The organism is Christiangramia crocea (assembly GCF_022410465.1).
Taxonomy (GTDB): Bacteria; Bacteroidota; Bacteroidia; order Flavobacteriales; family Flavobacteriaceae; genus Christiangramia; species Christiangramia crocea.
This window is the reverse complement of the sequence record NZ_JAJSON010000015.1, coordinates 1-57,671: the sequence shown is the minus strand read 5'-3', so window position 1 is coordinate 57,671 and position 57,671 is coordinate 1. Positions and strand designations below refer to the sequence as shown.

59 protein-coding genes and 1 pseudogene are annotated in these 57,671 nt (G+C 40.4%); 27 read left to right on the top strand and 33 right to left on the bottom strand.

Translation table 11 applies throughout. The features are described from left to right. Positions 1-146: 146 nt before the first annotated feature. Entirely contained in the window at positions 147-2,288 is a 2,142-nt protein-coding gene (locus LU635_RS05755) for a glycoside hydrolase family 97 protein (protein ID WP_240097130.1), read from the bottom strand. A 68-nt stretch (positions 2,289-2,356) separates the two neighbouring features. Further along, on the bottom strand, positions 2,357-3,499 hold the full coding sequence (locus LU635_RS05750; RefSeq protein WP_240097128.1) for a cystathionine gamma-synthase: 1,143 nt from the start codon (positions 3,497-3,499) through the stop codon (positions 2,357-2,359). A gap of 180 nt (positions 3,500-3,679) precedes the next feature. Here LU635_RS05750 and LU635_RS05745 point away from each other — a divergent pair, with 180 nt between their 5' ends. From LU635_RS05745 to LU635_RS05735, 3 genes are all read left to right on the top strand, one after another. Next, entirely contained in the window at positions 3,680-4,471 is a 792-nt protein-coding gene (locus tag LU635_RS05745; protein ID WP_240097126.1) for a DUF3298 domain-containing protein, read from the top strand. 73 nt (positions 4,472-4,544) lie between these two features. Continuing rightward, positions 4,545-4,901: an arsenate reductase family protein gene (locus LU635_RS05740; RefSeq protein ID WP_240097124.1), complete on the top strand. Its 357-nt coding sequence runs from the start codon at positions 4,545-4,547 to the stop codon at positions 4,899-4,901. Then, a complete protein-coding gene (locus LU635_RS05735; protein WP_240097122.1) occupies positions 4,891-5,790 on the top strand; it encodes a DMT family transporter in 900 nt (299 codons plus the stop codon). Before LU635_RS05740 ends, LU635_RS05735 begins: the two co-directional genes overlap by 11 nt. A gap of 54 nt (positions 5,791-5,844) precedes the next feature. Here LU635_RS05735 and LU635_RS05730 read toward each other — a convergent pair whose 3' ends face one another. Further along, a complete protein-coding gene (locus tag LU635_RS05730; protein WP_240097120.1) occupies positions 5,845-6,489 on the bottom strand; it encodes a hypothetical protein in 645 nt (214 codons plus the stop codon). A 4-nt stretch (positions 6,490-6,493) separates the two neighbouring features. Then, positions 6,494-6,991: an acyl-CoA thioesterase gene (locus LU635_RS05725; RefSeq protein ID WP_240097118.1), complete on the bottom strand. Its 498-nt coding sequence runs from the start codon at positions 6,989-6,991 to the stop codon at positions 6,494-6,496. A gap of 85 nt (positions 6,992-7,076) precedes the next feature. Between LU635_RS05725 and LU635_RS05720 the strand changes: the two genes are divergently transcribed. From LU635_RS05720 to nadD, 4 genes are all read left to right on the top strand, one after another. Beyond that, positions 7,077-8,042, top strand: a complete 966-nt coding sequence (locus tag LU635_RS05720; protein ID WP_240097116.1) for a YheT family hydrolase — start codon at positions 7,077-7,079, stop codon at positions 8,040-8,042. Between the two features lie 85 nt (positions 8,043-8,127). Next, complete coding sequence (locus tag LU635_RS05715; protein WP_240097114.1) at positions 8,128-8,985, top strand: YicC/YloC family endoribonuclease; 858 nt, start codon at positions 8,128-8,130, stop codon at positions 8,983-8,985. Beyond that, entirely contained in the window at positions 8,986-9,573 is a 588-nt protein-coding gene (gene gmk / locus LU635_RS05710) for a guanylate kinase (RefSeq protein WP_240097112.1), read from the top strand. It abuts the gene before it with no gap. Further along, positions 9,570-10,154 carry a nicotinate (nicotinamide) nucleotide adenylyltransferase gene (gene nadD / locus LU635_RS05705; RefSeq protein WP_240097110.1) on the top strand — a complete coding sequence of 195 codons (585 nt, stop codon included), beginning with the start codon at positions 9,570-9,572 and terminating at the stop codon, positions 10,152-10,154. The genes gmk and nadD overlap by 4 nt, the downstream gene beginning before the upstream one ends. Positions 10,155-10,290: 136 nt before the next feature. Here the strand turns inward: nadD and lysM are convergent, their stop codons facing one another. Then, positions 10,291-10,794, bottom strand: a complete 504-nt coding sequence (gene lysM, locus LU635_RS05700; protein WP_240097108.1) for a peptidoglycan-binding protein LysM — start codon at positions 10,792-10,794, stop codon at positions 10,291-10,293. A 356-nt stretch (positions 10,795-11,150) separates the two neighbouring features. Between lysM and LU635_RS05695 the strand changes: the two genes are divergently transcribed. Further along, the gene (locus tag LU635_RS05695; protein ID WP_240097106.1) at positions 11,151-12,146 is read left to right on the top strand and encodes an NAD(P)H-dependent glycerol-3-phosphate dehydrogenase; all 996 of its coding nucleotides are present in this window, start codon (positions 11,151-11,153) and stop codon (positions 12,144-12,146) included. A 132-nt stretch (positions 12,147-12,278) separates the two neighbouring features. Continuing rightward, positions 12,279-12,950, top strand: coding sequence for a hypothetical protein (locus LU635_RS05690; protein WP_240097104.1), 672 nt, complete (start codon positions 12,279-12,281; stop codon positions 12,948-12,950). 72 nt (positions 12,951-13,022) lie between these two features. Here LU635_RS05690 and LU635_RS05685 read toward each other — a convergent pair whose 3' ends face one another. From LU635_RS05685 to LU635_RS05670, 4 genes are all read right to left on the bottom strand, one after another. Further along, complete coding sequence (locus LU635_RS05685) at positions 13,023-13,418, bottom strand: hypothetical protein (protein WP_240097102.1); 396 nt, start codon at positions 13,416-13,418, stop codon at positions 13,023-13,025. Between the two features lie 172 nt (positions 13,419-13,590). Further along, entirely contained in the window at positions 13,591-14,610 is a 1,020-nt protein-coding gene (gene pheS, locus LU635_RS05680; RefSeq protein ID WP_240097100.1) for a phenylalanine--tRNA ligase subunit alpha, read from the bottom strand. Between the two features lie 66 nt (positions 14,611-14,676). Next, a complete protein-coding gene (locus tag LU635_RS05675) occupies positions 14,677-15,381 on the bottom strand; it encodes a hypothetical protein (protein ID WP_240097098.1) in 705 nt (234 codons plus the stop codon). Between the two features lie 3 nt (positions 15,382-15,384). Continuing rightward, on the bottom strand, positions 15,385-15,738 hold the full coding sequence (locus tag LU635_RS05670; protein WP_240097096.1) for a hypothetical protein: 354 nt from the start codon (positions 15,736-15,738) through the stop codon (positions 15,385-15,387). A gap of 45 nt (positions 15,739-15,783) precedes the next feature. On the opposite strand from LU635_RS05670, the gene LU635_RS05665 reads away from it, so the two are divergent. Further along, complete coding sequence (locus LU635_RS05665) at positions 15,784-16,314, top strand: CvpA family protein (RefSeq protein WP_240097094.1); 531 nt, start codon at positions 15,784-15,786, stop codon at positions 16,312-16,314. A gap of 84 nt (positions 16,315-16,398) precedes the next feature. On the opposite strand, the gene LU635_RS05660 is transcribed toward LU635_RS05665, so the two are convergent. The 12 genes from LU635_RS05660 to LU635_RS05605 all read right to left on the bottom strand — a co-directional run bounded on the left by LU635_RS05660 (position 16,399) and on the right by LU635_RS05605 (position 29,253). After that, a complete protein-coding gene (locus LU635_RS05660) occupies positions 16,399-17,022 on the bottom strand; it encodes a carbonic anhydrase family protein (RefSeq protein ID WP_240097092.1) in 624 nt (207 codons plus the stop codon). Between the two features lie 69 nt (positions 17,023-17,091). Then, positions 17,092-18,666 (bottom strand): SulP family inorganic anion transporter, encoded by a 1,575-nt coding sequence (locus tag LU635_RS05655; RefSeq protein WP_240097090.1) that lies wholly within the window; start codon positions 18,664-18,666, stop codon positions 17,092-17,094. 128 nt (positions 18,667-18,794) lie between these two features. Continuing rightward, positions 18,795-19,016: a hypothetical protein gene (locus tag LU635_RS05650; RefSeq protein ID WP_240097088.1), complete on the bottom strand. Its 222-nt coding sequence runs from the start codon at positions 19,014-19,016 to the stop codon at positions 18,795-18,797. 147 nt (positions 19,017-19,163) lie between these two features. Further along, the gene (locus tag LU635_RS05645) at positions 19,164-19,913 is read right to left on the bottom strand and encodes a tetratricopeptide repeat protein (RefSeq protein ID WP_240097086.1); all 750 of its coding nucleotides are present in this window, start codon (positions 19,911-19,913) and stop codon (positions 19,164-19,166) included. A 2-nt stretch (positions 19,914-19,915) separates the two neighbouring features. After that, positions 19,916-21,673, bottom strand: coding sequence for a BatD family protein (locus tag LU635_RS05640; RefSeq protein ID WP_240097084.1), 1,758 nt, complete (start codon positions 21,671-21,673; stop codon positions 19,916-19,918). Between the two features lie 51 nt (positions 21,674-21,724). Continuing rightward, positions 21,725-22,621 (bottom strand): tetratricopeptide repeat protein, encoded by an 897-nt coding sequence (locus LU635_RS05635; protein ID WP_240097082.1) that lies wholly within the window; start codon positions 22,619-22,621, stop codon positions 21,725-21,727. Further along, on the bottom strand, positions 22,581-23,645 hold the full coding sequence (locus LU635_RS05630; RefSeq protein ID WP_240097080.1) for a VWA domain-containing protein: 1,065 nt from the start codon (positions 23,643-23,645) through the stop codon (positions 22,581-22,583). Before LU635_RS05630 ends, LU635_RS05635 begins: the two co-directional genes overlap by 41 nt. Beyond that, on the bottom strand, positions 23,646-24,650 hold the full coding sequence (locus tag LU635_RS05625) for a vWA domain-containing protein (protein ID WP_240097078.1): 1,005 nt from the start codon (positions 24,648-24,650) through the stop codon (positions 23,646-23,648). It lies immediately after the preceding gene. After that, complete coding sequence (locus LU635_RS05620) at positions 24,650-26,299, bottom strand: protein BatD (RefSeq protein WP_240097076.1); 1,650 nt, start codon at positions 26,297-26,299, stop codon at positions 24,650-24,652. The genes LU635_RS05625 and LU635_RS05620 overlap by 1 nt, the downstream gene beginning before the upstream one ends. Positions 26,300-26,305: 6 nt before the next feature. After that, positions 26,306-27,172 carry a DUF58 domain-containing protein gene (locus LU635_RS05615; protein WP_240097074.1) on the bottom strand — a complete coding sequence of 289 codons (867 nt, stop codon included), beginning with the start codon at positions 27,170-27,172 and terminating at the stop codon, positions 26,306-26,308. A 73-nt stretch (positions 27,173-27,245) separates the two neighbouring features. Beyond that, on the bottom strand, positions 27,246-28,250 hold the full coding sequence (locus LU635_RS05610) for an AAA family ATPase (RefSeq protein WP_240097072.1): 1,005 nt from the start codon (positions 28,248-28,250) through the stop codon (positions 27,246-27,248). A 154-nt stretch (positions 28,251-28,404) separates the two neighbouring features. Further along, positions 28,405-29,253, bottom strand: coding sequence for a DUF4382 domain-containing protein (locus tag LU635_RS05605; RefSeq protein ID WP_240097070.1), 849 nt, complete (start codon positions 29,251-29,253; stop codon positions 28,405-28,407). Positions 29,254-29,415: 162 nt separating this feature from the next. Here LU635_RS05605 and LU635_RS05600 point away from each other — a divergent pair, with 162 nt between their 5' ends. The 4 genes from LU635_RS05600 (at position 29,416) to LU635_RS05585 (ending at position 33,226) form a co-directional block, all read left to right on the top strand. Beyond that, positions 29,416-30,168 (top strand): SDR family NAD(P)-dependent oxidoreductase, encoded by a 753-nt coding sequence (locus tag LU635_RS05600; RefSeq protein WP_240097069.1) that lies wholly within the window; start codon positions 29,416-29,418, stop codon positions 30,166-30,168. Positions 30,169-30,195: 27 nt separating this feature from the next. Further along, positions 30,196-31,332 (top strand): ATP-binding protein, encoded by a 1,137-nt coding sequence (locus LU635_RS05595; protein ID WP_240097068.1) that lies wholly within the window; start codon positions 30,196-30,198, stop codon positions 31,330-31,332. Position 31,333: 1 nt separating this feature from the next. Continuing rightward, positions 31,334-32,062, top strand: a complete 729-nt coding sequence (locus LU635_RS05590; protein WP_240097067.1) for a metallophosphoesterase family protein — start codon at positions 31,334-31,336, stop codon at positions 32,060-32,062. Positions 32,063-32,221: 159 nt separating this feature from the next. Beyond that, positions 32,222-33,226 carry an acyl-ACP desaturase gene (locus LU635_RS05585; protein ID WP_240097066.1) on the top strand — a complete coding sequence of 335 codons (1,005 nt, stop codon included), beginning with the start codon at positions 32,222-32,224 and terminating at the stop codon, positions 33,224-33,226. Between the two features lie 158 nt (positions 33,227-33,384). Here the strand turns inward: LU635_RS05585 and LU635_RS17290 are convergent. The 3 genes and pseudogenes from LU635_RS17290 to LU635_RS05570 all read right to left on the bottom strand — a co-directional run. Further along, positions 33,385-33,451, bottom strand: a pseudogene (locus LU635_RS17290) (YkvA family protein); the annotation flags it as partial. Positions 33,452-33,954: 503 nt separating this feature from the next. Beyond that, positions 33,955-35,508: an L-piperidine-6-carboxylate dehydrogenase gene (amaB, locus tag LU635_RS05575; RefSeq protein WP_240097065.1), complete on the bottom strand. Its 1,554-nt coding sequence runs from the start codon at positions 35,506-35,508 to the stop codon at positions 33,955-33,957. A 60-nt stretch (positions 35,509-35,568) separates the two neighbouring features. Beyond that, positions 35,569-36,111 (bottom strand): 3-hydroxyanthranilate 3,4-dioxygenase, encoded by a 543-nt coding sequence (locus LU635_RS05570; RefSeq protein WP_240097064.1) that lies wholly within the window; start codon positions 36,109-36,111, stop codon positions 35,569-35,571. Between the two features lie 135 nt (positions 36,112-36,246). Between LU635_RS05570 and LU635_RS05565 the strand changes: the two genes are divergently transcribed. From LU635_RS05565 to trxA, 7 genes are all read left to right on the top strand, one after another. Beyond that, positions 36,247-37,308 (top strand): isoaspartyl peptidase/L-asparaginase family protein, encoded by a 1,062-nt coding sequence (locus LU635_RS05565; RefSeq protein WP_240097063.1) that lies wholly within the window; start codon positions 36,247-36,249, stop codon positions 37,306-37,308. 6 nt (positions 37,309-37,314) lie between these two features. Continuing rightward, positions 37,315-37,476, top strand: a complete 162-nt coding sequence (locus LU635_RS05560) for a hypothetical protein (protein WP_240097062.1) — start codon at positions 37,315-37,317, stop codon at positions 37,474-37,476. Positions 37,477-37,557: 81 nt separating this feature from the next. Next, positions 37,558-38,682: an efflux RND transporter periplasmic adaptor subunit gene (locus LU635_RS05555; RefSeq protein WP_240097060.1), complete on the top strand. Its 1,125-nt coding sequence runs from the start codon at positions 37,558-37,560 to the stop codon at positions 38,680-38,682. 6 nt (positions 38,683-38,688) lie between these two features. Further along, entirely contained in the window at positions 38,689-41,814 is a 3,126-nt protein-coding gene (locus tag LU635_RS05550; RefSeq protein WP_240097058.1) for an efflux RND transporter permease subunit, read from the top strand. Between the two features lies 1 nt (position 41,815). Continuing rightward, complete coding sequence (locus LU635_RS05545) at positions 41,816-43,213, top strand: efflux transporter outer membrane subunit (protein WP_240097056.1); 1,398 nt, start codon at positions 41,816-41,818, stop codon at positions 43,211-43,213. A gap of 76 nt (positions 43,214-43,289) precedes the next feature. Then, entirely contained in the window at positions 43,290-44,138 is an 849-nt protein-coding gene (locus LU635_RS05540) for a phosphatase PAP2 family protein (protein WP_240097054.1), read from the top strand. 60 nt (positions 44,139-44,198) lie between these two features. Beyond that, positions 44,199-44,498: a thioredoxin gene (trxA, locus tag LU635_RS05535; protein ID WP_240097052.1), complete on the top strand. Its 300-nt coding sequence runs from the start codon at positions 44,199-44,201 to the stop codon at positions 44,496-44,498. On the opposite strand, the gene LU635_RS05530 is transcribed toward trxA, so the two are convergent. The 4 genes from LU635_RS05530 to LU635_RS05515 are packed head-to-tail and all read right to left on the bottom strand — an operon-like array spanning position 44,495 to position 47,072. Next, positions 44,495-45,424: a DUF5996 family protein gene (locus LU635_RS05530; RefSeq protein ID WP_240097050.1), complete on the bottom strand. Its 930-nt coding sequence runs from the start codon at positions 45,422-45,424 to the stop codon at positions 44,495-44,497. The two genes, trxA and LU635_RS05530, sit on opposite strands and share 4 nt — an antisense overlap. A gap of 3 nt (positions 45,425-45,427) precedes the next feature. After that, the gene (locus tag LU635_RS05525; protein WP_240097048.1) at positions 45,428-45,928 is read right to left on the bottom strand and encodes a YciI family protein; all 501 of its coding nucleotides are present in this window, start codon (positions 45,926-45,928) and stop codon (positions 45,428-45,430) included. Then, a complete protein-coding gene (locus tag LU635_RS05520) occupies positions 45,928-46,398 on the bottom strand; it encodes a CYTH domain-containing protein (RefSeq protein ID WP_240097046.1) in 471 nt (156 codons plus the stop codon). The genes LU635_RS05525 and LU635_RS05520 overlap by 1 nt, the downstream gene beginning before the upstream one ends. A 2-nt stretch (positions 46,399-46,400) precedes the next feature. Continuing rightward, complete coding sequence (locus LU635_RS05515) at positions 46,401-47,072, bottom strand: NAD(P)H-binding protein (RefSeq protein ID WP_240097044.1); 672 nt, start codon at positions 47,070-47,072, stop codon at positions 46,401-46,403. Between the two features lie 140 nt (positions 47,073-47,212). Between LU635_RS05515 and dinB the strand changes: the two genes are divergently transcribed. Beyond that, the gene (dinB, locus tag LU635_RS05510) at positions 47,213-48,295 is read left to right on the top strand and encodes a DNA polymerase IV (protein WP_240097042.1); all 1,083 of its coding nucleotides are present in this window, start codon (positions 47,213-47,215) and stop codon (positions 48,293-48,295) included. A 6-nt stretch (positions 48,296-48,301) separates the two neighbouring features. Next, positions 48,302-48,811, top strand: a complete 510-nt coding sequence (locus tag LU635_RS05505) for a lipocalin-like domain-containing protein (RefSeq protein ID WP_240097040.1) — start codon at positions 48,302-48,304, stop codon at positions 48,809-48,811. 60 nt (positions 48,812-48,871) lie between these two features. Here the strand turns inward: LU635_RS05505 and pyk are convergent, their stop codons facing one another. The 5 genes from pyk to LU635_RS05480 all read right to left on the bottom strand — a co-directional run bounded on the left by pyk (position 48,872) and on the right by LU635_RS05480 (position 53,143). Next, a complete protein-coding gene (gene pyk, locus LU635_RS05500; protein ID WP_240097038.1) occupies positions 48,872-50,302 on the bottom strand; it encodes a pyruvate kinase in 1,431 nt (476 codons plus the stop codon). Next, complete coding sequence (locus LU635_RS05495) at positions 50,302-50,787, bottom strand: IPExxxVDY family protein (protein WP_240097036.1); 486 nt, start codon at positions 50,785-50,787, stop codon at positions 50,302-50,304. The genes pyk and LU635_RS05495 overlap by 1 nt, the downstream gene beginning before the upstream one ends. Positions 50,788-50,901: 114 nt before the next feature. Then, entirely contained in the window at positions 50,902-51,633 is a 732-nt protein-coding gene (gene rnc, locus LU635_RS05490) for a ribonuclease III (RefSeq protein WP_240097034.1), read from the bottom strand. Positions 51,634-51,636: 3 nt separating this feature from the next. Beyond that, a complete protein-coding gene (gene fabF / locus LU635_RS05485) occupies positions 51,637-52,890 on the bottom strand; it encodes a beta-ketoacyl-ACP synthase II (protein ID WP_240097032.1) in 1,254 nt (417 codons plus the stop codon). Between the two features lie 16 nt (positions 52,891-52,906). Then, a complete protein-coding gene (locus tag LU635_RS05480; protein ID WP_013069791.1) occupies positions 52,907-53,143 on the bottom strand; it encodes an acyl carrier protein in 237 nt (78 codons plus the stop codon). 147 nt (positions 53,144-53,290) lie between these two features. Here LU635_RS05480 and purN point away from each other — a divergent pair, with 147 nt between their 5' ends. The 4 genes from purN (at position 53,291) to LU635_RS05460 (ending at position 57,320) form a co-directional block, all read left to right on the top strand. After that, a complete protein-coding gene (purN, locus tag LU635_RS05475; protein ID WP_240097030.1) occupies positions 53,291-53,887 on the top strand; it encodes a phosphoribosylglycinamide formyltransferase in 597 nt (198 codons plus the stop codon). Beyond that, entirely contained in the window at positions 53,887-54,351 is a 465-nt protein-coding gene (gene rnhA, locus LU635_RS05470) for a ribonuclease HI (RefSeq protein ID WP_240097028.1), read from the top strand. The genes purN and rnhA overlap by 1 nt, the downstream gene beginning before the upstream one ends. A gap of 74 nt (positions 54,352-54,425) precedes the next feature. Further along, the gene (locus LU635_RS05465) at positions 54,426-55,349 is read left to right on the top strand and encodes a PfkB family carbohydrate kinase (RefSeq protein WP_240097026.1); all 924 of its coding nucleotides are present in this window, start codon (positions 54,426-54,428) and stop codon (positions 55,347-55,349) included. Positions 55,350-55,421: 72 nt separating this feature from the next. Next, positions 55,422-57,320, top strand: a complete 1,899-nt coding sequence (locus tag LU635_RS05460) for an amidophosphoribosyltransferase (RefSeq protein WP_240097024.1) — start codon at positions 55,422-55,424, stop codon at positions 57,318-57,320. Positions 57,321-57,671: the final 351 nt, after the last annotated feature.

The following is a 57,671-nucleotide window of genomic DNA, read 5'->3' as shown; positions in this document are numbered from 1 at the left end:
CTTGCGTGCACTCGAAAGGTAAAACATAAATGCCTCGACTCCGCTCGATGTAGCAATTTTAGATGAATTTTTCCCGATTCCAATTTAAAGAATAAGCCCGAACCTGTCAAGATAATTAATCTTAACAGGTCAGGATTTTATATTTATTACAGTTTTTTCAGGCTTTTTGCCTCGCTCCTATCGGCTTCCATAATGCTTATCGCATATCCACCCCCTGAAGCAGATTTTTGTGAAAGCTTGGACTTACTGTTCACCCTGTATTTTTTAATCTCATAGGCCTGCGGGTTGTTCTTGTAATGAGCATCGGAAGCATCAGAATAAATTGTGGCAATATAAGTTTTCTCTTTATCGAGAAAATCGAATTTAATGTTTGAAGTTCTAACTTCATTTCCATTTACATTTCCAACGAACCAGTCATTACCATTCTTTTCCTTTCTGGCCACGGTGATATAATCTCCGGGTTCGGCTTCCAGATAGATACTTTCATCCCAGTCTATCGCAACATCCTTAATGAACTGAAAGGCATCAGGAAATTTCATGTAATTTTCAGGAAGATCTGCAGCCATTTGCAGCGGACTGTACATAGTAACATACAGGGCCAGCTGATTGGCCAGGGTACTGTTCAGATGTGAATTATTATTTGGATTCAGCTTACTGATATCCATTTCGAAGATCCCGGGAGTGTAATCCATTGGCCCGCCTATGAGCCTGGTAAATGGAAGTACGGTGACGTGGTTGGGTTTAGAACCTCCAAACGCCTGATATTCGGTACCACGAGCAGATTCATTAGCGATAAGGTTTGGCCAGGTCCTGGCTACTCCGGTAGGGCGAACAGCTTCATGAGCATTTACCATGATCTTATAATCGGCCGCTTTTTTAATGGCATAGAGGTAATGATCTACCATCCACTGATTATAATGATTTTCACCTCGCGGAAGTATATCGCCCACATAACCACTCTTTACGGCATCATATCCATATTTTTTCATGAACTGGTAAGCAGTATCAAGATGGCGTTCATAATTTCTAACCGAAGAAGAGGTCTCATGGTGCATGATCATCTCCACTCCTTTACTTTCGGCATAATCCTGAATTTCCTTAACGTCAAAATCAGGATATGGGGTCACAAAGTCAAAAACATAATCCTTGGAATGACCAAACCAGTCTTCCCAGCCAACATTCCAGCCTTCCACAAGCACACCGTCAAAACCATGTTCAGCAGCAAAATCTATATATTCTTTAACGTGTTTAGTATTAGCAGCATGAGTATCATTTGCTTCGGCAGCTTCAAAATCTGTCTCACCTAATTTCACCGCTTTAAATTCATCGGTATAATGCCATGAACTTTTTCCGGTGATCATTTCCCACCAAACACCGACGTACTTCATTGGTTCTATCCAGGAAGTATCATCTATTTTGGAAGGCTCATTCAGATTATAGGTCATTTTTGAGGCCAGGATATCACGTGCATCATCACTTACCATAATCGTTCTCCAGGGGGTTTGGGCCGGCGTAATCATAAAGGCTTTATCTCCATTAGCATCCGGAGTAAGCCAGGAAGTAAAAACCATATTCTCATCATCAAGATCTAGATGCATAGTAGAGTAATCTATCAATGCTGCCTCGTGAAGATTAATATACAGGCCATCATCGGTCTTCATCATCAACGAAGTTTGCACTCCTGTTGGAGAAAATGAAGTCTGGGATACATTAGCTGTAATTGATTTTTCCATTTGGCTTCTTATATCTGAAAGCCTGGACTCTACATAGTCATATTCCTGGGTATCATAATCTCCAGGGATCCAGAAAGCCGTATGATTCCCGGTCATGGCAAACTCACTTCTTTCATCTTTAACAACAAAATGTCCAAGATTTTCCTGTGAAGGGAATTCATATCTAAAGCCTAAACCATCATTGAAAAGTCGAAAACGAAGGATCAATATCCTTTCAGTTCCTTCCTGAACCAGCTCTACTTCAAGTTCATTATAATGGTTTCTTATTTCATTCACCTCACCCCAAACCGGTTCCCAGGTTTCATCAAAGGTGGATTCTTCGGTATTAGCAATGGAAAAATGCTTAAGCAGGTCTTCCTCCTCCTTTAGATCCAGACCAAGCTTACTAGGTTCAATAACCTTTTTATCCTTATAGTTAAGACTGTAAACCGGTGTTCCATCTGCCTGCAGTGAAAATTCCATTTCCAGATTTTCATCAGGAGATAACAGCTTTTGAGCAATAGAAATATTGATCACTGCTATCCAGATAAGGGAAAACAATATAAATTTCTTCATAGTATATTTTTTAAATTAAAAGCCTCGTTAGAAATCCGGGCTCCAAATTACTGAAAATCCATAATAGCTTAGCCGATAGCATGTTTCAAATCGGCAAGCAGATCTTCTTCATCTTCCACTCCAACACTGAGTCTAATCAAAGAATCTGTAACACCTGTCTTTGCCCTTTCTTCCGCAGGGATAGAAGCATGGGTCATAGTGGCAGGATGACCGGCAAGAGACTCCACTCCTCCAAGAGATTCAGCCAACGTAAAGACCTTAAGTTTTTCCACTATCTGGGTAGCGCTTTTAAGGGTGTTTTCCTTGGTGGTGAAAGAGATCATTCCACCAAAACCTTTCATCTGTTTTTTCGCGATATCATGATTTGGATGATCCTCAAATCCAGGCCAGTAGACCTTATCAACCTTTGGATGTGACCTAAGGAATTTTGCAACCGCCTCTCCATTCTCACAATGGCGCTGCATTCTTAAATGAAGGGTCTTGATACCACGAAGTACCAGAAAACTGTCCTGTGGGCCACAAACAGCTCCACTGGCATTCTGAATGAAATACAGTTTTTCAGCCAGTTTTTCATCTTTCACAACCAGTCCGCCCATCACCACATCGCTGTGGCCGCCCAGGTATTTGGTCGCGCTGTGCATCACAATATCGGCTCCAAGATCAAGTGGTAGCTGAAGATATGGAGTTGCAAATGTATTATCTACGGCCAGCAAAAGATCATTCTTCTTTGCAATAGCCGAAACCGCTTCAATATCAATAATATTCATCATGGGATTGGTTGGAGTTTCCACCCAGATGAGTTTCGTATTTGGATTGATATAGTCCTCAATTTTAGCCGCGTCCTGCATTCCAATGAAATGGAATTTGATACCTAGACCTTCAAAAATACTGGTGAATAATCGATAAGATCCTCCGTATAGATCGTTAGTAGAAATGATCTCATCCCCAGGTTTAAAAAGTTTCATTACAGCATCTATAGCCGCAAGTCCTGATCCGAAAGCAAGTCCGTAATTTCCGTTCTCGATACTGGCAAGCGATTTTTCTAGGCTTGCCCTGGTTGGATTTCCACTACGGGAGTATTCAAAGCCCTTATGACCACCCGGAGTACTTTGCGAATAGGTGCTAGTTTGATAGATTGGTGGCATCACCGATCCGTAGGCAGGGTCTACGTTATCCTGACCTCCATGTATAGTTTTCGTGTTAAATTTCATATGATAATATAATTAAAACCACTATTACGCCTTTTTACTGACTAACAATATAATGGTTCTTTAGTAAGCGTCCATAAAGGACTTCCATCTTTGCTAAAATTTGAAAAACAAATGTAGTGAGCCTATTGGGCAATCACAAAATTGCCTTTACCTTTAGCATGTTATTTAACAAGTATTCCCGTGAAAAGAATCCTTATCGCTTTTAGCATCATTTCGCTGCTCGCTTCCTGCGCAGATGAACCCAAAGAAAACAACAAAGAAACTGATGAAAGCCTTTCATTTTCTTCCAGGACCATAGAAAAGAGCCTGGATAACTGCACACCCGAAGAAGGTGAATGTACATTTATCAGTCTTACTTTTCCGGTTGCAGAAAAAGGCGAAGGTAAGGTTGAAAAAATCAATAAGGCCATTCAGGATTTTTTGCGCAACACTATAGATTACCAGGAAGAAGGAGGCAAGGAGAGTCCGGAAGAACTGGTGGAGAATTTTATAGCCAATTACAAGGAAACGGCAATGGAATTTCCCGAATATAATCTCCCCTGGGAAGCCACCATTAATGGTAAAATAATCTACCGGGATCAGAATGTGATTTGCCTTCAGTTCAATACCGATATGTTCACGGGGGGAGCCCACGGATACAGAAGCATAGATTATCTAAACTTCGATCCTGACAGTGGAAAAAACCTGAATTCGGGAGATATTTTTACCGAAAAATTCGAAGCATTTGTAGAAAAGGATTTTAGAAAAAAACAGGATATCCCTGAAAACAGCAATATCAACAGTACCGGAATGCTCTTTGAAAATGACCAGTTCCACCTTCCAAAGAACATAGGCATTACAGAGGATAAGGTAATACTTCATTACAATGCATACGAGATCGCTCCCTATGCTTCCGGAAATTTCATTCTTACTTATCCCAGGGCTGAAATAGAAGAATTTATTAAAATTTCAGGCAGCAAAACCCAGGTTTAAAATGTGAAGCTTTTTTTAAAAAGAAAGCCCGGTTTACTGAAAAATCCGTTCTTTGTATGCAAAGTTTTCTGTCATGAAAAAAATATATCATCTTTCCACCTGCGATACCTGTAAAAGAATTTTAAAAGAACTTGACCCGCCTTCTTCGTTTATTATACAGGATATAAAGGAAGAAAAAATCACAGAGGAGCAACTGGATGAGATGGAAGAACTTGCAGGAAGTTACGAGGCACTCTTCAGCCGGCGCGCCAGGCTTTATAAGGAACGCGATCTCAAAAACGAGGATCTTGATGAAGGCAGGTATAAAAATCTAATTCTGGAACACTATACCTTTCTCAAGCGACCAGTGATTATCAATAATGATAAAATATTCATCGGAAATTCAAAAAAGACCGTAGCGGCCGCCAAAGAATCCATTCATGAACAATAAAAGGGCGCTTGCCATACTTGCAGCATTTACTGCAAGTGCCATTTATGGTATAAATCATACCCTGGCCAAGGGAGTTATGCCCACTTATATTGAACCCTTCGGATTTATTTTACTGAGAGTGACCGGAGCTGCTATTCTGTTCTGGATCATAAGTCTGTTTACCCCCACAGAGAAGATCGCAACTTCCGACTGGCCCCGTATCCTGGGTTGTGCCATGTTTGGAATGGTGATCAATATGCTCTTCTTTTTTAAGGGACTGAGTCTGTCTACGCCCATCAACAGTTCCGTGATCATCACCCTGTCTCCGGTTATGGTCTTAATACTCGCTTCTATCCTGATAAAAGAAAGAATAACACTCTTGAAGACCCTTGGGATAATGATAGGAATGGCCGGTGCTCTGGTGCTGGTATTATTCAGCAATGAAGAAAGCGTCAATGCTCCTGATGTCCCAATGGGCAATATACTATTCATCGTCAATGCATTTTCATATGGGCTGTATCTTATCCTGGTAAAACCCCTTACCACAAAATACAGTTCCATTACCCTGATGAAATGGCTCTTCTTTATCGCAATTTTTATCAACCTTCCGGTAACAATTGGTGAGTTTACCAATGTGGAGTGGACCGAACTCCCGTTTGATGCCATCTGGAAAATGGCCTATGTAGTGGTAGGCACCACCTTTCTGACTTACCTTTTGAATATTTACGCTTTAAAACAACTGTCGGCAGCGACCATCAGCGCCTTTATATATTTGCAGCCATTAATCGCCATTATATTTGCCATTGCGGTTGGAGCAGACAGCCTTACCATAGTAAAAGTTATAGCTGCAATGCTGGTGTTTACAGGGGTTTACATGGTTAGTGTTAAAAAAAATAAAGCGAAGGCTTGAGTATTTTAAATTTTCGCCTGATAACAGGCTGGAACCCGGAATAGCTTACAGATCTTATTTCAGTTCCATTATAATTTCCGGCAATTCTTTTTCTATGCCGCAATCTTTTATTCCTTTTTTACTTCTGAAATAACTCTCCAAATCATCATCACTAATCTGATAGATTTCTTTTAAACCACGGATTATTGTAGAAAGGTATTCTCTATTTGGCTGATTTATTTCGGCTTTCAGAAATTTTTCACTGGTGAAGGTCACAATTGGTTTACCTTCCATTTCCCCAAGATATAATAGCAGTCCATAACGACCATCGCTCATGCAATTGTAATACCCGTCTTTGATCAACCTTTCAAAATTGATAAGGATCTCTCCCTCAAACTTAAGTTCCTGTCTCACCAGGTCCCTAAACTGTCCGGAACTAATAAGGTAACTGCGGCCCAGGGTTTCAAAGTTCTCATCCTTTTCCGGCCTTAAAAAACAAATTCCACCACCATTCCAGGTAACAGATTCTTTGGCGAAGTACATCTCCCTGTTGATAATAATTTTCCTGCTCTGCCTGGGCCTGGTCTTATCGGCACAGCCCTCAAAATTCCTGACCGCACCCGGAGGAGTTCCACCCTTTATATAACACATGAAACGTTCCTCCCTGATATTCGAGCCATAACACGCATACCAGATGTCATTTATATTGTTTGAAAGCATATGTTTATAAACTTTCCAGTTCCTCTTTGCTAAGATTTTGTGGCCTCTTTCCGTATTTACGCGTATCCTCTTTCGTCAATACCCTGAAGTTCCCCGACTTAGGGGTTCCATTCAGTTTTTTGAATAATTCTTCAGGTAGGGAGATTAGCTTTCTTTGTTCCAGATCGATCCAGGAACCCATCATCTCACAGCTCGCACAATTCTTTCCGTTATGATCGTATATGTTATGAATAAATTCAAAATACATTCCATCTTCCGAAAGTCCATTCAATTCTAAAGTCACCGTCACCGGCTCTCCTGCAAAAATTTCCTTGAAATAATAGATATGCTCGTAAAAGACTATTGGGCCAAGATTATAATGGGAGAGCTGTTTATGCCCAAAACCATTCTCCATCAGAAAACCCATTCTTGTATGACTCATAAAATTTATAAATGCCGAATTTGCCAAATGCCTGTTGGCATCAAGGTCGCTCCATCTTATTTCGAACTTTTTTGTGTACATATTCTTCATTTTATTCAAAGCTAGGAATTAATATTATGCACGCATAAGTTATTTTGCCTAAGTTTATCCTAAAATTGAAAAAGAAATGCCGGTAATTACAGGAAACTATATTCCGCCAGGGATCTTTAAAAACGCTGATGTCTCCACGATCTATTCGGCAACGCTCAGGAAAGTGGAGTTTCCGCTCTATGAACGGGAACGTATTGAACTGAGCGATGGAGATTTTATGGACCTGGACTGGAGTTTTTCGAAACAAAAGGATACCGATAAACTGGTAATCCTTCTTCACGGCCTGGCGGGGAACGCTAGCAGACCTTATATGAAAGGTATGGCCCGTGCCTTTAATCATAGAAACTGGAACGCTGTAGCAATGAACTTTCGCGGATGCAGCGAAGAACTGAACAGATATTTTCGCAGTTACCATGCCGGGGCCAGCGACGATCTCGCTGAAGTAGTCACCCACGTACTGTCTTTAAAAAAATATTCAAGAATTGCCCTTGTAGGCTTTAGCCTTGGTGGAAATATGATGCTTAAATATCTTGGGGAAAACAGAAGTATTCCTGAAGAAATTGTAGGAGCTACGGGAGTCTCTGTTCCCTGTGACCTGGAAGGTTCTTTAGGAGCGATAAACCGAATGAGAAACTTTGTCTATTCCAAGCGATTTGAGTTGAATTTGAAACAACATCTATATGCCAGGGCCCGGAAATTTCCGGATTATATCAGCAAAAAAAAGGTGGCGGCCTGTAGTTCCTTAAGGGACATAGACGACCTGTACACCTCCAAAGCACATGGCTATAAAAATGCTTCCGATTATTACAAAAAAGCAAGTGCCATTGGCTTTCTTGCCGGCATAAATACTCCCACTTTGCTAATAAATGCCAAAAATGACAGTTTCCTCTCCCCAAATTGTTATCCCTACAAATTTGCAGAGGAATCTGAGTTTTTATACCTGGAAGTTCCACCTTATGGCGGACATGTTGGCTTTGTGACCAGTACTTCGATTTATTATCACGAAAAAAGAGCTGTAGATTTTATGGAATCCCGAATATAGAATATTCAAAGTATCGTTCCTCCTGCTTATAAATTGGAGATGCTAGAGAATTGATTATCTTTGCGCAAGCTTTTAAAATTCAGGCATGATTCAATCTATGACAGGCTTTGGGAAAAGCATCACACAAATTCCCAGCAAAAAGATTACCGTAGAGCTAAAGTCTCTAAACAGCAAGAATTTTGACCTGAATGCACGCATTCCTTCCCAGTACCGGGAAAAGGAACTGGACCTTCGGAATCTTATCTCCAATTCTTTGGGCCGGGGTAAAGTAGATCTTTCCATATATGTTGAGTATACGGGAGAGCAAACCTCTACCAATGTAAATACCGGAGCGGTAAAAAACTATATGGACCAGTTAAGGGATATCGTGAACGCCTCTGAGATAGAACTTCTGAAAATGGCAGTAAAAATGCCCGATGCCCTGAAAACTGAAAGAGATGAAATCGACGAAAAGGAATTCAATGCCATTGAGAAAGCCGTAAAAGAAGCTTTAAAAGAGATCAACAATTTTAGGACCGATGAAGGGGAAGCCCTGGAAAAAGATCTGAAACTAAGGATTACCAATATCCAGGATCTTTTAGAAAAGGTAATAAAAATGGATCCTGACAGAGTGGACGCGGTTCGGGAAAGACTGAGAAAAGGAATCGATGAAATCAAAGAACAGGTGGATGAGAACCGGTTTGAACAGGAACTGGTCTATTACATTGAGAAATTTGACATTACCGAAGAAAAAGTAAGACTGGACAATCACCTGGATTATTTTCAGAAGACCCTGAATACTAAGGATTCTAACGGGAGAAAGCTTGCCTTCATCTCCCAGGAAATAGGTCGTGAAATAAACACCATAGGCAGCAAGTCTAATTATGCACCTATGCAGCAACTGGTAGTCCAGATGAAGGACGAACTGGAAAAAATAAAGGAACAACTTCTAAATGTACTCTAAATGAGCGAAGGGAAACTTATCGTTTTTTCTGCGCCGTCAGGATCGGGGAAGACAACGATAGTACGTCACTTATTAAAGCACCCTGAATTAAAACTGGATTTTTCCATTTCGGCTACTTCCCGTGCACCAAGAGAAAATGAGGTAGATGGCAGGGATTATTATTTTCTTTCTCTAAAAGATTTCAAGCAGAAGATCAAAAATGATGAATTTCTGGAGTGGGAAGAGGTATACCGCGATAATTTTTATGGAACACTGAAGAGTGAGGTAGAACGCATCTGGAAAGAAGGCAAACACGTGATCTTTGATATAGACGTAGTTGGCGGATTAGATATCAAGAACATTTATCCGGACAGAACCCTGGCTGTTTTTGTAAAACCTCCAAGTATAGAAGAGCTGAAAATACGTTTGAAAAAGAGAAAGACAGAAAGCGAGGATAAGATAAATATGAGAGTGGCAAAGGCCTCTATAGAGCTGGCAACCGCACCTCAGTTCGATTTCATCATAGAAAACAACAAGCTTAAGGTTGCGCTGGAAGAGGCTTATGAGCTGGTTTCTAATTATGTTGATGCTGAAAAACCTGCAAAATGAATAGAAAAGTAGGACTTTTCTTTGGGACTTTTAATCCTATACATACCGGGCATCTGATCATCGCCAATCATATGGCGGAATACTCGGACCTTGAAGAAGTATGGCTCGTGGTGACCCCTCACAATCCGCATAAAAAGAAAAACAGTTTACTGGAAAATCATCATCGGCTGGAAATGGTTTACAGAGCCTGTGAGACTTACGAAAAACTCAAACCCAGTAACATAGAATTTGGTCTTCCGCAACCTAATTATACGGTCAACACGCTGGTACATCTTCAGGAAAAATTTCCAACAAATCAGTTCTGTCTTATTATGGGAGAAGACAACCTGAAAAACTTCCATAAATGGAAGAATTATGAGGTAATACTGGAAAATCATGAGATCTATGTTTACCCAAGAATAGCTTCGGGCTCCATGGCTCCTGAGTTCAGGGATAATCCAAAAATAAAGAAGATCGATGCTCCGGTAATAGAGATCTCTGCTACCTTCATAAGGAAATCGATCAAAGCTTCCAAAAATGTAAGACCATTACTGGATACTAAAGTGTGGGAATATATAGATGAAATGAATTTTTATAAATAGGTAAAAGACTGTTTAAAAACCTGTTTTGAATATTCATTTCAGCTGATTGATCCTACTTTTTTCATGGTGGAACTACAAGCTATAGAACGTCGACTGCTCTCAGTTTAACATTCTCAAAATTCTTAAACAGTCTTTTTTATCTTTTAGGGTCCAGTGGCGGTATTCTTAATACCTGTCCCGGGTATATTTTATCCGGATCCTGTAACATTGGTTTATTCGCTTCAAAAATCAACGGATACTGATTTGGATCGCCATAATGTTCTTTTGAGATTTTACTTAAGGTATCACCCCTTTCAACCGTATGAAAAACTGCTTCCGGCTCTGCATTCTCTACATCCAACCTGTCATCTACCTGGGCAATCCCTTCTGAATTTCCAACTACCAGAATTATCTTTTCCCGGGTTGACTGGTCCAGGGCTTTTCCTGAGACCACTGCCATATCATCCTCAATACTAATTTTTAGATCTTCCACTTTTAGATTCAGATCAAAAATTGTCTGCTCCAGCTTTCGGGCAGCTTTTTCATTTTCCTTTCTTTCTTCCTTTTCAAGTTTATCAGTCTTCCCGGCACCCTGGGTTCTGGCCTTGTCCAGCCCAAAGATCCTTTTTCCTGCATCTTTAATAAAAGAAAATATTCCCATCTCAATTCTTTAGTGTTAGTACTTAAATGTACAAAAGCGTTCCTAGTTATTGGTAAGCACCACTGCTAAAGTTTTCAAAAAAGCCTCTGAAATTAAAAAAACCGCCTCTCACGAAACGGTTTTTTCAACTAAATAACCAACCAAAAAAACTAAGAAAATGTTCTTCATGAAAAGATGAACAGGAAGAACAATTAGATAACGAAATTAGATCTGTTAGATTGCATGTTTAAGAAGCTTATACTGTTAAAGTTTTAAGTGGCTTTTATTGAAGAATTCCCAATAAATTCCACGAAAAAAAACGAAAAACTTTAAATACCTGTAAATTTGACTATTTTTGAAACACAGAATGAAATCATATGGATAGAACCCCAAGTTTTGGTGTGATTGGTGGTGGTAGCTGGGCCACAGCCATAGTAAAAATGTTGTGTGAAAACCTGGAAAAGGTGAACTGGTATATGCGCAGCGTGTACGCCATTGAACATATTAAAAAGCAGGACCACAACCCTAATTATCTTAGTTCTGTAGAGTTTGATGTAGACCAGCTCAACCTCAGTAACGACATCAATGAAGTAGTTGAAGCTTCTGAATATATTATTTTCGCCATTCCCTCTGCATTCCTAAAGCGTGAACTAGATAAACTTCATATGCCATTAAAGGATAAGGTTGTATTTTCGGCCATCAAAGGTATTGTTCCCGAAACCAGTCTCATCGTAGGCGAACATTTCAACCAGTATTTTGATGTGCCCATGGAAAATATTGGGGTACTCACAGGGCCATGTCATGCAGAAGAAGTCGCTCTGGAAAGACTTTCCTATCTTACCGTTGCCTGCCTGGATGAAAAAAAGGCTGAAATAGTGGCGGGTTATCTGGGAAGTGACTATATCACCTGTAAAATAAGCGACGATGTTATAGGCACCGAATACGCTGCCGTGTTAAAGAATATATATGCCATTGCTGCCGGGATAGCGCATGGCCTGGGATATGGAGACAACTTTCAGAGTGTTTTGATGAGCAATGCAATTAGGGAAATGAAGAAGTTCATCAAGAAAGTCCATAAAATGAAAAGGAATATCAATGATTCGGCGTATCTGGGAGATCTTCTGGTTACTGGTTATTCTATTTTTAGCCGAAACCGAATGTTTGGCAACATGATAGGGAAAGGATATACGGTAAAAAGTGCTCAAATGGAAATGAGTATGGTAGCAGAAGGATATTATGCTACCGAAAGTGCCTATAAAATAAATAAAGAAAAAAAAGCCAAAACTCCTATCATCAATGCCGTCTATGCTATACTCTACGAAGGCAAGAATCCTAAGAAGGTTTTTAACAAATTGGTAGATAAATTAGATTAATATTGTAGTTTTTTTCTTACGTTTAACACTATAAGTTTCTGGTTTATATACATTTTGACGTTCTTTTTTGCAAGATATGTTAATTTATGTATTACTTTTACACTACCAAATCTATAATTAACCAAAGTAATCATGAACAAAAAACTATTAGTTTTATGCCTGTCTTTAGTCATGGCCTTAACTGGCTGTCAAACAGACAGTGTTTCTGAAGAGATCCAGGTCGAAGAACTTTCAATTTCTAAAGAGAAAACCAAGACCGATGAGGTAACTTCTAAGATCCATAATCCAGACTGGATGATCGCTATCCACAATCCGGACTGGATGATCGCCATTCATAATCCAGACTGGATGATTGAAGGTCACGAAATTTGCGCAGACCTAGATGAATATACTGGCTCAAAGAATCTTGTGGTACCGCATTCATCTGACCCTCAAGAATATGGCGGCCTTGTTGAACTTAACAAGCTGAACGTTGGAGGTATACTTTCAATCTGTGGTGAACTTAACGTTGAAAAATCAGTTAACATCCGTCATTCCGGAGAATTAAACCTAACCGGATTTATGATGGTTGGTACATACGAAGAGCCACAGGACCTCACAATCAATTACGGCGGTCATTTAAACCTGAACGGGACTTTGATAGTTACGGGTGATCTAATTTTAAATAACGGATTCACTATGGAATTCAATAATGATCTTGAACACAATAATCTTGTTGTGGAAGGAGAAATCATTATAGAGAATCCGGAACAGGAGATAACCGGCCAGTACACTGATCACTCTGATCACGAACACGAGCACTAAAAGTTATATTTAGTTTAATAAAAAAGGCCCTGCATTCACTGCAGGGCCTTTTTTATAGCTCATTTATATCCTTTACCCGGCCAGGATACCCGGCCTGGGAATTAATGGGATTTCGCCAAGCGCCCTCTCTTTAATACTGTCCTTCTTAAAAGTGAACTTTTTATCGAACATTTTTGAATCAGAAAAATAACTTATTCTGAATTCATTGTTCAGAGCCAGGACCTCATCCTGGATGAATTCTACTTTTGCGAAGTTTTTTGAAGGCAGCTTTTCAATCTTATGTCTCATGACTGAAGTCTCCCTTTTTTTATCATAACCTCTGGAAACGATAAGTACCATCTCAAGTTCTATTTCCGAATTATTGATCAGGTATACATTCCACTCATCTGACTGGAACTCTTCATTGAATTCCTTTACAGCAGCTACATAAACCTCTTTTACCTGGGGGATTTCAATATCCTTTTTCAAAATCTATCTTCCGTTTTCCTTTTGATCTTAATCCAGATTAACCATACCAGTAGTATTGTTATAGCTATTAAGATGAGACCAAGAGTAATTTTGATAAGTGCAATTACAAAAGTAGCATAGAGGATTGCCGCTATGACCATTATTGCAAGTATTATGATCCCATTTTTCTTCACTACAAAGCCGATTTGAACTGTTCCAGGAAACGCAGATCGTTCTCATAGAACATTCTTATATCTTCTATCTGATACAACAGCATAGCGATCCTTTCTATACCCATTCCAAATGCGAAACCGGAATATTCCTTCGGATCTATATTACAGTTCCTTAATACGTTGGGATCTACCATCCCACAGCCCATAATCTCCAGCCAGCCGGTACCTTTGGTGATCCTGTAATCGGTTTCTGTCTCCAGGCCCCAGTACACATCCACTTCGGCACTTGGCTCGGTAAAAGGAAAATATGAGGGTCTCAGGCGAATTTTTGATTTTCCGAAGAGCTGCTTAGTAAAATATAGGATAGTTTGCTTAAGATCTGCAAAAGAAACATCCTTATCTATATAAAGGCCTTCCACCTGATGGAAAATACAATGAGATCTGGCCGAGATGGCTTCATTTCTGAACACCCTGCCTGGAGAGATTGTCCTGATTGGTGGCTTATTCTCTTCCATATATCTTACCTGCACCGATGAAGTATGCGTTCTTAACAGAATATCGGGATCGGTTTGAATAAAGAAAGTATCCTGCATATCCCTTGCCGGATGGTATTCCGGAAGGTTCAGGGCCGTAAAGTTATGCCAGTCATCTTCCATTTCGGGACCTTCAGATACGTTGAAGCCAATATTAGAAAAGATCTCGGTAATCTGGTTCCTAACTATAGATATTGGATGACGTGAACCTATTTCTACCGGTTCTGCCGGCCTGGAAAGATCTCCATACACACCTTTTTCTTCCTGAGTCTTTTCCAGTTCTTCTTTGAGAAAGTTTACCTTTTCCTGGGCAACTGTTTTAAGTTCGTTCACGACCTGACCAAATTCCTTTTTCTGCTCATTAGGAACGTTTTTGAACTCTGCGAAGAACTCATTCAAAATGCCTTTTTTTCCAAGATATTGGATTCGAAAAGCTTCGATTTCGTCTTTCGTATTAGCATTAAATCTTTCAACCTCAGCAATATGCCCTTTAATTTTATCGATCATAGGTGATTTCTTTTCGGAAGCGCAAATTTAATAAAATTTAATCCTAAACCGGCCCATAATAAAGGCTTATTCGGTTTTCACTGGTTTGCCACTATTTTCAGAAGGCAATTTATCGTGGTATATATAGTTAATAAGGAAGAAAACCGATAAGGCACCAAAGCAATGCCACAACCAGTGTGTCCCCATCGGCATAAGATAAATAAACCTGTCCAGGATCCTGAAACCTAAGGCAAAGCCAAAACTCAAAAAGGCCAGAAGTATATAACCCCAATGATAGAGTTTGGTAGTATAGAAATAGGTTAGAATAGGCAGTAACAGCCCAAGTGCAGTTCCCAGGTAACCAATTGAAGTCTTAAGACTTTGTGCCCATGGGATCAGCCTTATTCCGAAAACCAAAAACAGGATAATCATTATGAGAAGCAACCTGTTTTTCCAGGTAACTTTTAGTTTAATAGTATAGTAGACTGACACAGCCAGGCTTAGAACAACAATCGGAAGCCAGTCCATATACATCCATACATCATGGCTGCGCGTTGCATGATAGACTGTCCCCCCTATAAATCCCAGAAAAAGAATGGGGAGACTCCAGGCGAGGAATCGGTGATTCTTGTAGTCACTATAAACCCTTACGGAAAAATAAATGATAATAATAAGAAAGAACAGATTACTGTAGGTATTGAAAGGTTCTACAGGCAGTCTTCCGGGTATAGTCTCCTGATAGATAGGCCCGCTATCTCCGGGAAAGGAAAGAAAATACAAAAGTGGCACCATCTACTAAATATATTCTTTTTCAAGAAAATAATGCACTATAGCTTCTTTCATGAGAACCGTCTGCTCCCCGGCTTTAAGTACCGGTAACTCTTCCTTGACCTTGAAATGTGGCCAGCCTTCGTCATCATAAAAATCGAATTCATAATAACCATATGGCTCCAGCAATGTACAAATAGCTACATGCATAAGATCTATCTTATGGTCCTTTTTATATCGTCGGTGAGGCTGCCCTAATTCCTGTACTCCAATAAGATAAATTATAGCATCCAGCTCCATTAATTCTCCATCAGCAAACTGGGTAGAAAGTTTTTTTTGGACCTTCTCCCACCTCTCTTTTAATTGTTCATCTCTTGCCATGCTGCAAAGATACCATCTAGATTTAATAATTGTTATATTTGATATATGAATACCGTGGATATTATCTTAAGCCTTGTGCTTCTGTACGGACTGGTACGGGGCTTCTTCAGGGGACTGCTGGCCGAACTGGCTTCGCTGGTAGGGATTGTGGCCGGAATATACGGCGCCGTACACTTCTCCCATTTTCTTGGAGACTTTCTCTCCAACCAGGTAGAATGGAAACCACAGTATATAAACCTTATCAGTTTTGCTGTTACTTTTATCCTTATTGTCTTCCTGGTCTCCCTTGCCGGTAGGATGTTAACCAAAGTTGCGGCTTTTGCCGCTTTAGGAGTGGTGAACAAACTGCTCGGCGGTGTTTTTGGAATACTGAAATCAGCCTTTGTGGCCAGTGTGATCATTATGTTCTTTAAGGCTACGAATGAAAGGATAGAGATCGTGGAAGACAGAACCATAGAAGAATCGGTACTTTATGAACCCGTAGAAGGCATTGCCCCGATAATACTGCCTTCAATCATAAAACAGGTAAAGGAAAGGGATCTTTTAAATGATGATGAAGAGGAAGATTTTATATAAAAAATCCGGCTGGATTAACAGCCGGATCTAATAAACTCTTTCATTTTTCTATTAGCATACTACAGCTAAAGATCTATCCGAGAATTATAAAAGTGCCACTTTACCGTTAGAGATGGAATAAACCCCGCCTACTATTTTTATTTCTCCTTTGTCTTCCATTTCCTTGAGGATTGGACTCTTTTCCCTGATTCTTTGCATCGTTAATTTTACATTATTCTCTACCACATCGGCAACAAAAGAATCATTTTTCGAACTTCTTTCCCCATCTGTTTCCGTAGCGTCAACCGCAGGTTCGATATTCTTAAGCAAGTGGGTTATATTTCCAAGCTCCACATGGTCACAGGCTGCCTTTACGGCTCCGCATGCTTCATGTCCAAGAACAAATACAAGTTTGCTCCCGGCCACCTTACAGGAATACTCCATACTCCCAAGTATGTCCATATTCTCAAAATTTCCGGCCACACGAGCAACGAATATATCTCCAACGCCCTGGTCAAAGACTGTTTCAACGGGAACCCTTGAGTCTATACAGCTCAATACAACCGCCTGGGGCCATTGCCCTCCACTGGTCTTTTGGATCTGGCTGGAATAATCTCTTTCATTCATTTTGTTTTCTGTGAATCTCTGGTTTCCAGCCATAAGATCCTTTAAAACATCATCCGGGCTAAGTTTTGATTGCTTTTCTTTATCTATAATGTCTTTAATCATAATTTTATTTTTTAGGTTTTAAACTTCATTTAATTTCCAAGGTATCCAGATACCTTTTAGATTTTACTTTTAAGCTGGTTTTGGTTTCTGGAAAAACTCGTAATAACTTTTCGGATTTTCTATAATCCCTCTTTCAGAGATTATCTTAATATCGATATTTCTCTCTTCTGCCTTGACTTTAAAATCATCCAGAATTTCAACTATATCATTATCCAGATACCTCGTTTTACTAACATCCATCACAAGATAAGAATTCTCTTCAAGCTTATTCAATTCCTTCATAATAGCTCCCTTATTAATAAAAGTAACCTCTTCAGCCAGGGTCATTTTCACAGTCTTACCTCCATCTTCAACATTTTCAATATGAAGGAAATGAGAATTCTGGTAACTTTTTATAAGGATCACGACAATTCCTACTAACAAACCTAAACTGATTCCTATCAGCAAATCTCCAAAAACTATTCCTATGACCGTAACAATAAAAGGAACAGACTGCTTCCAACCCTTCAGATACATTTCTTTGAAAAGTGCCGGTTTTGCAAGCTTGTATCCAACCAGGAATAAAATCGCTGCCAAAACCGAAAGTGGAATGTAATTCAGAATATTTGGAATGATTAAAATTGAGATCAACAAAAGAAATCCATGTAAAATAGCAGATAGTTTTGTTTGACCTCCAGATTGGATATTCGCAGAACTCCTTACAATAACCTGAGTAATTGGTAAACCTCCTATTAAACCAGACAATACGTTACCGGTTCCCTGTGCAAACAATTCACGATTTGTAGGGGTAGTTCTTCTATGAGGATCCAGCTTATCTGTCGCTTCAACACAAAGAAGGGTTTCCAGACTGGCAACCAGGGCTATCGTGAAACCAACGACCCATATCTCCATGGTGCCTATCATTTCAAAGGAAGGCAGAGTGAACTGGCCAACAAATGAGTCAAAACTATCCGGTACAGGCACATTCACAAGATGATCTGCTGAGATCGCGAAAGTTTCTGAATCTTTGGTTACAAGATAATATACGATACCAGCTACAACGGCAACTAAAGGCCCCTGTACCAATTTGAAAAATTTGCCTTTTTTAGAAAGTACTGCTTCCCATAACACAAGAATTGTCATCCCTATAATTGCGATAATGGTTGCCCCCGGGCTCACATTATTCAGCATATTAAATATTTCTGAAAAGGTATTTTCCCCATCTACCTGGAAAAAAGCCCAGTCACCTTGTGGAGCGTTATCATATCCGAAGAAGTGAGGAATTTGTTTTAGGATAATGATGATCCCAATACCTGTTAGCATTCCTTTGATCACAGAGTTTGGAAAATAATAACCAATAATTCCAGCTTTAAGAAGACCGAATATTATCTGGAGAATTCCCCCGATAACCACTGCTAATAAAAGGTTTTCATAGCCAATATTCGAAATGGCTGCAAGTACAATCGCGGCTAGTCCGGCAGCAGGACCACTAACACCTACACTAGAGCCACTAATTGCGCCTACAACGATACCTCCAATAATTCCGGCGATTAATCCGGAAAAAAGCGGTGCTCCACTGGCTAAGGCAATCCCTAAACATAACGGAATGGCCACAAAAAACACGACAATACTTGCCGGGAAATCTTTATTAAGTTGTTTGAACATAATACAGTATTGATTTCACAGGTATTATCTTTATTACCTGCGATTAGATTTTTTAAAAAATAATGAATAGCCAATCCATTGAATAACAGATGGCCAGGCGATTACATCGTAATCAAAAACTAGGCGTATTATGCGTGTTTAGGAGGTGGAGAAGAAATGGACAAAAAAACCTTATAACCATTCTCTTTGTAGTAATGACCATCAGTTTTCCTGGTTTGAAGAAAATGGATGCTTTTATAGTTGGAATCCATTTCTTCAATATTATATTCAAAAGTGATCTGGTTCTTTGAAGAACTCTCTTCCTCATTCACATTATAAGCAATAGAGATATCCACATTCCTGTCGATCAAAGACACCACAGTTGGCGTAAACAGGAAAATGATAAATATAAAAGCTAATATGTATGAGAATAACTTCACGGCGGCAAAAATAGAGGAATTTTTAAAGAATCAGCAATAGAAAACCATACTAAATTGTTAAAACCATATCAATTTTTCCTATAGCTTTCGAAGATCATTGGTTTTTATCCATCCCTGTGCACCATTTGCAAGTTCAATACGGGACCATTCCTGGTAGTCTTCAAGTACCCGAGCCTTAGTCCCCTCATGTAATTCAAAACTGCTTTCTCCCCGAAGGTTCGGCTCATCCCTTACTTCAGCTTCTTCACTGAAAATTATAGCATATTGATTATTTTCAATATAGGACCGCTGCTGGAAGGAAAAAATCACAGATAGGATACATAAAATAATACTGGCCATTGAGGCGCCAAAATGAATTCGCTTATAAAGTGGCCGGTGAGAAAAATAATAAAGCAGGAACAGGATAACAAACAATACCGAAAAGGAAATTCCCAGGATCGCCCAGGTAGAAAAACCAAAAATAGAAATAAGACCATTTATCCAGTGGCTTATTCCCGTTTGCTCCACTTCTTCAATATCATCTATGGTCATATTCCGGGCAAACTCGATATTATTCTGAATATCCTCATCGGCGGGTTTCAGCTGTAGTGCTTTTTCATAATAAAATATACTCTGGGCAACCTTGTTAAGCTTGTAATATGCATTGCCAAGGTTATAATATACCTCTGCCGAGGTTTGCCCGTTATCAAGGATCTCCTCATATTTTGAAACAGCCTCCTCATAATCCCCTTGTTGATAGGCTGAATTTGCCTCTTCGAAAAGGCCTTCCGTCTGCGAAATCCCTGCGACACTTAATAGTAAAAAACTTAATAAGATCAACTTTTTCATCACTATAATTGTTTATCCAGAGTTGAAATTACATTTACTGCCTTTTCGTAATCATGCTGCATAGCGTCTGAAGAAGCCGGTGTATATCTGGCAAACTCACAGCTTTCCAGCAAAGAGATAAAATCGGCGGTGGTCTGCTGGTCTACCGATCTTTCGATAAGCAAGGCTTCTATCCTTTCCTTACTCATCTCACTTGTCTGAATTCGCAGTTTCGCCTTCAGGTAATTATGCATGGATCGCTCAAGGGCCAGATAAAATTCCTTTTGGTCACCAAGATTTCTTTTGGCTTCCGAAAGATATTTTCTGGCTAGTTTATCGGCTTTTCTAATTCTGTTTCCTTTTACATCTCTTGCTCTTTCTTCTCGTTTCTTTCCGAAAAGGATGAATAAAGGTATAGCGGCCAGTGGCAGGATAAGCGCGCTCCAGAAACCCGCAGACCCCAGAAAGCTATCACTATTTATAGGTCTGAGATTCGTATCCAGTTTTATGAAACGGAACTGATCGCCAGATAGAGCAAGCTTTTGTTTATTAACTCCGGAAATTCCCGAGGGTTCATTTCCAGCAAGCGGCCCTCTATCTACGTTGACAAGTATCTCTTCAGAACTGGTCGTTTTATAGGTCTCTGTTGAAGGGTCAAAGTAGGAAAACGAAAGTGCCGGAATCGGATATTTCCCCTTACGGGTGGGTACTATGGTATAGGTTTCAGAAATACTACCCTGCATCCCGTTCAGGTTGGTATTCACATTCTCCCTTCTTTCAGGATCGTACATTTCCAGAGAGGAAGGAGCCGAAAGAGCTGGAAGGTCGAATAATTTTAGGTTTCCGTTACCACGAACCTCCACTTTTGCCTGCAGACTTTCCCCGGCATTCAGTTCATTCTTGCTGGCAGTGACATTGAAATCGAATTTCCCTACCGCCCCGGTAAAGTTCGCAGGTTTACCATCGGGCAAAGATTTTACATTAATTTTTTTATTATCGGCTGCGACAGTCTTATTAACGGTTTTGTATATACGACTACCAAAAATATCCCTTCTTTCACTAGGCACATCTACAGCGATTGAAAGAGTTAAAGGTTCGATATTCAGTTCTCCGGTTTTCTGAGGATAGAGAATCGTCTTTCTTAAAATAACATAGCGGTATGGTTCCCCTTGGTATTCCCCGTTCTCAACTCTTAGCTGCTGAATATCTATACTCTGACTCCAGAAATCATTGTACTTTGGGCTATCCAGCTCTCTCCAGTTGCTTACACTCACCCGCGGACTCACATACAGTTTGTATACAATGGTTATTGCTTCGTTTAAATAAGGATTATTCTTGGAAACTTCTGCCACCAGATGCAGATTATCTTCGGCAATAAGTTCGGTATTGTCGCCATCGGTGGGTTTATCTACAGCTGCCGTGATCTCTACCGTCAGAGGCGAGGTCTTATAGGTCTTGTCATCTATCACGATCTCGGCCTGACCTATGGTAAGATTCCCTCTTGATTTAGGCTGAAGATAAAAACTATAAGTTTTGGAATATTCCATCTTCCCGTTAAGGATACTGGTGCTAATTTTCTGGTTAGGCCCACCCACAACGGTAAATCCGTCGAAAGATGGCGGTTTAAAGTTATCACCGTCCTCATTCATTTCGAAATCAACCCTAAGCCGTTCATTAATTCCCAGCTTTTCCCTGCTCACTTTGGCCTCAAACCTAACCTGGGCCTGTACAAGGCCGGCTGTGAACAATAAAAAACCTAAAATCAAATACTTCAATTTCATCTTTTTCCTCCTATACAGTCAATCTTTTTTGTCGAACAATAGACCGGAATGTTACCAGTCCTTTTCAGATTTTACTTTTACACCCTTGGCTTTTTCCGCATTTATTTTGTCCTGAACCTTTTTCTCCTCGTTATTCATAGCTTCTAACAGACTTTTTATCTGCTGCGGTGAAAGCTGTCCCTGAGCAGGTCTTTGTTGTTGCTGCTTTTCTTTATCGCCTTCTCCCTGATCCTTTTGCTGCTCGTCTCCTTTATCTTTTTGTTTGTCTTCGTTTTCATCGCCTTCTTTCTTATCCTTCTCATTCTCGCCTTCATCATTAGGCTTTTGATCCTGATTCTGGTCATCTCCTCCTTCACCATCCTTATTCTGATCTTTTTGCTGCTGATCCTGATTCTGATCTTCGTTCTGATCGTCCTTGCTATTCTCGTCCTGGTTCTCATCCTGACCCTGTCCTTCTTTTTCCAGTTTTTTCTTAGCTAAGGCAAGATTATACCTAGTCTCCTCATCAGTAGGATCATTGCGCAGCGCATCTTTATAGGCATCTACAGCCTCCTGATATTTCTCCTGCTGCATATAAGAATTTCCCAAGTTATGATATATACGATGTTTTTCTTCCTTGGTTGCAGCAATTTCAGCAGCTTCTTTTAATCTGTGTTCGGCATTTACAGATTTCTCCTTTCCGTAGTACAAATTTCCCATATTGTACTTTGCATTGATATTGGAAGGGTCTTTTGAAATTGCTTTTCTATAGGAAGCCTCGGCACTGGCAAAATTATTTTCTGATAAGGCATCCTGGGCTTCCGCAATAAATTCGTTAGACTCCCGTTGCTGTTTTTTTAGATTTTCCTGGGCATTCATGGATAGCCCAAACAGGATGAAAAATCCCGTTAATATTAAATATTTAGTCTTACTCTGCATCATCTTTTTCGCCTTTCTTCCTGCGTTCATTAAAGAGATTAAGCCTTCTTAACCAGGCCGTACTGCGTTCAAGTACAAAAATATCAAGAAATAATAATGCCAAAGCCACTCCAAGGAACCATTGAAAATGAGATTTGAAGTCGGCAAACTGTTTTGCTTCAAATTCAGTCTTTTCGATATTCTGCAATTCTTCTGTCACCCTGTCAGTCACCTCACTGGTCACATTCCCTTCAATATAACTTCCATCAGCCGAATTTGCAATTTCCTGAAGGGTACCAGGATTCAGCTTGGTTATTACGGTTTCACCCTGATTGTCTTTTTTATAGTTCTGGATAACTCCATTTCTCTTGATTGGAATAGGACCACCTTTTTCGGTACCAACACCTATAGTATATATCCTAATTCCCATTTCTGCAGCCTGCATTGAGATTTCTTCCACATTTCCCTCATGATCTTCCCCGTCACTAATGATAAACAATACACGATTGGTCTGCTGCTCGTCATCATAATAGGTAGTAGCCAGTTCTATAGCATCACTAATAGCGGTACCCTGAGAAGAGATCATATCGGTATTCAGGGCCTGAAGGAACATTCTGGCGGCTGAATAATCTGTGGTAATGGGCAACTGAGGAAATGCACCACCCGCATAAGCTATGATTCCCACGCGGTCGCTTCCCAAAGTATTCAGGATCTGGCTTACCAGCTGTTTGGACTTTTCCAGTCTGCTGGGAGCAATGTCTTCCGCATCCATACTTTTAGACACATCTATCGCGAAAACAATATCCACGCCCTCCCTTTTAACCGTCTCCAGCTTGGTGCCCATCTTAGGGTTTACCAGAGCGATCACAAGACTGCTTATACCAAGGAGAATTAAAATAAGTTTTATGATCGGTTTGGAGCGGGAACGGTTAGGAGCGAGAAATTTCAGTAACGAAGAATCCGCGAATTTTTTTCTGGTCCTGCTCTGCCAGAAGATCAGAAACAGAAAAAACAGAATGATCACCGGGATTGCCAGCAATAACCAAAACCATATTTTTTCTTCCAGTACAAACATTTATATAAAACTTCTGAATAAAGTGAGCCTTAACAAGACTTCCAGTAAAAGTAACCCTCCGGCTAAAAGCACTAAAGGTCGGTATTTCTCATCGTAATTATAATAACGGAATTCCTCTATTTCCGTTTTTTCAAGGGAGTCTATCTCAGCATATATCTCCTGCAATTTTTCATTATCGGTTGCCCTGAAATATTTCCCTCCTGTGGATGAGGCTATCTCCTTCAACAGATCTTCATCGATCTCTACCTGCACATTTCCAAACTGAAACCTACCGTTAGGCAGAATAGCAACTGGAGAAAGGGCAGTACCGTTACTTCCAACCCCTATCGTATAAACCTTGATCCCAAATTCTACCGCAAGTTCACTGGCTGTGTTAGGATCAATGAACCCGGAATTATTCACCCCATCGGTTAACAGGATGATCACCTTACTTTCAGCTTCACTATCCTTTAGCCGGTTAACTGCTGTAGCCAGCCCGGACCCAATGGCCGTACCGTTTTCCAGTACATCATTATACTCTATATCTTCCAGAGCATCCAAAACGATAGATTTATCACTCGTAATTGGGGTTTTGGTAAAGCTTTCACCGGCGTAAACAACAAGGCCTATCCTGTCTCCCGGCCTGTCTCTGACAAATTCCTCGGCTACAGCTTTTAAGGCATCTAGGCGGTTTGGCTGAAGGTCCCGGGCAAGCATGCTCGCTGAAACGTCAATGGCCATGACAATATCTATTCCCTGAGTACTGCTGGTCTGGGTTGATACATCAACGGTCCTTGGCCTGGCCATTGCCATAATGATGAGCGCAAGTACGAGCAACCTTAGAACGAAAAGAACCGGCCTCAATTTCGATAGAAGTCCCGATTTCACCTTGAAACCTTTAGTACTGGATATCTTAAGTTCAGCCGTTTGCTTATTTCGCTTCCATATATACCAGGCTGCCGCCAGGGGAAGGAGTAAGAACAACCAGAAGAACTCCGGGTTTTCAAATGTGAAATTAGCAAACATTATTCGTTCAAATTAGTTATTTCCACTGAGTTTATGATGCGTTCAGAGATCTCTTTCGCATACTGATCATTTTCATTAAAAATGACCATGACCTGTTCAAAACCTCCGCTTTCAGCAAAATTCAGTATCACATATTCATTAGGGATGGATTCGCCATTTACAGGATTTTCCACTTGTAGAGTTCCAAAGACCTTTAAGCCTTTCGCTCCACTCAACGTAGTAAATTCTTCCTGCTTCATTATTATATTTCGTGCTCCCTGATTCTCCAGATTCGTATAAATTCCATCAACGGCCTTCTCGAGATCAAAATTCACCTCACCCTTGAATTTAATGGTGCTTAAGGTAGTATAGAAATTACTTAGCAGACTGCCATAAATGAATGTTTCCGATCCCACCATCATTTCCCGGACATCCTGCGGCATTTCAATCTCACCACGAACCAGCACCTGGGGAGTGGTAACCGATACCGGCGGATATCCATACTCACTTCTTATCCATTCACCTTCCAGCAATTCCTTGGTTGGATGCCCCAGGTAAGTATCCTTCACATAGGTATATCCTTTGGTAGCGATCAGCGCAGAAACGCCAATTATAATAATAGCAACCCCAATAAGCACTCCCAGGACAATACGGCGTTTCTTTCTCTTTCTTGCCTGTTCTTTTAAAAATGCCTCATCATGAAGTAGTTCTTCTTCTGATGGTTCGGGAACAGAGGCTCTTAGATCATCTATTATATGCTGGGTTTTTGAACGATCTTCTTTTGCGGTGATCACATCTGGCTTTGATCTTGCAAACTTTGCAAGGTCGGCACGCTCTAAAATACGTTTAAAGTCCATAATGGTCTCCTCGTTCAATTGAAGTTTTCCCTGCTGCTTTTGTTCCTTCAGATAAAGAATAAGCTCGTTGGTCGTCATTTCCAGACCATGATCGTAGATCTTCCTGTCCAGGTATTTACGCGCTGCAAAGCTCAGTTGAGAATAATATTCTTTGATCTCCCTTTTTTCAAGCAGCTGTGATTTATCGAGTTTTTCCAACTCGGCCATGGCTTCTTCATAAGGCGGAAGTTCAGGCTCTGCATCAGCTTTTCTCTTTTTCCTAATAATTAGATAGGCAACAAGTCCGGCTACTATAAAAATTGCCAGCAGCCACCAGATCCAGTCTGGAATATTAAATCCTGGTGGCACTTCTACCGATGGTTTTATAGGATAGAGCTTCTGTTTGGTGGTATCTACCACAACATCATTTACCTCTATCGCTATGGAATCGGTAAAGAAAGAATTGCTTTCGATCAATACTTCCTGCCCGGGAATCACGTACCGACCGGAATCGAACTGGGTAAGAAAATATTCTTTTAAAAGTCGGTAGCCACCATTTTCGCGAACGGTATCAATTTCCAGAGATTCCACAAGTTCCAAAGGAGAAAAGGTCTCCCCTTCAGGAAATACAACCAGATCTTCGGGGGCGGTCTCCACCTCAATGCTATATTTTATCTGTTCCCCTATTTTGATGGTCGTGGAATCTACCGAGGCTGAAACCTGTGACTGAGCCTCAACATTTGTTGACGCCAGGAATAAGCCTATAAAAAACAGAAATCCCAGGCAACCTGAGATATGAAAATTGAAATATGTATTCTTAAACTTTCCTTGCATTTTGATTTAAGCCCTTCTTTTAAAATAGCCCAGTAATTTTTTCACATAACTTTCATCGGTACGGTTATTAATTATTCCGGCACCGCTCAGGGAAAAGCTTTGATGGAAGTAATCAAGCCGCTCCTGATAATATTTTGAATATGCACGACGAACCGATTTTGAGCCAGTATTCACATTCACATATTCGCCTGTTTCCTCGTCCAACATTTGTACCAGACCCAGATTGGGAATTCTCTCTTCCATCCTATCAAAGACCCTAATACCCGTAACATCATGTTTCCCAGCAACTATTTTAAGTGTATGCTGATAATCATCAGCCATAAAATCTGAAAGCAGAAAGACAATAGCTTTCTTTTTCATCACATTGGATAGATATTTCAGGGCACCGGCAATATCAGTATTTTTGCCTTCAGGTTTGAATTCCAGGAGCTCCCGAATGATTCGAAGGACATGAAACCTACCCTTTTTTGGCGGAATATAAAGTTCGATTCGATCTGTAAATAACAGCAGGCCTATTTTATCATTATTATTAGTAGCTGAAAAAGCCAGCGTAGCGGCTATCTCTGTAATCACATCCTTTTTGAACTGCTGCTGTGTACCAAACATTTCAGAACCTGAAATATCCACCACGAGCATCATGGTAAGCTCCCTTTCTTCCTCAAAAACCTTTACAAAAGGTTCATTATAACGTGCCGTGACATTCCAGTCAATACTTCTTACATCATCTCCAAACTGATATGCCCTAACCTCACTAAAGGTCATCCCTCTTCCCTTAAAAGTAGAATGATACTCCCCGCCAAAGACGTGATCGCTCAGTCTGCGGGTCTTGATTTCGATTTTTCGTACTTTTTTAAGGAGTTCCTTTGTATCCATAATTTCAGTGCGCAGTTTTCAGTAGCAGTTTATAGTTTTTTTATGCACTGCGACTGTCTACCGCTAACTTTTTCTAGGGTACTTCAATCTCGTTCACGATCTTATTTACAAGATCTTCAGAAGTGATGTTTTCAGCTTCGGCTTCATAAGTGATCCCTATCCTGTGACGAAGAACATCGTGTACCACGGCGCGTACGTCTTCCGGCACCACATAACCGCGACGTTTGATAAAGGCATAACATTTTGATGCTATTGCCAGGTTAATACTACCCCTTGGAGAAGCTCCAAAACTTATCAAAGGCTTGATATCTTCAAGATTATATTTTTCCGGAGTACGTGTAGCGAATACAATATCAAGGATATATTTTTCAATTTTCTCGTCCATATATACCTCTCTAACTGCACCCTGCGCCCTAAGTATCTGTTCGAGATCTACCACCGGGTTTACTTTTTCAAAACCGTCTTTCAGATTCGCCCTTATAATGAGCTGCTCTTCGGCCATCTGAGGATATTTTATTACTGTTTTGAGCATAAAACGGTCCACCTGAGCTTCAGGTAGAGGATAGGTTCCTTCCTGTTCTACCGGGTTCTGGGTTGCCATCACTAAAAATGGTTTATCCAGCTTGAATGTCTCATCCCCAATGGTCACCTGCTTTTCTTGCATAGCTTCCAGCAGGGCTGATTGTACTTTTGCCGGGGCACGGTTGATCTCATCGGCGAGTACGAAATTGGCGAAGATGGGTCCTTTTTTGATACTGAAATCACTCACCTTCATATTATAGATAAGGGTACCTATAACATCTGCAGGTAAAAGGTCGGGTGTGAACTGTATCCTGCTAAAACTTCCATGAACTGCCTGCGCAAGTGTATTGATCGCAAGGGTCTTGGCCAGACCGGGCACCCCTTCAAGCAGGATGTGGCCCTGGCCCAAAAGACCTATTAGTAAACGTTCTACCATGTGCTTTTGACCAACGATCACCTTGTTCATTTCACGGGTGAGCAGGTCTACAAAAGCACTTTCTTTCTCAATTTTCTCGTTAATACTGGCAATATCAACAGATGAATCGTTTTCCATCATGATTTTCAGATTTTGATGTCGTGAATATACGCACTTGAAGTAAGCGCCGCAAATTGAAAATTTATTGGATTTTGAGTTGTTAAAATAAAGTTAAAAATAAAAAAAGGCAGTACCAATGTACTGCCTTCTCAAGAATATTTTTTTAGAAGATCTATTACAATTCGATCTCTCCCAAATCTGTAGTTTCATTTGGTCTAACTTCAACCTCAGTATTTGTATGGACATCTAAATCAACATCGCTCTGTGGAGTTATAGTAAGAGTATATGTTCCGGCCGGTACACCTTTCAGAGCAAATTCCCCTTCATCATTAGTATAAGCTGACACGGTAATACTTCCATTAGTAAGTACGGCCAAACTCTGAACATCGATTTCTATAGTTTCAGGAATTATAACTTTACCAACTACCATTCCTGCATCTGCCTCAGCACTAACTCTAATTACAGGTTTTAGGTTATAACTTCCATTACCTGTAGTTACCACAGATTTGTCAACATCAAAATCAAGCAGGAAGGCGTAGTTCTCGCCTGCTATAAACTCCTGATTTATCTGCAGTTTTAATCCGGATTGCTGTGCACTTGGAGTGTTAAGAGGTTTGCTCTCCCCATCTATCACCACACTGTTTTCAGATCCAAGAACCAGTCTCATCTGACTAACAAAACCTGCCGGCACCTCAGTGTCTGCAAGCAACTGGGAAACTCCTCCAGTAAGTTCGAGAAGGTCATATACACCGGTTTCCACGTCACCAACGCTAATCCAGCCATCACCATCTTCATCACCTTCAAGTTCTCCCTCAGCTTCAGTTTCAACATGTATCTCAACATCCTGAACATCCACAAGAACTGCATCGTAATCACCTGGAGCGTCGGTCATTCTAACAGTCAGGTTTGCTGTTCCTTCCCCATTGTTTGTACTGGAATCATCTTCGCTACAACTAATTAATCCAAAGGATACCAGGGTAGCGATCATTAAGCTTTTTAAAGTAAGACTTTTCAAATATTTCATAAGTAGACATTATTGGTTTTGGCAGGATAACGGCAAGCTTTGTGCTAGATTTTGTTTGGCTTACCTTATTTAACGAAATTTAACGGAGCTTAACCATGCTTTAATAAAAAGTGGAAGCATGCTAAGCAATACTTTATTACCTTAGAAATAAAAATTAGAAACATGAAAACTGCCCTGATAACCGGTGCTACCAGTGGGATTGGTAGATCTACAGCAAAAAGATTCGCCAGCGAAGGAATTAAACTTATTCTTTGCGGACGTAGAAAAGAGCGTCTTGAAAAACTAAAAAAAGAATTAAGTATGAAAACTGAGGTGCAAATCCTCAGTTTTGATGTGAGGAAAAAGGAGGATGTTTTCCACAATATTGAATCATTACCTGAGGAATTCAGAAACATCGATATCCTGGTAAACAATGCTGGCAATGCACATGGCCTGGACCCTATTCAATCAGGAAGCATCGAAGACTGGGAAGCCATGCTGGATATCAACGTAAAAGGTTTGTTATATGTTAGCAAGGCCATAATTCCGGGGATGATGGAAAGACAATCCGGCCATATTATCAATATTGGTTCTACTGCCGGAAAAGAGGTCTATCCTAATGGGAATGTGTATTGCGCCAGCAAACATGCGGTAGATGCAATAAACCAGGGGATGCGAATAGATCTTAATGGGAATGGAATACGGGTAGGCGCTATTAACCCTGGCCTGGTACAAACCGAATTCAGCGATGTTAGATTTAAAGGCGATTCTGAAAAGGCTGAAAAAGTATACCAGGGATTCAAAGCGCTGCAGCCTGAGGATATTGCCGATATCATTCATTTTGTGGTTACCAGACCTTATCATGTGAATATTGCAGATCTTACAGTAATGCCTACCGCGCAGGCCACAAGTACTATTGTAGATAAAAAAGCTTAAAGCTCTGAGCTTAATACATATTCAGCAATGATCAACAAACGCCTTCTTATTAAGAATTTGCTAGCACATAATGATGAGAACAGCTTTTATGACAAAAAGCGGCAGCTCAATATTGGCGAAAAAGAAGGCAAGGCTAAATTTCTTAAACATATATGCGCCCTTTCCAATTCAAATCCTGAGAATAACTCCTACATAGTGATAGGCGTTGAAGATGAGGATAGCAAAATTGTAGGTATCGATTTTTTTGATGATAGTAAGATCCAGAACCTGGTGAATGCCTATCTAACAAATCCTCCTATTATCTCCTATGAGAACATTCCTTTCCCCCATCTCCCGGACAATCTCGTGGTAGGTTTGGTCACCATCAGGCCTAACCATGGAAAAATATGTTCTTTCAGAAAGAATATCTGGAAGTATTACGGCGGCTCTGTGTTTCTTAGAGACGGAAGCATCAGCATGCCTAAGGTCTTTGACATCGAAATAAAAGACGTGAACTCCTCGCAGGTGGCTTCCATAGAGAACCACTCTCATAATAATATTGAATATACACTGGATGGTGTCTTCGATTTTATGAAAAAAAGAAGGGATTACAATCCCACCTATAAGGTTTTTAAAGAATATTTCGTGGTATGCTGGGCCGGAAAGGAGAAAAAAATGAAGAATGAAAGTTATTTTTCCCGTGTTGATATCGAACTTATCAATGAGCAGGTAAAATTGTTCTATTCAGATCTTGATGAAGTAAGTATTAGCCTGGACAAAGATTTTTTCAGGATCATAGAGTATGTCCACCTGGGATTACATGATCAGTTCAAATACTATCCACTTGAAGAAGTGATGATAAGATTCAGGGATAATGGGAGTTATGATATAGACAGTAAATTGTTGTTTGAGCCTCCCAGGTTCGATAAAAGAACCCTTTATCATATCTATAACACCAACAAGACTCTTATTCAGAAATTGGAAAAAGGCTATGAGTTAACTCCCGGTCAGAAAAAAGACCTGAAAAACCTTCCGTCTACTTATTTATTATGTTATTTGAATAATTTTAAAGAAGCTTTAACCAAACTCGAGGAAGCCAAACCTTATCTTAAGGCTTATAATCAGGAAATTTACCAGTCCTATAAAGAAAGTATGCGAATTTTAAGAAAGGTGAAATATAATTAATATGCCCAGAAAACTAGTAATTGGCGATTTGCACGGTGGGCTTAAGGCATTGATCCAGTTGTTGGAACGCATAGACCTTACTCCAGATGACAAACTGATCTTCCTTGGAGATTATGTGGATGGGTGGAGTGATTCGGCCAATACCGTTACCTATCTTATAAGCCTGGCGAGACAGAATTCCTGTATTTTTATTAGGGGGAATCACGATGATCTGGCACATAAATGGCTGGAAAACGGGGAAATGAACCAGAAATGGCTGGAACATGGCGGGCAGTCCAGCATTGACGCTTACCGTAATTTTACAAAAGAAGAAAAGGAAGAACATGTCCGGTTTTTTAGAGATATGTTCAATTTCTATAAGGATGATAAGGAAAGATTGTTTGTCCATGCTGGTTTTACCAATCTTCACGGACCCGACTATGAATATTATGAAACAGGCTTCTATTGGGACAGAACGCTTTGGGAAATGGTCCTGTCTATGGATGAAGGGCTTGAACCGGAAGATTCATATTACCCAAGACGACTGAAACATTTTTCGGAGATATATATAGGCCACACGCCTGTAACCCGAATAGGAAAAACAAGGCCATACAATAAGGCCAATATCTGGAATGTGGATACCGGAGCTGCTTTTAAAGGTCCTATTTCGGCAATTGATGTGGAGACCAAAGAGGTTTATCAAAGTGATCCCGTGCATACTTTTTATCCCGATGAACAGGGTAGAAATTAGGCTTTTTTTATTATTTGCTCTAAAATCATATTCATATATTTGAAGTTCAATCTATTCCGGTTTTAAAATCACCAGATGGTTTGGAATTATAAAAAACCGCGTGTTTATTGCGGTATAGAATAAGTAAAGCTATTGAAATAGCTTAATAAAAATTAAAGAATGGCATTAGACAATATACGTTTAGAGGTGATGCAAACAGTTGAAAAATCTGTTCAGGGGTTTATAGATGAATATCTTATTCCTGTTGAAGAGATTTGGCAACCTACAGATCTTTTGCCCAATTTACAGGGTGAAGAAGGTTTTGAACAGGTGCACCAAATTAGGGAAGAGGCTAAGGAGCTTGGCTATGATTTCTGGGTGGTACTTGTGGCAGATATGGTAACCGAAGAAGCACTGCCTACTTACGAATCCTGGCTTATGGACATGGAAGGAGTGGAGCAGCACGGCAAATCCAAAGGAAATCATAATGCATGGGCGAAATGGGTGCGTCACTGGACCGGGGAAGAGAACCGTCACGGTGATACACTGAATAAGTACCTCTACCTTTCGGGCAGAGTGAACATGAAAGAAATTGAAAAGACCACTCAGTATTTGATCAATGATGGTTTTGATATCGGAACAGGAAGAGATCCTTACCGAAACTTTGTTTACACAAGTTTCCAGGAACTGGCAACCAATATTTCCCATAAAAGGGTGGGACAGCTGGCCAAGAAAAAAGGAAATAAGATGCTCGGGAAGATGTGTAATATTATTGCCGGCGACGAGATGAGACATTACATGGCCTACAGGGAATTTGTAAAGACCATCTTTGAACATGATCCTAGTGAGATGATGCTGGCCTTTCAGGATATGATGAAGAAAAAGATCGTAATGCCGGCCCAGTTCATCAGGGAATCAGGGCAGGGAATCGCAGAAGCTTTTGAAAACTTCTCAAATGCCGCACAAAGACTGGGAGTCTATACCACCTATGATTATATAGATATCCTGAAAAAGCTTAATGCCTACTGGGAAATAGATAAAATGAGATCGCTTACTGACGAAGCCGAAAAAGCCAGGGATTATTTAATGGCTCTTCCTGATAGAATGTCAAGAATCGCAGAAAGAATTGCCATTCCTCAGGACCCTCATAAATTCAAATGGGTTGAGGCCAACGGCATGATCTAGTGATCTAGTGACCATAAATAAAAAAACCGCTTCCAATGAAGCGGTTTTTTTATCCTATATTTTAGCTTTTCAGGAAGAAACCGGAGTTCTTTTTCCTTTCCAGACTTTGTAGGCAGCAAGGTCCTTTTCCATGAGATTCAAACAAAACGCAATTACCGCGGCATCATCTAAATAACCTATTACCGGAATAAAATCCGGAATAAGATCAATGGGTGACAAAACATACAATAAGGCAGCTCCAGCTGCCGCTATAATATTAAACGGGATTTCACGATAGACTCCACTTGCATAATCTTTTATAAGCGAAAAAAGAATCATCGCATCATCCAGATACCTTTTCAATTTTCCCTTATTTTCAAATTTATCAAGGATCTCTTGCTCCTCTTCGATCACTTTCCCAATATCCTCTTTCTCAAATGCCTCCGCTCTTCTTGAATGAGCTTCTTTCACTTCTTCCTTAGAAAATTTACTCATAAAACCTTTAAATTAATGAAGTCCCAAAGTACAGAATATCGTAATCTGAGACAAAAAACACCTGTGGTTTATAAGTAATTTAACTATGAAGGACCGATTGTTTCACTCAAAATTTCTGCCATTTTATTAGCCTTATAAGGCATGAACATATTTAACATCGTTGCCGGAAATCCTTTCGATAAAGTAAATAGAAGAATACAAAAAACCCGCTTTAGAGATAAAGCGGGTTTATATTAAACTTATAATTAATTAAACTACAGATCGAACTTGATTCCCTGCGCAAGAGGCAGCTCAGTTGTATAGTTTATAGTATTGGTTTGTCTTCTCATATAGATTTTCCAGGCATCAGATCCTGATTCCCTTCCTCCACCGGTTTCTTTCTCACCACCAAATGCACCACCAATTTCAGCGCCGGAAGTACCAATATTCACATTGGCGATCCCGCAATCTGAACCTTCCGCAGAAAGGAACCTTTCAGCCTCCCTCAAATTATTTGTCATGATCGCCGAAGAAAGACCCTGTTTAACTCCATTCTGAAGCTTAAGAGCATTACTCACATCTCCCGAATATTTCATGATATAAAGTACGGGTGCGAATGTCTCATGCTGCACGATCTCAAAGTGATTCTCTGCCTCAGCTATGGCCGGTTTAACATAGCATCCGCTTTCGTAACCTTCACCCTCAAGTACGCCACCTTCAACAAGTATTTTTCCGCCTTCTTCCACCACTTTATCCAGGGCAGCCTGATAATTCTTCACAGCGTCCTTATCGATTAGTGGACCAACATGGTTATTTTCGTCCAACGGATTGCCTATTCTAATCTGTTTATATGCGTTTACAATAGCGTCTTTAACCTTATCATATATATCTTCGTGAACGATAAGTCTTCTGGTGGAAGTACAACGCTGTCCACATGTTCCTACCGCACCGAACACAGCTCCTATCACTGTATTCTTGATATTGGCATCCGGTGTGACAATGATGGCATTGTTACCTCCTAATTCAAGAAGGGATTTTCCAAGACGTGCAGCAACAGCCTGCGCTACTATTTTACCCATTCTTATAGATCCCGTTGCGGAAATAAGAGGTACACGATCGTCTGTAGTCATCATTTCACCCACCCTGTAATCTCCGGTGATCAAAGAAGATATTCCTGCAGGAACATTGTTTTCGGCAAATACTCTTGCCGCGATGTTCTGGCACGCTACTGAAGTAAGAGGTGTTTTTTCTGAACCTTTCCAGATACAGGCATCTCCACAAACCCAGGCTAAAGCTGTATTCCACGACCATACCGCCACAGGAAAATTGAAGGCTGAAATAATTCCCACAACTCCAAGAGGATGGTACTGTTCATACATTCTATGTCCGGGACGTTCACTATGCATGGTGAGTCCATGCAGCTGTCTTGATAGACCTACTGCAAAATCACAGATATCTATCATTTCCTGAACCTCACCAAGACCTTCCTGATAAGATTTACCCATTTCATAAGAAACCAGTTTTCCTAAAGGTTTCTTTAGCCTGCGTAGCTCATCATTAAACTGACGAACCACTTCACCTCTTTGCGGGGCAGGCCAGGTTCTCCACTCTTTAAAACCCTTCTCGGCTGTAGTGATCACCTTTTCATAATCTTCCTTTGTCGTGGCCTTTACTTTTCCAATCAATGCACCATCAACTGGCGAATAGGACTCTATAATGTCACCATCACCAAACCAGTCTTCTCCGGTTGAGGTACCATTATTAATATCACTTAAACCTAAATCTTTCAGGGCTTGTTTAATCCCGAATTCTTCAGCTATTTTGCTCATTAAATTGCATTTTTATCGATTAATTTGTGTAGTTGTTGCGAAAATAGTAAAAATAAATCGCTATTCCTCGACTGCTGTGAACCGCTCATCAACAGCCATCACCTCACCACATTTATTACAGGTTCTCAGGTCCTTGTTACTGTAGAAATCCCTGAAATGTTTTAAAAAATCTGTTTCTATATCATGCAGGGGAAAATATACTTCATGAAGCTTATTATTGCAATTATCACAATACCAGATCAATCCGTCTTTTCCTTCTTCATTAAGTCTTTTCCTCTCGACTACCAGACCGATAGATCCATCGTGTCTAACCGGTGAGTGAGGGATCTTGGCCGGATGCAGATACATGTCCCCGGGCCCAAGTTTCATGGTTTTCTTTTTTCCGTCTTCCTGGATATGAACCTCGATATTTCCTTCAAGCTGGTAAAATAATTCTTCGGTTTCATTATAATGATAATCCTTCCGGGCATTCGGACCGGCTACGATCATCACTATATAATCACCAGATTCCCTATAAAGGTTTCGGTTTCCTACCGGTGGCTTTAAGCTTTCCCGGTTCTGTTCTATCCATTTGTGTAAATTGAAAGGTCCTTCGACTGCCATAATCAGTATTTTACTTAAAATTACTCAATATGCTTTACACAGACTTATAATCGCACAATAATTTTAAGCCTCTTATTTATTCGCTTAATAACTTTCTAGCTAATTTGATTAACTTTCGGCTCAAATCAATTCTTTATGAAAAAAATACTCCTGCTTTTTAGCCTGATATTATTTATCTCATGTAATGAGAATACTTCAAAAACTTCGGTAGATGTTGATCCCAAATCTGAAGAAACCACTGAAAATGATAGCCTTCCAAATTTCGGAATAGTGATCCATGGAGGCGCAGGAACCATTCTGAAAGAGAATATGAGCGATTCCCTGGAGCAGGCATATAAGGCCAAACTGGAAGAAGCCATTAGAACAGGACATGAAATCCTTGCAAATGGCGGTACTGCCCTTGAGGCGGTCCAGAGAACTATCAACGTGATGGAGGACAGTCCCCTTTTCAACTCAGCCAAAGGGGCGGTTTTCACCAATGAAGGGAAGAACGAGCTGGATGCATCCATAATGGATGGTGCCACCCTTAATGCCGGAGCTGTTGCAGGTGTTACCAATGTTAAGAACCCTATAAACCTGGCGTATGAGGTAATGGTAAATTCAGACCACGTACTGCTTTCCGGAAAAGGCGCAGAACAATTCGCAAAAGAACAGGGGCTTGAAATAGTTGATCCGGAATATTTCTATACGGAAAGACGGTTTAAGGCCATGGAACGCGCACGGGATCGAGAAAAGACGGGAAATAAGACTGCCTTCTACGATCCTTTGATAAAAGACGAAAAATTTGGAACTGTAGGCTGTGCTGCCTTAGACAAAAACGGAAATCTTGCTGCCGGAACGTCTACAGGAGGAATGTCAAATAAAAAGTATAACAGGATAGGAGACTCGCCAATTATCGGCGCGGGAACTTATGCCAACAACAAGACCTGCGCAGTTTCAAGCACAGGCTGGGGAGAATATTTTATTCGCGGGGTTGTTGCTTATGATATTTCAGCAATCATGGAATATAAAGGCTTAAGCCTTCAGGATGCCACTCATGAAGTGATCCAGAAAAAATTACCTGAACTTGGAGGGGATGGTGGTATTATCGCCATTGACCATGAAGGAAACGTTTCTATGGAATTCAATACTGCCGGAATGTACCGGGCAACGATGAATAAAAATGGAGAGTTGAAAATTGGTATTTATGGCGAATAAATTTTGATGAAAATCCCAGAGGCGGGCTCCAGGGATCTTCCTTTTTTAAAATCTTTCCGGTTTTTTAGTTCGGTGAATACTGAACTTCAGCTGATAGAAAAGCCTACCTCCTATAACCAAAAGCATAATCCCGAAAATATCAGAAAAAATAAGGAGTTTACTAATTAAAGACTATCCGGAGACACAGAAACAAAATTTAAAATCTGCCATTGCGAAAATACCTGGCATTTAAATATTTCGTCCAAGAAAATGAAAATTTTAAGATTCATATTATTTAGCGTCTCGGCAAGTATAATTCTGGCCTGCAACGGAAATGACAAATCAGGCGATCAGGAAGCCAAGGGAGCGGTACCTTCCTATCCGGTTTTAAAAGTTCCCAGAAAAACCATCACCACTTATAATTCTTATCCTGCCTTTATTGAAGGCACCGTAAATAGCGGCGTGAGAGCAAAAGTTTCAGGTTATATTACCGATGTGCTCGTAGAAGAAGGTGCAGAAGTAAAAAAGGGACAAACCCTCTTTAAACTGGAAACTGAATCCCTTAATCAGGACGCAAGGGCTGCCAAAGCCAATGTAAATGCAGCACAGGTAGAAGTAAATAAACTCGAGCCTCTCGTAGAAAAGAACATAATAAGTGAGGTCCAGCTTGAAACTGCCAGGGCCAGATTAGAACAGGCCAAAAGCAACTACAATAGTATCTCAGCAAATATAGGATACGCCAATATTAAAAGTCCGGTTGATGGAGTGGTGGGCAAGATTAACTTTCGAAAAGGTGCTCTTGTAAGCCCACAGGATCAAATGCCGCTTACAAAGGTTTCCTCCATAGAAGAGGTATTCGCGAATTTTTCTATGAATGAAAAAGACTTTCTTGATTTCATGCAAACTACCAAAGGAGGAAGCATGAAGAAAAAGATCTCAAATTTACCAAAGGTGAAACTTATCCTGGCCAATTCTAAAGAATACTCAGAAGAAGGAGTCATAGAAAGCATATCAGGTAATATAGATGAGCAGACGGGAACAGTTAATTTCCGTGCGAAATTTAAAAATACCGGACTTCTGCGAAACGGTAGCAGCGGCACCATAAAAGTGCCCAAGACCTATAAGAATGCTCTTGTTGTTCCCAGTCTGTCTACCTATGAAAGACAGGGCCAAACCTTTGTTTTTAAGGTTGTGGCAGATACGCTTGTTTCCAGGGCTCTGGAAATTATGGGTGAAACTCAGAATATTTATGTGGTTCACGAAGATGATGGAGTTGAGGAAGGGGAATTCATTCTGGCCAAAGGCACTGACAAAGTAAGTCCAGGAATGAAAATTGAACCTCAGCAGGTAAGCCTGGACAGCATTGTTGATTCATTTGATACCGTTTTAAAATAACAAGGTATGCTAAAGACATTCATAGAACGACCTGTACTTTCCACTGTAATTTCCATAATAATTATGATACTCGGCATACTGGGACTTAGCCAGCTGCCTGTTACCCAGTATCCCGATATTGCTCCTCCAACAGTTCAGGTAAATGCTACTTACCCCGGTGCCAATGCCGAAACCATAGTGGAAAGTGTAATAGTCCCAATAGAAGAAGAGATCAACGGCGTGGAAGGCATGAAATATATAACTTCCAGTGCCAGCAACAATGGTAGCGCAAGTATTCAGGTATTTTTTGAACAGGGTTATGATCCAGATATTGCCGCAGTAAACGTTCAGAACCGGGTTGCGAGAGCAAATGCGGTATTGCCTGCAGAAGTTATCAGATCGGGTGTTACAACCACCAAACAACAGAGTTCGGCCCTGCTTTATGCTGCGCTTTACTCCACCAATCCCGATTACGATGATACATTTATCCAGAACTATCTAAACATCAATGTAAAGCCTGAGCTACAGCGTATTAATGGTGTAGGTAATGTAAATGTTTTTGGGGGGAAAGATTACGCGATGAGAGTCTGGCTGGACCCTGCGAAAATGGCAAATTACGGACTTATTCCCCGGGATGTGATTGATGCCATTGGTGAGCAAAGCCTTGAAGCTGCGGCCGGGTCTCTGGGGCAAAATGCAGGAGAATCCTTCGAATATGTATTAAAATATCAAGGGCGGTATAAAACTTCAGAGCAGTATGAAAATATTATAATCAAGGCCAGAGATAATGGGGAGTTCTTAAGGGTAAAGGATGTAGGAGATGTGGAACTTGGCGCACAATCCTATTCTTCTCTTTCGAGGTCCAAAGGTTATCCTGCTCTCAACTTTGGAGTTTTTCAAACTCCCGGCTCTAATGCGCAGGAAGTAATTCAGGAGATCTATGAAAAAATGGACGATCTTGAAAAAGATTTTCCGAAAGGAATAGAATATATCGTGAATTATGACACGAATAAATTCCTTACCGCATCCATAAATAAGGTTAAAACCACTCTTATCGAGGCCTTTATTCTCGTATTCCTTGTGGTATTTATCTTTTTGCAGGATATAAAATCCACACTAATCCCAGCGATCGCTGTACCGGTTTCAATTATCGGCACCTTTTTCTTTCTAAATATTCTGGGATATTCTGTTAATCTCCTTACTCTTTTTGCTCTTGTACTTGCAATTGGTATAGTGGTAGATGATGCCATTGTAGTGGTTGAAGCCGTTCATACCAAGCTGGAAGAAGGAGCACAAAATGCGAAGAAAGCGTCCATATCTGCAATGGACGAGATCGCCGGCGCTATAGTATCTATTACACTCGTAATGGCGGCGGTTTTCATTCCCATTACTTTTATCCAGGGACCCTCAGGTGTTTTTTACGAACAATTTGGGGTAACTCTAATTATCGCTATCCTGATATCGGCTGTAAACGCACTTACTTTGAGTCCCGCACTCTGCGCAGTTTTTCTAAAACCAAAAAAAGAAACCGATAAAAATAAAAATTTCTTTCAGAGGTTTCATACAGCCTTTGAAGCCGGTTTTGCTGCCACCAGAAGAAAATATACTCATTCCCTGAGCTTTTTTACAAAACACAAATGGACAAGCCTGTTGATATTGGTAATTGCAGGCCTGGCTATTTTCTGGACCAACAGATCTGTTCCCACTGGCTTTGTACCAACCGAAGATCGTGGAGTTATATTTGTAAATGCCGAATTACCTCCCGGCTCTTCTTTAGACAGATCTTTTGAGGTTACACAAGAGCTTTACGAACAAATGCAGAATGTGGAAGGGGTGCGTACAGCCTCCGTCATTGCAGGAAGAAACTTTTTCTCAGGGGCAGGAAGCTCCAATTCAATGGGCTTTATTATTTTGGAGGACTGGCAAGAACGGGATACCGACGCAACTTCCATAGATAGTATAATTGCGAAACTTAATGAGAAATCGGCCTCCATCAGCGATGCAAAAATAATCTACTTTACTCCACCCAGCGTACCAGGTTTTGGTAGTGCAGATGGTTTTGAAATGCAGTTACTGGACCGGGGAGCCAATGGACTTGAAGCGCTGGATGAAACTTCCAACAATTTCGTCAATAAACTTATATCGGAACCTGAAGTGGGCTACGCTTCAAATCCTTTCAGCACCAATTATCCACAGCTGCGTATAGATATCGATGTTCCTAAAGCGAAGGAGGCCGGTGTTTCCGTGAATGACGTTCTTTCGGTACTACAGGGATATATTGGCGGTTTCTATACTGCGAACTTCAGTCGGTTTGGAAAACAATACCGTGTATTCGTTCAGGCCCTTCCGGAAAACCGTGTTGATAAAGAAAGTCTTAATAGTATGTACGTGAGAACGACGGATGGCCAGATGACACCGGTTTCTCAGTTTGTGAGTCTTAACCGGATTTACGGGCCACAGACTATTAACAGGTTCAACCTTTTCAATGCCGTAACGATTAATGGGACTGCGGCTTCTGGTTACAGTTCGGGAGGAACTATCGATGCCATAAGGAGGGTGTCAGAAAAGGAACTGCCAAGTGGCTTTGATGTTGCTTTTTCAGGTCTTACACGAGAAGAGATCGCAACCGCGGGACAGGCCGGTCTTATTTTTATACTCAGCATTGTATTTGTTTATTTTCTTCTGGCCGCTCAGTATGAGAGTTATCTGTTACCGTTTTCGGTAATATTCTCTTTACCCATAGGGGTATCCGGCGCCTATCTGAGTACCTGGATGGCTGGTCTTCAGAACAATATTTATTTCCAGATTGCACTTATAATGCTTATTGGGCTTCTGGCGAAAAATGCTATCCTTATTGTGGAATTTGCCCGACAAAGAAGACGGGAGGGTATGCCTATTACCAAAGCTGCGATTGAAGGAGCCAGTGTGAGGTTAAGACCAATACTTATGACCTCTTTTGCCTTTATATTCGGACTAATGCCTCTGGTGCTGGCTAATGGAGTAGGAGCCGAAGGTAACCGTTCTATAGGCACAGGAGCGGCTGGGGGGCTGCTAATAGGTACCCTATTGGGAATATTTGTGATACCTGTACTGTTTATAGTGTTCCAGTGGCTTCAGGAGAAAATTAGTGGAAAAATAAATAGTGAAAAATGAAATGAGATCAGCACTAAGATATAAGATCATTTTCGCAATCACAGGTCTTTTAAGCCTCCAATCATGCTTTGTTGCCAAAGATTATGAACGGCCAGAAGTAGTGAGAGAAGAGTTTTATCGTACAGACTCCATTAAACAGGATAGTCTGAACATGGCACTTATTTCCTGGAGTGAAATGTTCACAGATCCTCTTTTACAGGATTATATTGAACAGGGGCTTGAAAATAATATAGATATAAGAGTTGCCCTTCAGCAAGTCCTGACTGCCGAAGCATATGCAAAACAGGGTAAAGCAGGCTATTTACCGACACTTAACGGGAATGGACGTTTTACCCACCAGGAACTATCACCCAACAGCCAGTTTGGAAGTTTCTTTAGTTCCATAAACCAATACGAAGTAAACACATCCCTGTCCTGGGAAGCCGATATTTGGGGAAAGATCACCAGCCAGAAACGTGCCTTTGAAGCTGGTTATCTTCAAAGTGTCGCTGCACATAAAGCAGTGAAGACAAGGCTGATCGCTGAAATTGCTTCCAGCTACTACCAGTTATTATCCCTTGATGAACAGAAAAGGATTACCGAAGAAACGATAGAAACCAGAGAAAAAAGTCTTGAAACCACCAAAGCCCTTAAAGAAGCAGGACTTCTTACAGAAGTGGGAGTTAAACAAACAGAGGCCCAGTTATATACCGCCCAGGCTATTCTGGTAGATCTAAATGAACAGGAACGCCTTATCGAGAACAGACTTTCCATCTTACTGGGGGAATCTCCCATGCAGATAGAAAGAAGCACACTTGGGGGTCAGGAAATCACTACCGGTCTTTCTATTGGTGTACCGGCTCAACTTCTTAGAAATCGACCTGATGTGATTGCCGCAGAATTCGATCTCATAAACTCTTTTCAGTTAACCAATGTGGCCAGAAGTAATTTCTATCCATCCATCACTCTAACCGCAACAGGAGGATTTCAGTCTCTTGACGCTTCAAAACTTTTTGATGCAAATTCACTATTTGCTAGTATAATAGGAGGAATTACGCAGCCTCTGCTGAACGGACGACAAATCAGAACTCAATATGAAGTGTCTCAGGCAGAGCAGGAACAGTCACGACTTAATTTCAGAAGGGCAATCTTAGAAGCTTCCAAAGAGGTTTCTGATGCATTGTATTCTTACCAGGCTGCCTCGAAAAAAATTGAAATAAAACAAAAGGAATATGAGGCTTATGAGATGGCCACAGAATATTCTGAAGAACTTTTAAATAATGGTCTTGCCAACTACCTCGAGGTTCTTACGGCAAGGCAGAACAGCCTGAATTCAAGACTTGACCTTACAAATGCACGCTTTAATCAATTAAAATCTATTGTGGATATTTATAGAGCTCTTGGAGGAGGATGGCAGTAAGATTTTTTATAATACCAGTCGTGGTAATAAATAGACAGAATATTTATTCTGAGCTATTTCTTAATTTTAACTTCACATGAGGCCAATTGATTATGTTGTAAAGCTAATAATTATAACCGTTTTCATCTCGGGTCCAATTATTAAAGCCCAGGAGAAAAACAAGGATTCATTGACAACTACCTGGGAACTTTTAAAGTATGACGGGGTAAGTGCCTTTGGAGGGCTTAAAAAAACCTACTCCCAACCCATTAGATGGCAAAAGGATGATTTCCTGACGGCTGGCGCAATAGTAACAGGAACAGCCGTATTGTACATTTTTGATGACGAGGCAAACGAATGGTTTAGAAATCAGGAAGATGATGTTCCAATGTTCATTCAGGATTTCGGCTGGTACTATGGCAGCCCTCAGAATAATTATGCAGTAAACGGGGCGGTTTATCTCTACGGATTGTTCACCAGGAATGAAAAGGTAAGAAGAACAGGTGTTCTTATGATTTCAGCTGCAACCACTGCCGGAATTATTCAGTCTATATTAAAAACAGCTGTAGGCCGTGCAAGACCAAAAGAAGGAGCGGGAAAAGGAGATTTTAAACCCTTTAGTAGTGAGCCAAATTACCATTCATTCCCTTCGGGCCATACCATTCTTTCTTTTACAACCGCATACGCTCTTTCAAAGCAATTTGAAAATCCTTTCGTTAAAGCAGGAATTCTGGGGGTGGGGCTTATCCCTCCGGCCTCAAGATTATGGGAAGGTGCACACTGGTTTACGGACGTAGGACTCAGCCTGGCGCTAAGTGTACTAGTAGTAGATTCAATAGACAATTATCTTAAAAGGGAGCGGGATTATGGTAAGAATGAAATTGAAGGCATTAGCTGGAATTTCCAGGTGGGGCTTGGAAGAATAGGTATCACCGGCAGATTTTAACTTTCCTATATAAGTTTGGTATTAGCTAAATGGATAAATTTAAGAACCTAAAAAAATCTTATGAAAAGTAGCTTTAATGATATCATAAATAGCGACACCCCGGTTCTGGTCGATTTTCACGCGGACTGGTGCGGACCCTGTAAAATGTTAGCTCCAATTCTTAAGGAGGTTAAAGCAGAACTTGGGGATAAGGTAAAGATTGTTAAGATAGATGTGGATAAGAACCAGCCTCTAGCAGCCAGATATCAGGTACGTGGAGTACCCACAATTATGCTTTTTAGGAACGGTGAGCAATTATGGAGACAATCGGGAGTTTTGCCGAAGGAAGAGATAAAGAATAAAATACTCTCTTTTAATTAAAGCTCTTCTAATGGTGGAACTTTAAATTCTTCAACGTTCCATCCTGCGCGGTTCGCACCAGCCTGATATGCCGATTCCAAAAACTCCAACAAAACTTTTCTTGGATTTTCTTTCTCCCTAAGGTCAGAATATGTAAGTATGGCCATCGGGCTTCCGTTGTTCATGATCCAGTTAGCATTTGATGGCTCCAGTTCTTCCATGTCTATATCCTCAGGAGAGGGATAGGTATATGAATAGAAAGCCGGTTCCTGTATATTTTCGTCTCCTGCCCAAAAACCAAAGCTTATACACTCATGGCTGTATGCTTCCTTATCCGGAATCCTCGCTTCTTTCGGCATAGCCGGGGCTCTTGTCCCGGAGAAACGTGTTACTGCAAGATCCATCGAATGCCAGTACAAATGAACCGGGCATGTCTTTCCGTAGAACCGTCCGCTGAATTCCTTAAAAACCGAATCTATCCAAAGAAAAGTATGCCAGTAGGTAGTAGCAAATAAAGCATCATAGTGCCGAATATCTGAGATTTCTGAAAAATCCATATCAATATCCAATTCATAGGGCCTGGAGTTAATACTTACCTCAATATCCAGTTCTTTTAAAAATTCCACTACCCGCTCATAGAATTGCGCCACACTAAGATCATGTTCCAGTTCAAAGGAACGGGATTCTCCGTTGCTCTTAAAAACAATGAATTCATGATCAAGAATGTCCAGGGACATGGAAAAGGAGGCGAATCCATTTTGAATGGGAATTGAGCCAGTGGTAAAACCTTTTTCATTTACATACAATGTGATATACCACCAGTGATTCTTTCTTGGGGTTAAGGCCATTCTTATTTTTCCCATGATCTGGAAAAAGAGATGCAGGGTAAGCTTTTTATTTTCATTACCCACATACTTTAATTCCGGTAACCTGTTCCCTAGTATCATTTCTTAATTCAATTTACCTCCTTTAGCCACCCACCATGGATGAACTTCTACTTCCAGTCTTCCTGCCTTTACCATTGGATCAAGTCTGGCCAGACTATCGGCTTCCTTTTGGGTGGCAGTATTAAAAACAACTATTCCCCTAATCTCGCCATCATCTCCCGTTGGGCCCGTCAAACTTGTATAACCTTCCTCATAAAGTCTGGATAAATGAGCCATATGCTTTTTCTGAAGATCTGCCGCCTCTGTAGAATCCTGGCTGCGATTTGGACCTGATTTCAAAAATACCAAATAATACTGCTGCATTAAATAGGTGGTATCCCCTTCTTTGTATCTAAAAGTTTGGTAACCCTCTTCCTTAAGTTTGGCTTCTATTTTAGAAATATCAGTGCTGGCAAAAGAATCTTTCCTTTTCTCAGTTTTCTCATTTTCGGTGGCGTTAGGTTGAGGGGCTTCCATGCAACCCGCCAAAAGACCACAAAGTAAGACGGGAATAATTACTTTCATCAGTTCCAGTTTTTATAGGGGTTTTCTATCAATTTCGAATTGTAATAATCAAGATTGCCGGTAACCTCCTCTCCAAGCCACTCAGGTTTTTCAAATTGCTCATCTTCCTTTTCAAGTTCTATCTCGGCCAGGACCAGACCTTCATTTTCTTCCAGGAACTCATCAATTTCATAGGTGTGTTCTCCTATATCCACGTGATATCTGTATTTTTCTATTTTACCAGGTTCGCATATCTGCAACAGTTTCCTGGCTTCTTTAACCGGGATCTCTTTTTCCCATTCAAATCGTGACAATCCATCTTCAGAAGATTTTCCTTTAATAGTGATAAATGCTTCATCATCATTAATTCTTATCCTGATAGTCCGCTCCGGATGAGTATTCAGATAGGCCTGTATTATCAATTTCTTTTTATCGGCCTGTTGCTTGAATTCATCTGACTTTACAAGGAATTTTCGCTCTATTTCGGTCATATTTATTCTTTATATCTATTTGCTATTCTCTTGATCTCGTCAGACTCAATCCTTCCACTTTTATACTGGCTATTTGCCAGGTATATCATTGCGTTTGCAATAGTTTCCGGATGTATGCTACGGTATTTTTTAAGTTTACCAACAAGCAGATGATCCCCCAGATTCATTATCTTTTTCCAGGCATATTCCAGTGGCCGGCTCTCTTCCCTTTCACCTCCAATGAGTGATGGCCTGAGAATATAGGTATTCTCTATCCGGTGTTCCATGACTGCGCCCTCCATTTCTCCTTTAGTGCGGTTATAAAAGAATCTGCTATTCTCATTTGCACCCATAGCCGAGATCACTTCAAAAGTACGGATTCCATTCAGCTTAGAAAGCCTGGCTGCCGTTGCCGGAATCCCAAAATCTACCATCCTGTAAACCTCCTCATCCGGCGTTTTTTTCTGGGTGCTTCCAATGCAACAATAAACCTCATCCCCGGTAAAAAGGTTGCCCACCTTCTCCAGTTCAAAAAGGTTTATAAGGAATTCCTCAATCTTAGGGTGCTGCTGCCTTACATGTTGACGTGAAAAGACCTTGATCTTTTCATACCGCTCATCCTGCAACAGTTTTTCCAGAAGAATACTGCCTGTCAAGCCAGTAGCACCAAGAATAATTGCTGTTTTTCCAGTCATCTAAAAATATCTTCTCCTCCGGTTCCATATTTTATTTGAGGGAATAAAGTCATCAAACCGAATGATTACAAACTTAAATTTACAATTTTGCCCTAACAATCCTTTAAATCTTTTAAGCTTAAATTTGGGACGTGAACGTCATGAGAAAAATTATCCATATAGATATGGATGCATTTTATGCGTCAGTGGAACAACTGGATAACCCGGAGCTTAGAGGAAAGGCCGTAGCTGTAGGTGGTAGTTCCCAAAGAGGAGTGGTAAGCGCTGCAAGTTATGAAGCACGAAAGTATGGAGTAAGAAGTGCTATGAGCAGTGTGATCGCAAAACGCAACTGTCCAGATCTCATTTTCGTAAAACCACGATTTGAACGTTATCGCGAGATATCTCAAAAGATCAGGGAGATCTTCTTTGAATATACCGAGCTTGTAGAACCGCTCTCACTGGATGAGGCTTATCTTGACGTTACCGAGAATAAAAAAGGAAACCCCAGTGCTACCCTCATCGCTAAAGAGATAAGGAATAAAATAAAGGAAAAAACCGGCCTGAATGCTTCGGCGGGAATTTCAATCAATAAATTCATCGCAAAGGTTGCCAGCGATGTGAATAAGCCAAATGGCCAGAAAACCGTTCCCCCGGAAGAAGTACTACAATTCCTGGAAGATCTTGATATTAGAAAGTTCTATGGCGTGGGCAAAGTGACCGCTGAAAAAATGTATAGTTTAGGAATATTCAGCGGGAAAGACCTTAAAGAAAAAAGCGAGGAATACCTAACCGAGCATTTTGGAAAAAGCGGTTCCCATTTTTATAATGTGGTGAGGGGAATCCATCTAAGCGAGGTAAAACCGCATCGAATTAGAAAGTCACTGGGAGCCGAAAGAACCTTCAATGAGAATATCTCTTCCGAGATCTTTATGCTGGAGAGGCTGGAAAACATTGCCGAAGAGATCGAGCGACGTCTTAAAAAGAGTAAGGTAGCGGGTAAGACGGTGACTTTGAAGATAAAGTACAGTGATTTCACCCTTCAAACCCGAAGTAAGACCATAAGTTATTATATTGCCAGTAAAGAACTGATAATGGAGATCGCCAAAGCCTTGCTTTACCAGGAAAAAATGAAAAATTCCGTTCGTCTCCTGGGAATTTCACTCTCCAATCTTAATACCGATAAAGAAGATTCAAATGAAGAGAAAAAAGAAATTTCTGTCCAGTTAAAATTCAAATTTTAATACTGAATGAAAGTCTTTAAATGGATAACTACCCTTTATGCAGTTATATTTTTTCCATCCTGTAATAATGAACCCGATCCTTTTTCACTGCCGGAGAACGCAATGGCTTTGATCCATGGAGACAGTTCTAAAACATGGAAAATAGCACGCCGCTATAATGATAATGTACGAATGAATATGGGCCCTTGTTTCCTGGCTTACAGACAAACATTCAAAAGCAACCAAAGTGTTTCAGATAATAACGAAAATCGCTCTGATTGCGGTCTCAGCTTAAAAGGAAGTTATGAATTCAAGAAAGGTCCAAAAGGTCATCCATATATTAAAATAAACAGCCCTGATATTCCGAAGCTAATGAATACTGACAAGGACTATAAATATTTCAAGATTTTAAAACTATCAGAAGACACCTTAAAGCTCTCCTTTAAACATAACCAATACGGCAGCAAATCCAGAACTATTACTGATATCTTAGTAAGGGAAAATCTTGATATCGGGGACCGATATTTTCATCATTAAAAAACCGGAAACCTATTTTTCAATAAGTTCCCGGTTAAATTATGAAGAGTTCATTAAAGCTTATACTATTTCCGAAACTCTCAGGGTATTTACCATCCCCTTCTCGGTTATTGGCATTGCCGCAAGATTAATGGTAAAATCGCCGGTTTCAACGAACTTGAATTCTTTCGCCATCTTTGAAATATCCTCTATTGTTTCGTCTGTACTCACAAACTTGTCATAGAAAAATGCCTTAACACCCCATAGCAAGCTTAACTGATTAAGTATCCTTTTGTTTGAAGTGAACACCAGGATATGAGCCTCAGGCCTCCATGCCGAAATTTGAAAAGCCGTATACCCACTATTGGTAAGTGTACAGATAGCCTTAGCCTTAATTTCATTAGCCATATGAGCTGCGTGATAACAAACCGCTTTGGTGATATATCTTTTTGTTCTTACGTGAGGTGGCTCATGAGGAACTTTAATAAGAGGAGAATTCTCTACACTATCCAGTATCTGAGACATTTTTTGAATAACCTGAACCGGATACTGACCTACAGAAGTTTCACCACTTAACATCACCGCATCGGCGCCATCCATTACAGAGTTTGCCACATCGTTCACCTCAGCCCTTGTTGGAGTAAGGCTGGTGATCATGGTTTCCATCATCTGAGTGGCAATAATCACAGGAATCCTGGCCTTTTTAGCCGTTAGCACAAGTTTTTTCTGAATAAGTGGAACTTCCTGGGCAGGGATCTCAACTCCAAGGTCTCCCCGTGCCACCATAAGTCCGTCGCAATAGGCAACGATCTTATCGATATTTGCAACACCTTCCGGCTTCTCAATCTTGGCAACGATAGGGATCTTGTATTGGCTATGTTCCTTTATAAGTTTTTGAAGTTCCATAAGATCCTCAGCATGTCTTACGAAAGAGAGCGCCATCCAGTCTACCTGCATCTCACAGGCAAACTTGGCATCTTCAATATCCTTTTCGGTAAGTGCCGGAAGTGAAATACTGGTGTTTGGAAGATTAACCCCTTTTTTAGACTTCAATGGGCCACCCTGGATAACTTTAGTTTTTACCTCATCCTTCTTATTGGTACTTACAACCTCGAAAATCAGTTTTCCATCATCTAGCAAAATCCTTTCTCCAGCCTTTACATCCCGGGGAAAGGAATCGTAATTCATATATACCCTCTTCGCGGTACCTTTAAATTCCTTACCGGTAGCAAAAGTAATCTGGTCACCTTCGCTTACAACCACTTCTTCTTTCATTACTCCAACCCGAAGTTTGGGTCCCTGGAGATCGGCAAGAATAGCGGCATTGAACCTATATTCCTCATTCAGCTCCCTGATCATTTGAATGCGTTCCTTTACGTCATCGTAGTTAGCATGAGAAAAATTTATGCGGAAAACATTTACACCTTCCTGCAACATCTTCTTTAAAACATCCTTACTACTGGTTGCAGGGCCCAGTGTTGCGACTATTTTGGTTTTTTTGTTGGTAGGCATTATTCAAAAATTAGATTTTGTTTGGATTTTAAATTATTCACATCAATCGCATATGCGGCCTGTACTCCGGGGATCTGACCCATTTTGGATAAGATCTTATTAAATTCCTTTTGTTGAATCTCTTCGCTAATCTTAAGAAAATAATCAACTTTATTATATTCAGGTATCAGGCATACTTCCTGAGGACTCAGTTCTTCTTCCTCAAACAGCGACCCTGAATTAAGAATTTTTCTGGGTTCCCCTTTAAACTTGTTAGCAACAAGGTCTAAACTATAATAGGCCTTCGGATCATTATATGAATACAGAGCATATACCGCGTGATAATCGGTATGGTTAAAATCTATATCCTTTCTCTCTCTTTCGAGTTTGACCCGCAGATACTTATTTATAGAAAATGCCATTTTATATCCCTCCAGAGAAGAATAAACAGCAATTAGATAGAAATGCTCATCATCGACTTCCAGCAGCATTTTATGCGATTGCATAAACTTTTACTTTAAGGCTAAAGATAATATATGATTGATAAAATGAAGATAAAGCAACCCTAAAATTCATAATTTTTTACGAAAACGTTGTAGTTTGCGTTAAATCGTCAAAAATCAGTCTATTTTAGTCTGTAAAGCATAATAGGCTCGCTTAGACGCTTTTTCCTCCGCTTTTTTCTTGGAGGTCGCCCTGGCCTTAGCCACAACCCTGTCGTTAATACGGAGCTTCACAGCAAAATGTTTTAGCTCATCGTTCCCTGTATCTTCATAGACCTCATAATCAAATTCTTTCTTTTCCTTTTGACACCATTCTATCACCAGGCTCTTATAACTGATTACCTTCCCTTCCAGTTGTTCAATATCCACATACGGATCTATGACCCGGTCATAAATAAAGCGCTTGCAGTATTTGTAACCTCTGTCAAGATAGATCGCCCCAATCAGGGCTTCAAATAGATTTCCATGGATATTGACCCCAAACTGATCTTTTGGGATATTGGTCTGAACATGCTCTATGAGGTTCAGATCTTTCCCCAGTTCATTAAGGTGTTTACGGCTCACCACTTTAGATCTCATTTTGGTAAGATAGCCTTCATTACCCCCGGGTACAGCTTTGAAAAGATGGGAGGCAACAACAGCACTCAACATAGCATCCCCAAGGAATTCCATACGCTCAAAATTTATTGCATTCCCTTCGGCATCCTTCTGATTTAAGGACCGGTGAGTAAACGCCTTTTTATAATGTGCAAGGGTTTTCGGTTTAAACCCAAGAATGGCTGTGAGGATATTAAAAAAATTCCCGCCCTTGGAAGAGCGGGAATTTAGTATGTTACGAATAACGCTCATCGTTTATTCGTCTAGTTTCTTGAACAACACGCAAGCATTGTGTCCCCCAAACCCAAAGGTATTACTCATAACCACGTTAACATCTCTCTTCTGAGCCTTGTTAAGCGTAAGGTTCAACTCCGGATCGATGTTTTCGTCAACATGTTCATGATTAATAGTAGGTGGCACAATTCCATATTTCATGGAAAGTATCGCTGCGATAGCCTCAATAGCCCCCGCGGCTCCTAACAAATGCCCCGTCATAGACTTGGTAGAATTAATGTTAATGCGTTTAGCATGTTCACCGAAAACTTTTGAAATTGCCTTCAATTCAGCAACATCTCCTAATGGAGTGGAAGTTCCGTGAGTGTTTATAGCATCAACATCTTCCGGTTTTAATCCGGCATTCCTAAGACAGTTTTTCATAACTGCCACAACTCCATCTCCTTCAGGATGTGGAGCGGTCATATGATAAGCATCTGAAGAAAGTCCTCCACCCATTACCTCGGCATAGATCTTTGCACCTCTGGCCTTGGCATGCTCATATTCTTCCAATATAAGCGCGCCTCCACCTTCTCCAAGTACAAAGCCATCTCTGGTTGCGTCAAATGGTCTGGAAGCTGTTTCAGGACTTTCATTTCTGGTAGAAAGGGCATGCATTGCATTAAAACCACCCATTCCCGCCTGAGTCACTGCAGCTTCAGAACCACCAGATACGATAATATCACTATGCCCTAAACGTATGTTGTTAAGTGCATCGATCATGGCATTGGCAGCAGAAGCACAGGCTGAAACAGTTGTATAATTCGCTCCCATGAATCCGTGACGGATCGAGATATTACCCGGGGCAATATCAGCGATCATCTTGGGTATAAAGAAGGGATTAAACCTGGGAGAACCATCTCCCTTGGCAAAATTTATTACTTCATCCTGGAAAGTCTCCAGACCTCCGATACCTGCACCCCAGATTACGCCAACGCGATACTTATCAACGGTGTCCAGGTCTATTCCGGAATCTTTGATAGCTTCATCTGCAGATACAATTGCATACTGAGCAAACCTATCAAGCCTTCTAACTTCTTTTCGATCAAAGTAGTCAAGAGGATCAAAGTTTTTGAGTTCGCAAGCGAATTTAGTCTTGAACTTTTCGGTATCAAAATAAGTGATAGGAGCACTACCACTTTTACCACTAATCAGTCCCTCCCAATATTCCTCAAGATTGTTACCAATTGGGGTTAAGGCACCAAGGCCCGTAACTACAACTCGCTTTAACTCCATATGGTGTGTTGATTTTTTATTTTTTAGCGTCTTCGATATATGAAATTGCCTGACCTACAGTGGCGATATTCTCTGCCTGATCGTCTGGAATCTGAATGTCAAATTCTTTCTCGAATTCCATGATCAATTCCACTGTGTCTAGTGAATCAGCACCCAAGTCGTTGGTGAAGCTGGCTTCGTTTACAACTTCGTTCTCGTCAACACCCAGTTTGTCAACGATTATAGCTTTTACTCTTGATGCAATGTCTGACATAATTTTTTATTTTAATTTTGATTAGGTGGCAAAAATAAAAAACTTTATTTTAAAACCGATTTTTACTCTAAAAATGTGATGGTAATTTACATAAAATTCATTGAAACGGATTAATTTTACATCCTAATAAATGTTAACACCCTTATTTTGAGTGACGAAACAAAAAAATCCACCAAAAAAATAGTAATCTTTGCTTCAGGGTCCGGTACCAATGCCGAAAACATCATAAATTACTTCCAGAATTCCAAAAATATAGAGGTGGTAGCCGTTTTGTCCAACCGCAGATCGGCAGGCGCTTTAAAAAAAGCACATCATCTAAATGTAAGACCTCTGTTATTTGACAAGGAAGCCCTATATTATTCTCATGAAGTACTGAATGTTTTAAGAGATATTGATCCAGACCTTATTGTACTGGCCGGGTTCTTATGGCTTATGCCCACCAGTATTCTTGAAGAATTTCCGGAAAAGATTATTAATATACACCCGGCCCTTTTACCTAAATATGGAGGCAAAGGAATGTATGGTGAAAGAGTTCACAAGGCGGTTATTGAGAATAATGAAAAGAAAAGCGGCATCACCATACATTATGTAAACCCAGTATATGATGAAGGACAGGTTATTTTCCAGGAGACAGTTTTAATCGAAGAAAATGAAACCCCCGAAAGCCTGGCCGCAAAAATCCATCAACTGGAATATAAACACTTCCCTGAAGTGATCCAGCAACTTCTAGAAGATAAAAAATAGTGCAGAATACACAGGTTCATATCTATACCGATGGTGCCGCGAGAGGAAACCCGGGGCCGGGAGGCTATGGAATAGTGATGGAATGGGTTGGAAAACCATATAAGAAGGAATTCTCAGAGGGTTTTAAACTCACTACCAACAACCGGATGGAACTACTGGCCGTAATCGAAGGCCTGAGAAAACTTAAAAAACCGGGGCTCCATGTAAAAGTCTTCACCGATTCTAAATATGTGGCCGATGCGGTAACCAAAGGCTGGGTTTTCGGATGGGAGAAAAAGGGGTTTGTAAACCGAAAGAATAGTGACCTTTGGATCGACTTTCTAAAGGAATACCGAAAACATAAAGTGGACTTCCATTGGATAAAAGGCCACAATAATCATTCACAAAATGAACGTTGTGATGCTCTTGCAGTAATAGCTTCCAAAGGAAAACACCTCAAGAAAGACACCGGTTATAAAGGCTAAAAAACAGTCTGAAGATTTGGGTTTATACCTTGGAAAACAAACTGTATATTTGCAGCGTCATTTGAAAGTCCGTTATGAGTAAATTACTTATTGTAGGAACCGTTGCGTTCGATGCTATTGAAACCCCATTTGGAAAAACCGATAAGATCCTGGGTGGTGCGGCCACCTATATAGGTCTCTCTGCTTCAAATTTTAACATAGACAGCGCAGTGGTATCTGTGGTTGGCGAAGACTTCCCTGATAATTATCTGGATCTTCTTAAAGTCAACCATATAGACATAAAAGGAATAGAAGTCGTAAAAGGGGGGAAAACCTTCTTCTGGAGCGGAAAATATCATAACGATCTGAACACAAGGGATACGCTAGACACCCAGTTAAATGTTCTGGCCGACTTCAAACCGGTGGTCCCTGAAGATTATAAGGATGCAGAATACGTAATGCTTGGAAATCTCCATCCGCTTGTACAATTAAGCGTTTTGGAACAGGTAAACAATCCTAAACTTGTAGTTCTGGATACAATGAACTTCTGGATGGACAACACCCTGGAAGACCTAAAAAAGGTGATCGCTAAGGTAGATGTAATCACAATTAATGATGAGGAAGCCAGGCAGCTTTCCGGAGAACATTCCCTGGTAAAAGCTGCGAGAATCATTGAAAATATGGGGCCTGAATATGTAGTGATCAAAAAAGGAGAGCATGGTGCTTTACTTTTTAATAAGGAACAGGTATTTTTTGCTCCTGCACTTCCGCTGGAAGAGGTTTTTGATCCCACCGGAGCGGGCGACACATTTGCCGGCGGCTTTATAGGCTACCTCGCAAGAACCGGAGATATCTCGTTTGAGAATATGAAAAGTGCCATTATTTATGGTTCGAATCTGGCCTCTTTCTGTGTAGAGAAATTTGGCACGGAAAGGATGCAGGACCTTAGCAACGAAGAAGTAAGCGAAAGACTTTATCAGTTCAAAAAATTAACGCAGTTTGAAACTCAACTGGATTAATAATAACGCCCTGTAATTTCAGGGCTTTTTTTGTGACAAAAACAACTAAAATTCCAAAAAGGAAATTAAGATATGAGTGATGCTCTAAAACACGAATGCGGAATTGCCCATATAAGGCTTTTGAAACCATTAGATTATTACAAAGAAAAATACGGGACAGCATTTTACGGTGTAAATAAAATGTATCTCCTTATGGAAAAGCAGCATAATCGTGGCCAGGATGGTGCAGGTTTTGCGAGCATCAAACTCAATACAATTCCGGGAGAAAGGTATATAAGCCGTATTCGGTCCAATAAAGCCCAGCCAATACAGGACATTTTTGAGCAGATCAACCAAAGGATAAACGAAGAGATCAAAGCCAATCCGGAATATGCAGATGATACTGAACTTCAAAAAAGACATATCCCCTATCTGGGAGAGGTGTTCTTAGGGCATGTTAGGTACGGGACATTTGGCAAGAATAATATTGAGAGCGTACATCCATTTCTTAGGCAGAACAACTGGATGCACCGTAACCTGATCGTTGCCGGGAATTTTAACATGACCAATGTGAACAGATTATTTAACAATCTGGTAGAACTGGGTCAGCATCCAAAAGAAAGGGCCGATACCGTAACCGTGATGGAAAAGATTGGCCACTTCCTTGACTCTGAAGTACGTAAATTATATAAGAAACTAAAGAAGGAAGGTTATTCCAAGGTGGAAGCCTCTCCGATAATTGCCGAAAAGTTAAATGTGGCCAAGATCCTGAAAAAATCTTCCAAGATCTGGGATGGCGGTTATGCTATGGCCGGGCTAATGGGCCATGGGGATTCCTTTGTGCTTCGTGATCCTGCTGGAATAAGGCCGGCGTATTATTATAAAGATGATGAAGTTGTAGTAGTGGCATCTGAAAGACCGGTTATACAAACTGTTTTCAATGTGAATTTTGAAGAAGTTACCGAGCTTCCTCCGGGGCACGCCATTATCACCAAGAAAAATGGAAATACATCCATCAAAAAGATCATAGAACCTCTTGAAAGAAAAGCCTGTTCCTTTGAACGAATTTATTTCTCCCGTGGTAGCGATGCCGAGATCTATCAGGAAAGAAAAATGCTTGGCAGACTCCTTATGCCAGAGGTATTAAAGTCTATAGATCATGATACCCAGAAAACAGTATTCTCTTTTATCCCGAATACTGCTGAAACCTCTTTCTATGGAATGGTAGAGGCTGCTCAGGACGAGCTTAACAAGCAAAAGAATGAAGCCATTCTCGAGGAGAAGGATAGCCTTACCGATGCAAGACTTCAGGAGATATTGTCTCACAGGCTAAGAACTGAAAAGATCGCTATTAAAGATGTGAAGCTTCGAACCTTCATTACCGAAGACAGTAGTCGTGACGATCTTGTAGCACACGTTTATGACGTCACCTACGGAGTTGTACAACCAGATGATAACCTGGTGATCATTGACGATAGTATTGTAAGAGGTACCACTTTAAAGAAGAGTATTATAAAGATGATGGATCGCCTGAAACCAAGAAAAATAATTGTGGTTTCATCTGCCCCGCAAATACGATATCCCGACTGCTATGGTATTGACATGGCGAGACTGGAAGATCTTGTAGCATTCAGGGCCGCTCTTGATTTGTTGAAAGAGAATGACAAATTTGATATCGTAGAAAAAGTATATCATAAATGTAAGGACCAGGTAGAACTGGATGATAATGAAGTTCAGAACTTCGTGAAAGAAATTTACGATCCATTCACCGATGAAGAAATTTCTGATAAGATCTCTGAATTACTCTGTGATGAAGATGTTAATGCAGAGGTAAAAGTTATTTACCAGAGTGTTGATAATCTTCATAAGGCATGTCCTAAGAATTTAGGGGACTGGTACTTTACAGGGGATTATCCAACACCTGGAGGTAACCGGGTTGTAAACAGAGCTTTTATGAATTTTTTCGAAGGCAAAAAGGATCGAGCATATTAAGTTTGCGTTATTCAACTAATAAATATGCTTTTTATCTAATATTCTTTGCCTGTAGGATTTTTCTATCTACTTTAGTAAGGCCATAACATAAGTAGGTTAAGTTCATGGTAGATTTGGGGCAAAAAAAGGTGGAATCTCTTCCGCCTTTTTTTATGTTCAGACCTCAGGTATTTTGTTCAAAATTATTTTACATAAGATGAACAAAATATTGATTACCAGCCATTTAGCAAATATCCCTGCTCTTCATCTAAATTTTTAAATTCATTAGATCTTTCTCTCTATATTTACTAGACCATAGCATAAGTAGGTTAAGTTCATGGTAGATTTGGGGCAAAAAAAGGTGGAATTTAT

What these genes read in the sequence shown, in the direction of transcription:
- LU635_RS05755 (WP_240097130.1), bottom strand. Translation starts at nt 2,288, where the DNA reads ATGAAGAAATTTATATTGTTTTCCCTTATCTGGATAGCAGTGATCAAT.
- LU635_RS05750 (WP_240097128.1), bottom strand. Translation starts at nt 3,499, where the DNA reads ATGAAATTTAACACGAAAACTATACATGGAGGTCAGGATAACGTAGAC.
- LU635_RS05740 (WP_240097124.1), top strand. Translation starts at nt 4,545, where the DNA reads ATGAAAAAAATATATCATCTTTCCACCTGCGATACCTGTAAAAGAATT.
- LU635_RS05735 (WP_240097122.1), top strand. Translation starts at nt 4,891, where the DNA reads ATGAACAATAAAAGGGCGCTTGCCATACTTGCAGCATTTACTGCAAGT.
- LU635_RS05730 (WP_240097120.1), bottom strand. Translation starts at nt 6,489, where the DNA reads ATGCTTTCAAACAATATAAATGACATCTGGTATGCGTGTTATGGCTCG.
- LU635_RS05725 (WP_240097118.1), bottom strand. Translation starts at nt 6,991, where the DNA reads ATGTACACAAAAAAGTTCGAAATAAGATGGAGCGACCTTGATGCCAAC.
- LU635_RS05720 (WP_240097116.1), top strand. Translation starts at nt 7,077, where the DNA reads ATGCCGGTAATTACAGGAAACTATATTCCGCCAGGGATCTTTAAAAAC.
- LU635_RS05715 (WP_240097114.1), top strand. Translation starts at nt 8,128, where the DNA reads ATGATTCAATCTATGACAGGCTTTGGGAAAAGCATCACACAAATTCCC.
- gmk (WP_240097112.1), top strand. Translation starts at nt 8,986, where the DNA reads ATGAGCGAAGGGAAACTTATCGTTTTTTCTGCGCCGTCAGGATCGGGG.
- nadD (WP_240097110.1), top strand. Translation starts at nt 9,570, where the DNA reads ATGAATAGAAAAGTAGGACTTTTCTTTGGGACTTTTAATCCTATACAT.
- lysM (WP_240097108.1), bottom strand. Translation starts at nt 10,794, where the DNA reads ATGGGAATATTTTCTTTTATTAAAGATGCAGGAAAAAGGATCTTTGGG.
- LU635_RS05695 (WP_240097106.1), top strand. Translation starts at nt 11,151, where the DNA reads ATGGATAGAACCCCAAGTTTTGGTGTGATTGGTGGTGGTAGCTGGGCC.
- LU635_RS05690 (WP_240097104.1), top strand. Translation starts at nt 12,279, where the DNA reads ATGAACAAAAAACTATTAGTTTTATGCCTGTCTTTAGTCATGGCCTTA.
- pheS (WP_240097100.1), bottom strand. Translation starts at nt 14,610, where the DNA reads ATGATCGATAAAATTAAAGGGCATATTGCTGAGGTTGAAAGATTTAAT.
- LU635_RS05675 (WP_240097098.1), bottom strand. Translation starts at nt 15,381, where the DNA reads ATGGTGCCACTTTTGTATTTTCTTTCCTTTCCCGGAGATAGCGGGCCT.
- LU635_RS05670 (WP_240097096.1), bottom strand. Translation starts at nt 15,738, where the DNA reads ATGGCAAGAGATGAACAATTAAAAGAGAGGTGGGAGAAGGTCCAAAAA.
- LU635_RS05665 (WP_240097094.1), top strand. Translation starts at nt 15,784, where the DNA reads ATGAATACCGTGGATATTATCTTAAGCCTTGTGCTTCTGTACGGACTG.
- LU635_RS05660 (WP_240097092.1), bottom strand. Translation starts at nt 17,022, where the DNA reads ATGATTAAAGACATTATAGATAAAGAAAAGCAATCAAAACTTAGCCCG.
- LU635_RS05655 (WP_240097090.1), bottom strand. Translation starts at nt 18,666, where the DNA reads ATGTTCAAACAACTTAATAAAGATTTCCCGGCAAGTATTGTCGTGTTT.
- LU635_RS05645 (WP_240097086.1), bottom strand. Translation starts at nt 19,913, where the DNA reads ATGAAAAAGTTGATCTTATTAAGTTTTTTACTATTAAGTGTCGCAGGG.
- LU635_RS05640 (WP_240097084.1), bottom strand. Translation starts at nt 21,673, where the DNA reads ATGAAATTGAAGTATTTGATTTTAGGTTTTTTATTGTTCACAGCCGGC.
- LU635_RS05635 (WP_240097082.1), bottom strand. Translation starts at nt 22,621, where the DNA reads ATGAACGCAGGAAGAAAGGCGAAAAAGATGATGCAGAGTAAGACTAAA.
- LU635_RS05630 (WP_240097080.1), bottom strand. Translation starts at nt 23,645, where the DNA reads ATGTTTGTACTGGAAGAAAAAATATGGTTTTGGTTATTGCTGGCAATC.
- LU635_RS05625 (WP_240097078.1), bottom strand. Translation starts at nt 24,650, where the DNA reads ATGTTTGCTAATTTCACATTTGAAAACCCGGAGTTCTTCTGGTTGTTC.
- LU635_RS05620 (WP_240097076.1), bottom strand. Translation starts at nt 26,299, where the DNA reads ATGCAAGGAAAGTTTAAGAATACATATTTCAATTTTCATATCTCAGGT.
- LU635_RS05615 (WP_240097074.1), bottom strand. Translation starts at nt 27,172, where the DNA reads ATGGATACAAAGGAACTCCTTAAAAAAGTACGAAAAATCGAAATCAAG.
- LU635_RS05610 (WP_240097072.1), bottom strand. Translation starts at nt 28,250, where the DNA reads ATGATGGAAAACGATTCATCTGTTGATATTGCCAGTATTAACGAGAAA.
- LU635_RS05605 (WP_240097070.1), bottom strand. Translation starts at nt 29,253, where the DNA reads ATGAAATATTTGAAAAGTCTTACTTTAAAAAGCTTAATGATCGCTACC.
- LU635_RS05600 (WP_240097069.1), top strand. Translation starts at nt 29,416, where the DNA reads ATGAAAACTGCCCTGATAACCGGTGCTACCAGTGGGATTGGTAGATCT.
- LU635_RS05595 (WP_240097068.1), top strand. Translation starts at nt 30,196, where the DNA reads ATGATCAACAAACGCCTTCTTATTAAGAATTTGCTAGCACATAATGAT.
- LU635_RS05590 (WP_240097067.1), top strand. Translation starts at nt 31,334, where the DNA reads ATGCCCAGAAAACTAGTAATTGGCGATTTGCACGGTGGGCTTAAGGCA.
- LU635_RS05585 (WP_240097066.1), top strand. Translation starts at nt 32,222, where the DNA reads ATGGCATTAGACAATATACGTTTAGAGGTGATGCAAACAGTTGAAAAA.
- amaB (WP_240097065.1), bottom strand. Translation starts at nt 35,508, where the DNA reads ATGAGCAAAATAGCTGAAGAATTCGGGATTAAACAAGCCCTGAAAGAT.
- LU635_RS05570 (WP_240097064.1), bottom strand. Translation starts at nt 36,111, where the DNA reads ATGGCAGTCGAAGGACCTTTCAATTTACACAAATGGATAGAACAGAAC.
- LU635_RS05565 (WP_240097063.1), top strand. Translation starts at nt 36,247, where the DNA reads ATGAAAAAAATACTCCTGCTTTTTAGCCTGATATTATTTATCTCATGT.
- LU635_RS05560 (WP_240097062.1), top strand. Translation starts at nt 37,315, where the DNA reads ATGAAAATCCCAGAGGCGGGCTCCAGGGATCTTCCTTTTTTAAAATCT.
- LU635_RS05555 (WP_240097060.1), top strand. Translation starts at nt 37,558, where the DNA reads ATGAAAATTTTAAGATTCATATTATTTAGCGTCTCGGCAAGTATAATT.
- LU635_RS05550 (WP_240097058.1), top strand. Translation starts at nt 38,689, where the DNA reads ATGCTAAAGACATTCATAGAACGACCTGTACTTTCCACTGTAATTTCC.
- LU635_RS05545 (WP_240097056.1), top strand. Translation starts at nt 41,816, where the DNA reads ATGAGATCAGCACTAAGATATAAGATCATTTTCGCAATCACAGGTCTT.
- LU635_RS05540 (WP_240097054.1), top strand. Translation starts at nt 43,290, where the DNA reads ATGAGGCCAATTGATTATGTTGTAAAGCTAATAATTATAACCGTTTTC.
- trxA (WP_240097052.1), top strand. Translation starts at nt 44,199, where the DNA reads ATGAAAAGTAGCTTTAATGATATCATAAATAGCGACACCCCGGTTCTG.
- LU635_RS05530 (WP_240097050.1), bottom strand. Translation starts at nt 45,424, where the DNA reads ATGATACTAGGGAACAGGTTACCGGAATTAAAGTATGTGGGTAATGAA.
- LU635_RS05525 (WP_240097048.1), bottom strand. Translation starts at nt 45,928, where the DNA reads ATGAAAGTAATTATTCCCGTCTTACTTTGTGGTCTTTTGGCGGGTTGC.
- LU635_RS05520 (WP_240097046.1), bottom strand. Translation starts at nt 46,398, where the DNA reads ATGACCGAAATAGAGCGAAAATTCCTTGTAAAGTCAGATGAATTCAAG.
- LU635_RS05515 (WP_240097044.1), bottom strand. Translation starts at nt 47,072, where the DNA reads ATGACTGGAAAAACAGCAATTATTCTTGGTGCTACTGGCTTGACAGGC.
- dinB (WP_240097042.1), top strand. Translation starts at nt 47,213, where the DNA reads ATGAGAAAAATTATCCATATAGATATGGATGCATTTTATGCGTCAGTG.
- LU635_RS05505 (WP_240097040.1), top strand. Translation starts at nt 48,302, where the DNA reads ATGAAAGTCTTTAAATGGATAACTACCCTTTATGCAGTTATATTTTTT.
- pyk (WP_240097038.1), bottom strand. Translation starts at nt 50,302, where the DNA reads ATGCCTACCAACAAAAAAACCAAAATAGTCGCAACACTGGGCCCTGCA.
- LU635_RS05495 (WP_240097036.1), bottom strand. Translation starts at nt 50,787, where the DNA reads ATGCAATCGCATAAAATGCTGCTGGAAGTCGATGATGAGCATTTCTAT.
- rnc (WP_240097034.1), bottom strand. Translation starts at nt 51,633, where the DNA reads ATGAGCGTTATTCGTAACATACTAAATTCCCGCTCTTCCAAGGGCGGG.
- fabF (WP_240097032.1), bottom strand. Translation starts at nt 52,890, where the DNA reads ATGGAGTTAAAGCGAGTTGTAGTTACGGGCCTTGGTGCCTTAACCCCA.
- LU635_RS05480 (WP_013069791.1), bottom strand. Translation starts at nt 53,143, where the DNA reads ATGTCAGACATTGCATCAAGAGTAAAAGCTATAATCGTTGACAAACTG.
- LU635_RS05465 (WP_240097026.1), top strand. Translation starts at nt 54,426, where the DNA reads ATGAGTAAATTACTTATTGTAGGAACCGTTGCGTTCGATGCTATTGAA.
- LU635_RS05460 (WP_240097024.1), top strand. Translation starts at nt 55,422, where the DNA reads ATGAGTGATGCTCTAAAACACGAATGCGGAATTGCCCATATAAGGCTT.